The organism is Acidimicrobiia bacterium (assembly GCA_029210695.1).
Lineage (GTDB): Bacteria > Actinomycetota > Acidimicrobiia > Spongiisociales > JAHEDJ01 > JAHEDJ01.
Genome location: JARGFH010000004.1, coordinates 57,672 through 115,342, shown reverse-complemented (window position 1 = coordinate 115,342; position 57,671 = coordinate 57,672). Strand labels below are relative to the sequence as shown.

The following is a 57,671-nucleotide window of genomic DNA, read 5'->3' as shown; positions in this document are numbered from 1 at the left end:
CTACGTTGGGCGTGAGCGGCTGACCCCCGAGGAGTCGATCGACCTGGCGCTCCGGTCTCGTGCCCTGCCGATCCTCTCGCACCCCTACACGATGGGGCTCGATTCGGAAACGCAATTTCGGGAGGCCTTCTCCCACCTCGCCGGCATCGGCCTCGCCGGAGTCGACTGCTACTACCCCGAATACTCGATTGAAGAGCGGGCCGCGCTGGCCGAGGTGACCAGATCGTTCGGAATGATCCCTTCCGGCGGTTCTGACTACCACGGAACTTACAAAACCGGCCTCGAGTTGGGAACCGGTTGGGGCGACCTCGTCGTCGCAGACGAGGTGCTCGAAGAACTGAAAGCGGCGCAGGCCGCCCTGCCGCGATGAGCCGCCGGACGACCATCGGCGCCGCGGCACTAGTCGTCTCCGGTGGGATCGTGCTGTCCAGGGTCCTCGGCCTGCTGCGCGATCTGCTCATCGCCAACCTCCTCGGAGCAACCGCCGCCGGCGATATCTACTTCGCCGCCTTCTTCATTCCCGACCTGCTCTTCTACCTCATGGCGGGCGGGTACATGACCATCACGTTCATCCCGATCCTCTCCCGCTACTTCGTCGACGACGACGAAGAAGGGGCGTGGCGGTCGTTCGCAGCCGTCGTTCGCCCCGTCACGCTCGTGATGACGGTCCTCACCGCACTGACCATCATCTTTGCCAGGCCGCTCGTGGATCTGCTCTTCGTCAGGTTGTCCGACTGGCTGCCGGTTTCAGATGCTGCCAAACGACTCACTGAGGCCCAGCTGACGGAGGTCGCTTCACTGACCAGGATCGTCGCTCCCGCCCAGCTCTTCTTCCTGCTGGGTTCGCTGCTCATGGCTGTGCAGTACGCCAAACGGCAGTTCCTCATTCCGGCGCTGGCCCCCCTCGTCTACAACCTGAGCATCATCGCCGGAGGACTGATCAGCTGGGCCATCGGCAAGCCGTCCCCGGCCGGATTCGTTTACGGAGCACTGGCCGGAGCAATCATCGGCAACTTCTCACTCCAGGTCTACGGAGCCAGACGAGCCGGGCTCCGGTGGATGCCGGGCACACCATGGCGGCACCCTTCCGTTTGGGAGTATGCGGTACTGGCTCTTCCCCTCATGCTCGGTCAATCGATTGCCGTACTCGATGAACAGTTCGTGCGGATCTTCGGTCAATGGGCAGGCGAGGGGTCGATTACCCAACTCGGCCTGGCACGGCGGCTCAACATGCTGCCGGTCGGGATGATCGCCCAGGCGGCCGGTGTGGCTGCCTACCCGTTCCTCACCAGGCTCTTTGCCGAGGGCCGCCACGCAGAGTTGGCCGCCACCCTGCGGAGAGCACTCCAGTACACGTTCTTTGCGGGAGCGGCCGCCACCGCCGCCGTCCTCGCCGCATCGCAACCGGCCGTCAAAGTGGTTTTCGAAAGAGGCGAGTTCACGACCGCCGCCACGGTGGGAACAGCGGCGGCCCTGGTCCCGTACGCATTCAGTATCCCCGTCTGGGGGGCCCATCAGCTGTACGCCCGCGGCTTCTACGCACGACGGGAGATGTGGGTGCCCGTCACTACGGGGACCATCGGTACGGTGGTCGGAGTCGGCCTCTACATCTGGCTCTTCGAGCTGATGGGCACGCCCGGGATGGCACTGGCCAGCACGCTGGCGATGGTCGTCTACACCGTGCTCATGGCCACCATTTGGTACCACAGGACCGGCACCGCCGAACTCAGGCCGCTGCTGATCTCGGCGACCCGGAGCGCGGTGGCGGCCGGGCTGGCGGCGATAGCCGGCTGGTGGGCAGTGTCCTCAGTCACCGGCGATATCGCCGAGTCGAGCTTCTGGCGATCTCTCGGATCGCTGGCGGTCGGGGCCCTGGTGGTCGGCGCGGTGTTTGTCGGGGTAGCGCGGCTGTTGCGAGCACCGGAACTAGCCGGACTGCGCCGCCGCCAGCGATAGGCAATAGAACCCACAACCTAGAACCTAGAACCGCTTTCCTATCCCATCTGCCCATCGGTGATTCCGTGGATACTCAGTTCGGTCGTCGTGTGGCGAGGGGACCTCACAACCCTGCGCTGACCCGACCGAACCCAGGCGGTCGGGAGGTTGCGGGGCGTGAGCATCGCTTCGGACGCCAGCTCCTCTTCGATGAGCTGATGAATCGCCGCCATGATCGCCGCAGTCTCAGAAGGCCCAATGCCACCGCGAATCCGGATCTCGCTATTCATGCAGTTCCACCAGCTCGATCAGCGTTCCCGCCAGTTCTTTGGGGTGCACAAACGCGATCTTTGCTCCCCTCCCACCCATACGCGGCGACTGGTCGATGAGACGCACTCCCTCAGCTTTGAGGTGGGCCAGCGCGTCGTCGATTGAGGGAACGGCGTATGCAACATGGTGAAGGCCCGGGCCGTTCTTCGCCAGGAAGCGGCCGACGGGCGAGTCATCGGACAGCGGTCGGAGCAATTGCACGAACGAACCCCCAACGGGAATCATCGCCTCCTCGACCCCCTGCTCCTCGACGACCTCACGGGAGAGCGGCTCGACGCCGTATTGCCGTCGATAACCGGCAAGGGCCTCGTCGAGATCTGCGACGGCGATAGCAACATGATCGAGGTTGAGGAGCTTCACGGTTTCTGAGACTACCGGGAATGACGTTGCGTTACCTCAGGTAGGCTCCCGGTCAGGAGGTAGAGATCAATGGGTGCAGTCATCAGCGGGATCGCCCGCACAGCGATCGGCAAGTTCGGAGGGAGCCTGTCGCCGCTTCACGCCGTGGATCTCGGCGGCAGAGCGATCGAAGGAGCGCTCGAGCGCTCGGGACTGGATGCCGACAAGGTCGACGAAGTGATCTTCGGACAGGTACTTCAGGCGGGAGAAGGTCAGATCACTTCCCGCGTTGCCGCCACTCGAGCCGGCATCCCCATGACCGTCCCGGCAATCACGATCAACAAGGTGTGCCTATCCGGCCTGGCCGCCATCGGGCTCGCCGACCGTTCGATCCGACTCGGTGAGGCGTCGTTCGTGGTGGCCGGCGGCATGGAGTCGATGACGAACGCGCCGCACGTCCTCAGGGAACTGCGCAACGGTACCCGACTCGGCGATGCCACGCTTGTCGACGTAATGTTGCATGACGGGCTCTACTGCGCCTTCGACCATTGCACGATGGGCGAGAGCTCAGATCACAAGAATCGCCAACTCGGGATCAGTCGTGAAGAACAGGACGAGTGGTCTGCTGAAAGCCATGCCCGCACAATCGCGGCGGCCGAGAGCGGTGCCTTCGCGGACGAAATCGTCCAACTCTCCATCCCGCAGCGAAAGGGAGACCCCATCCTCTTCGACGCCGACGAAGGTGTGAGGGCAGGGACCACCGCCGAGTCACTCGGTCGCCTCCGACCGGCCTTCGTGGAAGATGGCACGATCACCGCCGGCAACTCGTCACAGATATCGGACGGCGGAGCAGCAGTCATCGCCGCCGATCGCAAAGCAGCTGAGGCGGCCGGCCTCCCGATCCTCGCCGAGGTCATCGCCTACGGCCAAATCGGAGGAAGGGACGCCACGCTGCACGAACGGCCGGCCGAAGCCCTCCAGGTCGCACTGAAGAAAGCAGGGATGAACGCCTCGGATCTCGATCTCGTCGAGATCAACGAAGCGTTCGCGGCCGTCGCCCTCTGGTCGGCCAGACTGCTCGACATCCCGGTTGACAAGGTCAATGTCAACGGCGGCGCGGTTGCGCTGGGTCATCCGATCGGTGCCACCGGCGCCCGGCTCGTCGTGACGCTGATCAATGCCCTCCGGCAGCGGGGAGGCGGCATCGGAGCAGCCACCCTGTGCGGCGGCGGTGGACAGGGTGACGCGCTCATAGTGAAGGTGGCCTGAAATGACTGAAACACCCGACCGGAACCTCGCCTTCGATCTCGCCCGGGTAACGGAGACCGCCGCCATGGCCGCGGCCCGCTGGCAGGGTCGTGGAGACAAAGAGGGCGTCGATCAGGCGGCGGTCGACGGCATGCGGGCCATCCTCCGGTCGGTCGACATGGACGGCATCGTCGTTATTGGTGAGGGCGAGAAGGACGAGGCTCCGATGCTCTACAACGGCGAAGCCGTCGGTAACGGCAACGGTCCAATGGTCGACGTCGCCGTTGATCCCGTCGATGGAACCACGCTTTCCGCCCAGGGAATGCCGGGGGCCCTGGCGGTCATCGCGGTTTCGGATCGTGGATCGATGTATTCGCCCGGATCCGTGGTCTACATGGACAAGATCGCCGTCGGCCCGGCCGCGGCCGGAAAGATCGATCTCGATGCCCCGGTCGAGGACAATCTCCACGCCGTCGCGGCGGCCGAGGGCAAGGACGTCAACGACATCACGGCCATCATCCTCGACCGTCCACGCAATCAGCGGTACATCGACGCAGTGCGCCGCGTCGGCGCCCGCATCCGCCTGATCCGTGATGGTGACATCTCGGGCGCCATCGCCACCGCAGAAGAAGACACGGGCATTGACATCCTGCTCGGTATCGGTGGATCCCCCGAGGCCGTAATTGCTGCCGCGGCCCTGACGTGCACGGGTGGCGAGATTCAAGCTCGCCTCTGGCCGCGCGACGAGTCTGAGCGGATCTACGCACGTGAGAATGGCCTCGACATCGACTCCGTGCTCACCCAACGAGACCTGGTCAGGTCGGACAACGTGTTCTTCGCCGCCACCGGTGTGACCGGCGGCGAGTTCCTTCGCGGAGTTGAGTTCTTCGCCGACGGGGCTCGCACGCATTCGGTCGTGATGCGTTCGAAGACGGGATCCGTCCGCTGGTTACACGCTCGCCACGACTTCAACAAGCTGCGTGAGATCAGCGCCCTCGTTTACGACTGAGGCCAACAGGTTCTGAGTTCTAGGTTCTGAGTTCTAGTCGGCGTCTTCGCCATCGGAAGTTCCGATACTCCGCACCCGTGGGAGAATATCGGCAGGAGATGATCGATATGACACGACGTTCCAACATTCTGCTACTCATGGTGATCGCCTTGCTCTTTGCCGCTTGCGGGAGCGATGACACGGGCGATGGGATCGCCACCCTCGAGAATTCGACGACGACCCCTGCACCCGTCAACACCTCCACAACCACGCAAACTGAGTTCAGCGAGGATCAGGCACTCGAGTTCTCGCAGTGCATGCGAGATCAGGGTCTGGACTTCCCCGACCCGACGCTCGACGCCGAGGGCAACCTGACCATGGATGAACTCGACATGATGGCGTTTGGCTCTACTCCCGAGGAGATCCAGGCCACACTCGAGACGGCGATGACTGCCTGTTCGGAGTACCTGGAAGGCGTTTCGTTCGGAGGAGGACAAATGCCGGACCTCGTCGAGTTACAGGACACGTTCCTCGAGTTCACGACGTGCATGCGTGAGAACGGCTACGACATGCCCGATCCCGACTTCTCGACCGGCATGAGCGGGTTCTTCGAGCTGGGTGCCGGGATCGATCAGAACGACCCGGTTTTTCAAGCCGCGATGGCGCAATGCCAGGGGATCTTCACTCAGCTACAACCCTGATCGGCGGCTCCCTCGCCTACCGGTATGGAGCTAGGCGAGGACCCGGAGGACGGTTAGGCGGTCACACCTGCCACTGCCAGCGCTTCGATCAACGAATCTGAAACTGGATGTCCCGTGGCCTCGAGCTTCGCCCGCGGGTGCGATCCGCTGGCGTAGAGGACGCACTTGATGCCGAGACCCTCGGCAGCATCGGCATCGTCGAGCGCATCTCCAATCATCACCACCGTCGTAGGATCGAGCGGTGTCCCGATCTTGTGAGCGACGTGCTCCAGGTGTCGAACGAGGCTGCCGTATTTGCGGTCCCCCCTCCCTGCCCGCAATCCATCGATCGCGACCAACCTATCCCCGATTCCCCGCCCTGCCAGCGCCTCGAGCAACTCATCGTGAGGAAACATCGACAGAAGCGACTGGGTCCAGCCGGCGTCGTCGACTGCCTCCATGGCCGCCAGAGCATCAGGCGTCAGTTGCGCCTCAGCCAGTGCTTCCCGGTAAGCGTGGTGGAACACGATATCGAGTTGTTCCCACTCCTCATCACTGACCGGGCGGCTCAAGAGGTGTTCGTAAAACAAGACGACCGGGCGCGTATATCCGGCTCGATAGTCGTCGGCTGTAATCGGGCCGGCATTGAATGACGCCAACGCAACATTGACCGACTGCACGACCTGCTCGAGGTCGTTGAGAAGTGTCCCGTTCCAATCCCATACGACGTGCTGCATGAGCCTCAAAGGGTAGCGCTAGGTGAGCGCCGCCAGCACCCGGTCGTAGGTCGGTGCCATTTCGGACCAATCGAATCGCCCGAGTGGGACCTTGAGGGACGCAGCCGCAGCTCGACGCTCGGCCGGGTGCCCGAGCGCCCAGCGGAGTCGTTCTTGAAGTTCACCTTCCTGATAGAGCGACAGATCGTGGACCGATTCGGGCATGATCTCCGGATATGACAGGCGGTCCGGAAGAACCGGAAACGCACCGGCGTATGCGGCTTCCACGACCGCGATACCGAAGAACTCATGAAGTGCCGTGCTCGCAACCACGTCGGCACTCCGAAGCAGTCGCACATACGCCTCCTCATCTGCAAACCCGAAGTGGATCAGGTGATCCGCTAGTCGGTGCTCGGCTTCGGCGAACTCCTCAGGCACCTGCCGGAAGTTCTCCCCGCAGACGGCCAGGCGAAAACCGACGCCATCGTCGGCGACCCCGAACAGGGCCCGGAAGAACGCAGCCGGATCCTTGTCATGCTCCCAGCGTTGATTCCACAGAATCAGCGGCGGCTCGCTCCCACTCGATGTGGCGACTTCGTCGAGGCGGTGCAAGTCGACACCGACATGCAGCACCGACGACCTGGCTCGAACCGCGTCGATCAGGTGTTCGTGCGTGAAGTCCGGGAACTGACGAAGGAATCCCGGCAGCTGTTCGAACGCGACATCCCGGTGAAAGGCAGAGTTGAAGAGAACCAGATCAGCGGACTGCATAGACGCCCAGTTGACATAGGCGTACTGGAAATCCGAACGCAGCTGCGGCGACCACGGGTAGGTGAACTGGCTCTCGTGCAGGTAGTACGCAACGGGCGTATCGCCGAGGCTCTTCCTGGCAGCTCCCAAATAGGCCGGAAGATCGAGCATGTCGGTGGCCAGGACTAAGTCGGGCCGGCCGTGCTGCCGGACCCATTGCTCCGTCTCCTCAGCGAGTGTCACAGCACCACCCCGCATCCGCCAGGTCCAGAACCTGGCCGGCAGAGTCAGCAGATGGATGTCGTGGTGGCTGTGACCGGCATAGCCATCGGCCCAGGCCTGGTGGGATCCACCGAAATACGGCTCAACAAGGAGAATGCGCATCTACCGGGCAGCCTATCCGCCCGCCCGGGGGCGGATCCTGCGGGAGGGAAGGTGCGGCCGTCAGATCTCGCGGCGACCCACCAGTGCCCGCCCGAGGGTCAACTCGTCGGCGTAGTCCAGGTCTCCTCCAACGGGGAGGCCGCTTGCGAGTCTCGTCACCTTCACGCCGAGAGGTTTCAGCTCACGAGCGAGATACATGGCAGTCGTGTCGCCCTCGATCGTCGGGTTCGTCGCCACGATCAGCTCCTCGATTCCCTCGTTGCCGATCCGAACGCGCAACTCTGAGATCCGCAACTGGCCGGGGCCGATTCCATCGATCGGAGAAAGGGCTCCTCCCAGCACGTGGTAGCGCCCGCGAAACTCCTGTGTTTTCTCAATGACGACGATCTCCTGGGCCCGCTCGACAACACACACGATGGTTGGGTCGCGCCTGAGATCGCGGCAAATCGTGCATTCTTCCGCACCGGTGACGTTGAAACACCGGCCACACAACCGCACCTGATCCCGCATGTCGATGATGGCGCTGGCCAGACGCTGAGCATCGGCCCGCTCTGTGTTGAGCAGATGGAACGCGAGCCGCTGGGCCGACTTCTGGCCAATCCCGGGCAGTCGCGCCAACTCGTCGATGAGTCGCTGAATTGGCCCTTCAAACATCAACCGAGTAGACCGCCGAGATCGAGTCCGCCGGTCAACCCACCCAGCGATTGCTGCGCAGCATCGGCTGCGTTTTTCATCGCCTGGTTGACGGCTGCCACGACCAAATCGCCGAGCATCTCGGCATCGTCCGGGTCTATCACAGCCGGGTCGATCTCGACGGTGACGACCTCATTCGAGCCCGTAACCGTTGCCTTGACCATGCCGCCTCCGGCGCTCCCGTCAAACGTGGCGGCGGCCAGTTCGTTCTGCGCGGCGGCGAGTTGTTCCTGCATCTGCTGCGCCTGCTGCATCAGCTTGCGCATGTCTTGAGGTCTCATACCCATGACGGAGAGAGTATCACTAGACGACATTCAGGATGGCCCTTCGGTGCCGACCTGACGGATTCCCCAACCGGGCAGCTCGACGCAGGTCTAGGTGTTGTCTACCTCGTCAACCACTTCTGCACCGAGGAACTCGGTCATCAAGCTGGTCGGATCGGTTCCCTCCGCCGGCGCTTCAGCCAGGTCGTCCTTGTCGGGAATGAGCGGCAGCTCCGTTACCTCTGCCAACTGAGGATCACCGAAGGCCCTGAACTCAATCGTGACATGAGCGCCGAGCAACTCCGCAGCCTTGGCCGCCACCAGTGCCGCCACCGAGCCGTCCGATTTGAGCTGCTGCAAATGGAACGTGCGATGTTCGGGAAGGTGCATCACCAGTACCGAACCCTCAACCGCTCCGGGGCTGGCCTCTCGAAACAGTGCATACTTTCGGGAGCCGAGGGTGTCCCGTACACCGGCAACCAGTTCCGGCCAGATGGATTGGAGGTCCAGGAACGTGAAGGCGGGGCCGGGTTCGCCGGAGGTGTCGGCGGGAGGCGACGGTGCGTCTGACACCACTTCCTCCTGCTCGGCCGCAACGTCTTCGAACGGCTCGTCGGCTATCGGAGCTTCCTCGACGACCGGCTCCGGGGTCACGACGGGTGCCGGAGGTGTCGATGGAGGGATCGGCTGAGCTTTGGCGGGCTGGGCGGCGGTTGGCGGGATCACGGAGGCCGTACCTGCTCCAAGCCGTTTCACTCGCTGCTCGAGATGTTCGATCCGGGCGGCGAGAGAGGCCGGGTCGGAGGCGACCTCAGGCCTGGTGATCTTCAGCAGCGCCAGTTCGATCATCAGGCGCTCCTCCCGGCCTTCCCGAAGTTGGATCAGAGCCTCCGACATGACGTCGAGCACGCGCAGTACATCGGACGCCGACAACTCATCGGCGATCCGGCGCCAGTCGTCGATCACGTCCTGCGGCTCATCGACGATGTCGGGAAGGTTCGGCGCATACTTGACAAGAAACACGCCGCGGAAGAAGGCGATCGCCTCAGCCACGAAACGGCGAAGGTCGACACCCTCTGCTGCGAGAGTCGCCACCATTTCGAGAGCCGAGCGAGCATCGAGATCTGCAACCGCCGAACCGAGCCGGCCGTACACTTCCCTGTCCGCCAGCCCCAGCGCACGATTCACCCCGGCAACTTCAACTGTGGACTCGCCGAGCGCTGCCACCTGTTCGAGCAGGCTCATCGAGTCCCTCACCGAACCCCGTGCATGCCGGGCGACAGAAACGAGCGCTTCCTCAGATCGCTGATAGCCCTCTTTGTCACTGATGGAGTCGAGATGCTTGACGAGGGCAGCAATCGACACGGAATGAAAATCGAAGCGCTGCGCCCTGCTCCGGATTGTGTCGAGCAGCTTGTACGGCTCGGTCGTCGCCAGAACAAAATGGACGTGATCCGGCGGCTCTTCCAGGGTCTTGAGGAGGGCATTGCCGGCCGCTTTCGACAGCATATGGGCCTCATCCAGGATGAAGATTCGCTTGGCCCCACCGGCCGAGGCGACGGTCGAAACACTCACCCGCATGTCACGGATATCGTCGACGCTGTTGTGTGATGCTGCATCCAGCTCGATGACGTCGAGCGACGAGCCCTCAGTGATGGCGACACACGAGCCGCACCGGTTGCACGGCTCACCGGCCGCCTGGCGGTCGGTACAATTCAGTGTCTTGGCAAGGATGCGGGCAGCCGTTGTCTTTCCCGTTCCGCGCGGGCCGGCAAAGAGGTATGCATGAGCAACCTTGCCATCGACCACCTCGCGCGACAGGGTCTCGGTGACGTGACCCTGACCGATGATCTCAGAGAAACTCTGGGGCCGGTACTTGCGATAGAGCGCCTGATATTCCACACAGCGATGGTAGCCGGGACCGAATAGGTGCCCGGGGTCGACTACGACCCGGGTTCCGGCATCAGCCATACAGTTCTTCAGGTGGCAGACTGGTCAGCCGATGTCACAACTGTGCGATATCGATTCGTGCTCGTAGGGAAAGCGGAAACGGAATGACAGATAGCGGCAAGCCCTCCGTGTGGGCAGAAGGGCTCGTTCGCCACTTCGGCAAGAAAACGGCGGTCAACGGCGTCGACTTCGCCATCCAACCCGGAGAGTTCTACGGGCTGCTCGGGCCGAACGGTGCAGGGAAGACGACCACAATCAAGATGATCGTCGGCCTGCTCCGCCCGGATGCCGGGCGGGCGGGGGTCGGAGAGTTCGAGACCTGGACGCACCCGATCGAGGTGAAGCGCCGAATCGGTGTATTGCCGGAGGAGTTCAATCTGTATGAGCGATTGACGGGCGCCGAACTGCTCGACTTCACCGCCGCCACCCACGGTCTTCCCAGGCAAGAGGCTGCCAGACGCCGGAACGAACTACTCGAAGCGCTCGACCTCAAGAGCGCGGCACACAGCCTCATCAACGACTACTCCCGGGGCATGCGCAAGAAGGTGGCGCTGGCGGCCGCGGTGATCCACGCTCCCCCTGTCCTATTTCTCGACGAACCATTCGAAGGAGTCGACGCCGTCAGCGCTCGACTGATCCGCAACTTGCTCCAGGGCTACACCGAACGCGGCTCGACCGTTGTGTTTTCGTCCCACGTCATGGAACTCGTCGAACGGTTGTGCACGCGGATCGGAATCATGGTGGACGGCAAGCTCATCATCGAAGGCCCACCCCAACATCTCCTCGACCACTACGAGGTAACCAGCGTCGAAGACGCCTTTCTGGCTGCGGTCGGTGCCGAAGAAACACCCGGAGGCCTGGATTGGCTCAACGCCTCGTCTGGCTGAAATGGCGCCTGCTGGTCAACGGCGTCAAGCACGATCGCCAGCGCGCCATCGGGCTCCCCCTCGTGGTGATCTTGATCGTCGGCGGCGGCTGGACCCTGGCGCGGCGTTACTGGTCTTCCGCAGGTGACCTGGATGGAGTCGCCCACGGGGAGTTCACCATCTGGGTCGCCGTACTCATGTGGATTCTGTGGACGACGGTTCCGGTCGTGGTGTTCCCGCTCGACGAGACTCTCGACCCCGGCCGCTTTTCGCTGTTGCCGTTCAGTCGCCGACAACTACTGACCGGTCTCCTGTCAGCCGGCTTCGTAACCCCCCCGATCATCATTCCGCTCATGATCCTGACGGTAACGGCCGTCATCTTCGCCGGTTGGGTGGTGGCCCCCGTCGCCATCGTGGCCGGTGCGCTGACCCTGGCCATGCTGATCGTGAGCGGTCAGGCATTCACGGCAGTCGTGAGCGCGCTCATCCGGGGCAAACGCGGCCGTGATGTGATCATGCTGATCGTCGCCGGTCTGGGACTGACCGGATTCCTTCTTCAGCGTTCGATCGCCACGGCCATCGGCGAGTACGGCCTCGGCGGCGCGGTTGAGAGGTACCCCCTGTCGCCGTTCCGGATGTTGCTCCCACCTGCCGGCGCGCAGTACGCAATCGTCTCGGCCAGTGAGGGTGATCTGTGGGGCACGATCTCAGGTCTTATCCTCTCGGTTGCCTGGCTCGGAGTCCTTCTGGCTTTCTGGTATTGGATCGTCCAACGACTTCTGACCACCCCGGAGATCACCACCGTGTCAAGACGAGCCGCCGAGCGTGGGCTCGCCGAGCGATTCGGCTGGTCCACGATTTCCGTCGTCGCCCGCAAGGAACTCCGGTACTACCTCAGGGAGCCACGCATGCGCATGGTGTGGACCGGAGCCGTCATCTTCCTCGGGTTCCTGGTTGCGGCCGCGTTGTTCGGCGACGCCCAACTCCAACGCGTCAAGGAGCAGGAGTGGATGCCGCTGCTGGCGCCGATCGTCGTGTTGTTCGTCGGCCTACCAATCGCCCTCAATCAGTTCGGGTGGGAACGCCGGGCTGCCAGCTTCCTCTTTGCCCTTCCGGCCCGCCCATTCCAGGTCGTGGTCGGCAAGAACCTGGCGACCGGCCTCGGGCTGATGCTCGAAGCAGCCGCCGTTTCGATCGCGTTTTCACTCTTCGTCGGGTCGGCCCGGTACCTGCCCCTCATGCCTCCGCTCATCCTCAGCGCAGTCCTGGCGCAGATGGCCGTCGGTAACGTCGTATCGGCGGTTACGCCACTACGACTCCCGGACGCGGGCACCGACATCTTCTCCCAGTCGAGTGAGCAAGGGTGCCTGGCCATCGGATCGCAGTTGATCGCCTTTTTCGTCATCGGCCTGACCCTCGTGATCCCGGCGTCGGCAATGACCATCGCCCTGTTCTTCACCGACGTCCTTTCGCCCCAGCTGATTGCCTGGTTGTCGGTCGTGTGGGGCCTGCTCCTCTACGGCCTCGGATTGGTCGTGGCGTTGTGGGTGACCCGCCGGCGCTTGCCCGAGATTCTGGCGTGGGTCGAGGTTTGATTCGTCGACTCCAGTCGACGTATCAAACCTGTCTAGCCTGCGGACCATGCATCTACGACTCGGTATCGATCTCGACGGTGTTGTGGCCGACTTCAACAGTGGCTGGATCAGCCGCTACAACTCGGACTTCGGCGCCGACATCCCGTTCGATGCTGTGGAGGCCTGGGACGGCATTCCGTCGTTGACGCACTTTCGCCACATGGGCGAGTTCTGGACCTGGGCCAAGGATCACGGTGGGGCCACCATGTTCCGGCACCTCGAAACCTATCCGGGGGCAGTGGATGCACTACAGAAGCTGGCCAGATCCGGCCACGAAATCGTGATCCTCACCCAGAAGCCCGACTGGGCGGTCCACGACACATTCGCATGGATCGCCGAGCATGCGATCCCCACCAGGGAAGTGCACATGCTGGACGACAAGTGGCGCGTTTCCTGCGATGTCTACCTCGACGATGCTCCCCACCAGGTGGTCTCAATCCACCGGGCTCGCCCCGAATCTCTCATGTGCCGATTTGTCAGGCCGTGGAATGGACCGGTACCCGGAACCCGCGACATCATCGACTGGCCGACCTTCGTTGATGAGGCCAACCGGCTGGCCTCAGGTAGCTAGCCGGGCGCGACATAGCTAGATTGTGAGCCGACGGGCATCTCCGAGATCGCCCGCGACACGAAAGGGAGATTTCCACCATGAGATTCCGCATATGGATCGCGCTTGCATTGGCGATGACGCTGGTGCTGGCCGCCTGTGGCGACGGTACATCCGACACCACCGAAGCTGAGACAACCGACACCACGGTGGCCGCGGTTGCCACAACGACAACCGAAGCCGTGATGGCAACGACGACGACCGAAGCGATGGTCACCGTCGGCTCGGCCGAGAACCCCATCAAGGTGCTGTTCGTGCCCTCGGTGAGCGCAGAAGAGATCATCGCCGGTGGTGAACTGCTCGACGAGACGCTCACGGCCGCCACCGGTCTCGAATTCGAGGTCAGCGTTGGCTCGTCCTATGCAGCCACGATCGAAGAGATGTGCGCCTCGCCGGACAGTACGATCGGGTTCATCCCCGCCAACGGGTATGTCCTCGCCAACGACCTCTGCGGCGTGCAGATGGTGCTCAAGTCGGAGCGGTTCGGCTACGACGTCTACTGGACGCAGTTCATCGCTCCCCGCGATAGCGACATCAACTCGGTTGAGGATCTCGCCGGCAAGAAGTGGGCCTACCCGGATGCCACCTCGACGTCTGGATTCCTCCTCCCGTCCGGCCTGTTCACCTCGCTCGGCATCGACATCACCGACTCGTTTGCCGCCGGCGGTCACTCTGAGGTGGCCCGGGCCGTGTACAACGGCGAAGCCGATTTCGGCACGACGTTCTACAGTCCGCCCATCGACGCTGACGGCAACAACACCTGGGATGGCGATGCTGCCAACGCCGACGTCACCGCCGACGTCGCCGCCACATGTGGTGTCATAACGGCTGATCAAGCCACCGGTGCCTTCGGTGAAGGCGACCTGGTGTGTGGTGATGTCGAGATCCGCGATGCTCGCCGCAATATCCGGGAGGAAGCGCCGGACGTCATCGAGAAGGTGAAGATCATCGGCCTGTCCGACCCGATTCCGAACGACGGCGTTGCCTTCGGTCCGGATTTCCCCGCCGACCTCCAGGACATGATCGTTCAGGCGCTGCTCGACTACGCCGCCAACGACCCCGATGGGTTTGCAACGGCCTTCGACGCCTACAGCTGGGACAACGTCTTGCCGACGAACGACTCGGAGTTCGACTCCATTCGGGCGCTGCTGCAAGCTCTGAACTACGGAATCGACGACTTCTAGGTCGAAGTCTTCGATCACTATGCCGATTCGGGCGGGGTTGTAAGACCCCGCCTGAATCGCATTTGGGATCACCATCCGACCAGAATGGTGCCGCAAGGCTTGGAGGTACTGAGGGTGCAGTTGTGTTGAAAGTCGAGCATCTGACCAAGATCTACGACGGTGGCGTCCTAGCTCTGGAGGATGTGAGTTTCGAAGTTCCGGATGGTCAGTTCCTGGCGGTGATTGGATTGTCCGGATCGGGCAAGTCGACCCTCCTACGCTGCATCAACCGGCTGATCGAACCTACCGATGGGCGTATCACCTGGAATGGCGAGGACATCACGACGGCCTCCCAGGAAGACCTGCGACGAATCCGTCGCCGTATCGGCATGGTCTTTCAGCACTTCAACCTCGTCGAACGCTCCAAAGTCCTCACAAACGTTCTTTCCGGGCGCCTCGGCTACACCAACCCGGCCCTCAGCCTCATCAACCGTTACTTAAAGGAAGACGTCGCCCGCGCCTATGCGCAACTCGACAGAGTTGGATTACGTGAGAAGGCAAACAACCGGGCCGATGAGCTGTCGGGCGGTCAACAGCAGCGGGTCGGTATCGCCAGGGCGATGATCCAGGCACCGGAGCTGATTCTCGCCGACGAACCCGTGGCGAGTCTCGATCCAGTATTGGCGCACAGCATCATGCAGTACCTGGAGACGATCAACGACGAAGACGACGTGACGGTGCTTTGTTCGCTCCACTTCCTGGATCTCGTCCATCGCTACGCCGACCGGGCCATCGCGCTGAACGAGGGTCGGCTCGTGTTCGAAGGACCTCCTTCGGAGATCGATGACGAGCGGTTCAAAGAGATCTACGGGAAGGAGGCTGAGCGTGTCGGCTAGCAACGCCAATCCCGTCCCGAAGACGGAGAAACGCCACACCAGGCGCTGGTTCGTCATCGTGCTCGGGATCACCTTTGCCTTCGTTGCATATGCCTTCAGCGTTCAGGCCACCGAGGTCGACCTCTCGCAGATCAAGGATGAGACACGGCGGGAACAGCTATTCCGCATTCTGCGCGCCCTTGCACATCCTGATCTCGTCCAGTTCGACACCCAAGATATCCTCGTCAACTTCGACCTCTACGTTCCTTGCTCCGATGGGCCGACCGAGAACGACTTGACCGAGCCATACATCGTGGTCACTCCGCCATGCGGGAACCCCGGCGACACCGTCACCGTGGAAGGGTACGGTTTCCAGCCCGAGACATCGGCCGGACTGGACTTCGTGCCCGACTCGGACTTCCCCATCACGCTGACGCTGGCCCGCTTCGACACCGACGCCGATGGATTATTCACAGTCGAGGTCGAGCTACCGGCCCGGGAATCGGAGAACCCTCAGCAGATACAGGCTCGAACCAAGACTGAAGTCGGCTCGTGGACAAATCGGGTTTCAGTCTGGACCGACGCCAATGCAAACGGTGTCGAGGACGATGGGATCATCCCCAACTCAGGGGAGATCGTGATTGACGTGACCACCGGTCGAGTGCAGTCGATCGGGGCGGTGGCACTCGTCGACGCTGAAGACAATCCCGTTCAGTTCATCGCCTTCGGCAATGAGAGCATTCCGCGATCGGGGCCCGCGCAAGGCGAGATTCCCTTTGTAGTCGGCGCAGACCTCGAGCAGACGTTCACCGGCGACGTCACAGGCAACAGCGCCGAGATCGTTCTCAGCTCGACCGACCTGGCTGCCGAGACGCCGCAGGTGACCATCTCGGGCGAATCGGGAACGGACCTCAGCGAATGGGCGGTGGTCGTCTACGACACGACGGAACTCAACCGGTTCGACCGGACGGCCGTTGGTGACCTCTTCGCACTCTCGCCGAGGCTGTCCGAGAATGCGCTCAGTACGTGGGACAAGATCATCGAGACGGTCGCCCTGGCGTTCCTCGCCACAACCGTCGGCACATTGCTGGCAATACCGCTGAGCTTCATGGCCGCCAGAAATCTCATGCGTGACATCAGCACCCCGGTGATGAACTTGTCGCTCAATCTCCTCGCCATCCCGGCCGGGCTGTTGGGAGGCGCGGTTCTGGCCGGGTGGGCAAGTGATATCGCAGACCTGTTCGTTGACAACTGGCTCATGCTGCTAGCGGGAGTCATCCTGATCCCTGCCGCCATCCTGTACGCCTTCCGGTGGGCAATTCCCGAGGTCGAGGACGAACCGCCGTCCACAAGGATCAAGGCGACAAGGGGTGGTGTACTCGGAGTCGCCGCCTTTGCCGGCACGGTCGTGATGTATCTCCTCTCGGAACTGTCGATGAATGTCGGGGGTTGGCTGGCTGACCGTCTCGGCGTGTTCGCGTTCCTGGGTAGATTCATCGCCACGATCGGCGAGTTGCTGGCGGCCATCCTCGTGGTGATTGCCGCCCTGTTGGGTGCCGGAGTCCTGGCCAATCTGGCAGGCAGACTCGGCTACTCGTTGCGGACCAGACTCCCGGCAGGCGTCGTTCGAACCATCAACCTGCCCCTGGCGGCGGCGGCAGGTGCCATCGTCGCGGTGATCATCGGGGCCGTCATCGAGTGGTTCTACGAGATCGGAAACCCGACCAGGACCTTATGGATTCCGCTGGTCATCGGCACCGTCATCGGCCTGGCCCTGGCGATCCGAGCATACCGAAAGGAGTCGGTGAGCGTTGGTCTGGTGATCTACTACGCGGCTCGCACGCTGTTCAACACGCTCAGGTCGATCGAACCTCTCGTCATGGGCATTGTGTTCGTTGTCTGGGTTGGGTTCGGGCCGTTCGCCGGCTCATTGGCCCTCGCTCTCCATACGACGGCTGCACTCGCCAAGCTCTACTCCGAGCAGGTCGAGAGCATCTCGGCCGGACCTCTCGAAGCGGTGCGTGCTACCGGAGCAACCAGATTGCAAACGGTGGTCTATGCCGTGGTGCCGCAGATCATTCCGCCGTACATCTCGTTCACTATGTATCGGTGGGACATCAACGTCCGCATGTCGACGATCATCGGTTTCGTCGGAGGTGGTGGCATCGGCTTCTTGCTGCAGCAGAACATCAACCTCCTGCAGTATCGGGCCGCAGCCGCCCAGATGCTGGCGATCGCCATCGTCGTTGCCAGCATGGACTACATATCTGCACGGTTGCGTGAAAGGCTCGTCTGAGGTTTGTACGCCTTCATCGGACCAGCCGGGTTCTAGGTTCTGAGTTCTAGGTTCTAGGTTTACCGGTATGAGGTTGATCAAGCGAGAAGAGCGTGAGGCGCGGGAGCGGGAACTGCTCTCGCCCGAGGCGACGCTTTCCTCTGAGTCGAAGGGGCGGGCAGCTGACGAGGAACCGGATGAGTACCGAACGGCCTTCGAGCGAGATCGGGATCGGATCCTCCACTCGAAAGCCTTCCGGCGCCTCAAGCACAAGACCCAGGTCTTTCTCAACCCCGAGGGCGACCACTTCGTGACAAGACTGACCCACACGCTTCAGGTGACCCAGATCGGTCGAGCGATAGCTGTGCCGCTTGGCCTCAATGAGGCCCTGACCGAGGCGATCTGTCTCGGTCACGACACCGGACATTCGCCTTTCGGTCATACAGGCGAAGATGCCCTCTCGCCGTACGTGGATGGGGAGTGGATGCACTCTCAGCAGAGCGTTCGATTGCTGAGCGTGCTGGAACCTCTGAACCTGACGTGGGAGACCCTCGACGGTATCCGTGCCCACTCGTGGAAAGTGGATCCTCCACCGAGCACCCCCGAGGGTTTCCTCTGCCGGTTCGCCGATCGGATCGCCTATCTCACTCACGACGTCGAGGATGCGCTGCGGGCAGGTGTCATCGCACCCGGCGACTTTCCCGGAGAGGCCATGGACACGTTCGGGGAACCGGGTTCTGAGTGGATCGACACGATGGTGCGGGCGGTGATCGAAGAGTCGCTCGAACAAGGCCGGGTCGCCATGCGCCCGGAGGTGCTGAGCGTGATGCACCGGTTCAGGGAATTCATGTTCGAGCGGGTGTATCTCGGAGCACACGGCGAACGGCAGAAACACGCCGCCATCTGGGTCATCCGCGATCTCGTCGACTACTTCATAGATCATCCCGATGAGGTGCCGGAGACGTACCGGGTCGACGACGCCGACTCCACTGCCCGGGCTATCGACTACGTCTCGGGGATGACCGACCGTTTCGCCCTCCGCCTGCACGACTCTCTGTTCCGCCCGGAGGGAATCGCCTAGTCGCCGAGACGCGTTTCTCTCCAACGGCACGTGAGGCGGATGCCGAGTCTGCCAGGCAGAAGGGCCAACCGTGGAGCAACGAGTACCCGCGTTTCTCCCCCACGGCACGTGGGGGAGATGCCGAGTCCTCTCGGCAGAGGGGGCACATGCAACCACGACGCACATAACTCAGCCGCCCTCCCCCACACCCTCAGCCCCCCTCCCCTCGAAGACTCGGGACTCCCCCCACTCCATGGGGGGAGAACGCGCTATGCGGTCCTTGACACCCAACCGTTCTTCCTCTCAACAGCATCGTGGCCGCCACCCGAAAAGAACGCCTCAGACCCCCAGCAACACCCATACGCGTTTCTCCCCCACGGCACGTGGGGGAGATGCCGAGTCCTCTCGGCAGAGGGGGCAAAACCCGCAACCCGCGACCCGCAACCCGCCACTCGCTTCAGGTGCCGTAGCCCTCAGGCTCTACCCACATCGGCTCATCGAGGGTCCAGGGCACGGACGTTCCCCATCTTTCCGCGTAGACGATGGGATGGACGGGATTGCGTTTGGCGGTGCCCCACCGACCCGTTGGATAACCCGCAGACACGGCAGCCTTGAGTTCCCACCCACGGTCGATCGGAACATCCAGAACTGCGGCCACTTCGGCGGGCTTGAAGTGGCCGAGGATGGTGGTCAGGCATGTGCCGATCCCGCAGCCGCGCCCGGCGAGCATCAGATTCCAGACTGCCGGGAAGATGTTCGCCCCATCGGGATCGTTTCGGGTGTAGACGAAGAACCAGAGCGGTACATCCTCGAAGTGGTCGGCCAGCCACTGCGACGAACGCAGAATGCGGGCGGCCTGCTCGTCACCGGCGGCGCGGGCGCGCTCGGTGGCCTCCTTGTACACGGTGCCCTGGAGAGTGGCGAAGGCCTGGCGGTACAGGTCACCGAGTCGCGCTTTGATGCCGGACTCGGTGATCGTGATGAACCGCCCGGTCTGCGAGTTGCCGCCGGATGGGGCCCGGATGGCGCCGTCGAGCATTCGGCGGACGACGTCTTCGGGCACGGCGTCCGGCTTGACCCGGCGCATGGCGCGGGTGGTGTAGAGGGCTTCGGAGAGTTCCATCCAGACAGCGTAACTGCCGGGTGAGTCGGACCCATGCGGCGATCGCTCGAGTGGGAGCCTACGCGCCGGCGATTTCCATGGCCGGAGCCCGGGGCAACGACAGCTCGAAGACGCTCTCACCGTTGTGCCGGTAGGTGAGATCTCCGCCCATCCGGCGGGCCAATTGCCGTGAGACGGCGAGGCCGAGCCCGACCGACGCAGGTTGCTGATCCTTGCCGGTTTCCCGCTCGTACGGTTCAAAGATGCGTTGCCATCGATCCTGAGGAATGCCCGGACCGTTGTCGCATACCCGCACATTGACGCACTCCGGTCCATCGCCGATCTCCACCCGTACCTGATCCCCGCCGTACCGGAGGGCATTGGTGAGGAGGTTGCGCACGATCTGTCGCAGCCGGGCTGGGTCGGCCAGTGCCTTCGCCTCCGACGAGGAAGTGACTTGGATCTCGCTCCCGATGCTCTGCTCCCAACCTTCCAGGACCTGCGCCACCTGCGCCCGGGTATTCACGGTCACGGCGATCACCGACAACTCCCCGATCTGGTCGCGCGCTGCCACGAGGAGGTCGTCGACGATGCCTGCCAGGTCGAACGCCTCACGGGCGAGCGATGCGATCAAATCGTCGATCTCGTGCTTGGGTAGGTTGCCTTCACGCAGAATTTGTGAGAAACCAACTACCGCGGTGAGTGGCGTACGGAGTTCATGGCCGACGCTGGCGAGCAGTTGCGTTCGTGCTTTGTTCTCTTCGATGGCGTCCTCGAGCATCGCCTTCTGGCGGGCACGGGTGCGGCGAACCGATTCACCGACCGCAACCAGCAAGATGCCCAACGCCACCAGGAAGACAAAGGCTGCTCCCATTCCCAGATACATCCGGGTAGACCCTCCGACCGACGTGATCGCCGAGAAGTAGACGGCGACGGTCCACGCCGCGAAGTAGCCGATCATCAGTAGGGCGCGATTGAGGGGAAGAATGAGAAGTGCCGCGGCCAGTAGGTACGCGAACGGACCGGCGATCAGAGCCGGGCCACCGATCACAATCACTGCCAACGTCAGCACTGCTCCGTCAAACACCATCCGGAGCACGGGCACGACGGTAGAACTCCGTGTTCGTTGCCACAGGGCATCCGCGGTTGCCGCCACGGCAAGGGCGACCGCCAGCCAGGCACCACTCCGAAAGTTCCACGAGGAGGCAAAGATCGCCAGCGCGCCGGCACTCGATGCTGCGGTGAACGCCCGCACCATGTGGTACGTCGGGGCGATGTCGGAGAATTTGACCACCGACTCACTTCGACGCAGCCTCTGCGCACTTGCCATTTGCGTCATACGTACACTGTCGGCTCCATATGCCACCTCTATAACCCCTTTCCGGGCATTCCTGGTGTCGATCGGATGGGTCTGCGACCTGCGATTCACTCGAACTTCGGCACGTTCAGCGTCGGCCTAGCATCGTGGAGAACGCTGAGCAGGAGGAATAGGAATGTCAGAGTCAATCGATCGCGGAGCGGTCAAGGTCATCGAGATCATCGGAATCTCGGATCGCAGCTTCGAAGACGCCGTCTCACAAGGCGTCGCCAAAGCCGCGGAAACCGTCAAAGGCATAACGGGAGTCGAGGTGACCAACCAGACCGCCCGGGTATACGAGGGAAAGGTCGTGCAATACCACGCCACCCTCAAACTGGCCTTCGCCGTCAAGTAGTCGGTTCTCCGTTTTCGCGCGGGAATCGCACCCTATGAGGTGGGATTCCCGCGCGAAAACGGGTTTGAGACAGGGAAGCGGGCCCCGAAGGGCCCGCTTCTCGTTTGCTCCCAGCCTCCCAACTCGGAACTAATTCTTCGATACCTTCTTGTTGCGTTGATCGTGGGGGACGGACACGAACACGTCCGTGAGGAGCGCGTTACCGGCGCCGTCCCAGGCATACGCCGTGATCGTGTAGGTCCGTCCGAGCACCTCGGTATAACGCTCGGCCCGCAGATCCACAGTCGTGTCGCTCGTGATTACCACGTCACTTGGCAAGTCGTACATGTCGTAGCAGCAGTCCAACTCGGATGAAACGGCCTCGAGGATCTCTATCCACAGGTCCGCCTCCGCGTCAGTACCACTGACCACTACCTCACGGTATTCGTGATTCGGCGGCCAGAGCCTGTTTGGCGCTACCTCGACGACGAAGTCGGACGCTGCAGTGAGGTCCAACCCAACGATCACCGGATCGTGATCCGACGCCCGATAGGCGTTTGGCTCGTAAAGCAGAACCTGTGCGTCCTTCTTGAAGGACGTGTCGTAATCGAGGATGTCGGGCTCATCGGAGTTGATGTGCCAGGCAGCCGTGCCGGTTACCTGCGAAAGGACCGAGCTACTTCCGAGCGCATGATCGAGGTTGCCGAGCTGCCCATCGAAGACGTAGGTGTACTCCTCCGGACCGTCGTACAGCGCGAGGAGATTGGTGTACCCAGCATCCTCGAGCGCACTGACCGGGGCCTCCTTCGCATAGCTGTTCAGGTCACCGATGATGAGAACATCATTGTCTTGGGTTGCGGCCGGAAGGTCCGCAACGAAGAGCAGCAGGGCTTCGGACTGCGCCACCCGCGTCAAGTTGCAGTTCCCGGACCCGTCGCCCGTGTCGGGATCTCCAAGTGAACCACACGACGAACCCTTCGACTTGAAGTGGTTCGTGACCACGGTGAACACCTCGCCGTTGCCGTCCGCGAACGTCTGAGCGAGCGGCGGACGCCCGACGGGGTCGTCCCCGCTGGCTGAAACATCGAAGGCCGGGTCCTCGAGCGCTACCGGTGTCCCGATCGGGGTTACCGACTCAGTCCGGTAGATGATCTCGTTGCGAACCGGGTAGTCGTTGTAGTAGGTCGCTTCACCTGCCCACGCCCACGTTCCGTCGCCTTCGACTGCGTTGAGGGCTTCAACCAGTGCCAGCACCGGATCGTGGGCGCGATTCGGATACACCGGTTCATCGTCCCGGATGTCGTTCTCGATCTCCTGAAGTCCGAGAACGTCCGCGCCGGTGCCGATGATGCCGGCCACGATCTTTGTCAACTGGCGCTCATACTCCTCTGCCGTGTCGGCACCGCGACACTCATCGAGTCCGGTGGGGCCACAGATGTCATTCACACCATCGTCCAGGTGCGTGAAGAGGTTCAGCACGTTGAACGAGGCGACCTTGATCGACGCTTCGCCCACATCAGGGGCATCTGCCCGAGGGTTGATGGCGTCGTAGTCGGCACCTTGGGTCGGCTGGATCTTGTAGTTCCCGAAGGAGTAGTCGAGCACACCGGTCACATTGGTGACATGGTCACCCCCCCGGAACCGGTTGGTGAGATCGAAGATCGCACCGTTGGGATGAATCGCCGGATCCGGATTCTGACTCCCGCGTCCGTCATCCAGAGTGATCCGGTTACGAAGGTTTTCAGCCAGAAGATCTGTCGCCTCCGACGAACCGGGCTCGAAGATCTGGGTCGGCTGGAACTGCCGGCCGTTCGACAGCACCATCTCGCCGAAGCGATCGAAGTTGAAAAACTCCGAGATACTGAGGCTCTGCGGGAAGGTGATCAACATCCCCTCGTAGGACTCCCAGGCGCCGGGGTCGACCACCGGGAGAACCACCTCAGTGGGCGCAACTGAACCCGTTCCACAGTCGATCACGTTGTCGACCGACGTCAGTTCGGTGAGTCCGTTGAACTCATCAACCTCTGCCAACACTCGCACGTGGTCACCCACGTTCACGTCGTAGCCCCACGTATCGCGGTGGTAGACCATGACACCGTCGGATGTCGCCGAATCCGCATCGCCTACAGGATCCTGAATGTAGAACGCACTCAGCTGCGAGCTCGCCTGGAAATCGGCCGTTACGACGCCTTCCGTCCAAACGTCCGTCCCGTCGTAGCTGCTGGCCGCCCCACTTCCCTGAATAGCGAAGATCGGAGTGAACGGGGCCGAGCAAGAGTCGAGGCCGATGTCGGTCAGGCTTCTGGGCTCGATCTTGAAGTCACCGAACGAGAAGAACAGGGGCCCTTGAACGTAGGTCAGAACGTCGCCGTTCGTCGGATCGTACGTGTATGAACCGAGATCATCGACGACCACAGGTCCACTCGAATCATCGATGATCCATTCACCAAACCCGAGGTCATCGTCCGTCACAGTCGCGTTCTCGGCTCTGACGAAGACCGACTCCCACGCCTCATCCCCTACGGCTCCGGTCGCAAGGACTTCGGGAGCGGGAATGGGATTGCCAGTGCCGAGCACGGTCACGACTGCGCCGGCGATCTCCGTGAGCCCGAAGTACTCAGAGACGACGCCCTCGGCCAGCACCAGGTCGCCGAGCTCGACCGCTTCAGTCGGTCTGAACAGCATTAGGCCGGAATACGGACCCGTGCCATCCTGAATGAAGACGTAGTCACCGAGCACGGCCGTCACCACGCCCTGCGTGCGGACCCGGTCGCCCTCGAAGGGCGAGCCTGTCCCGACGACGGGCGTCTGAATCTCAACGATCGTGAGATCGAGCGTCGGCGCAACACAGGTGTTCGTCGCTCCCGGCGTCGGCAGGTATTGCGCATAGGTATCAGTGTTTAGGGCACCGCCCGATCCGTTGGGGCAACGCTGGTTCGAATGCGCGGTCCCGTCTCCACCGCCGCGCTCATTAACTTGTGGCTGCCCGGCGTTGAGGAGCACGAGAAGCCCCGCGTCGTCGCCATCGTCGGTGTCGTACACGATCGCGTCGATCAAGCCGTCCGCTGTGACCGGCGTGTCGTTCGGATAGTTGACTGCGTCACCCTCGACGAGAGCAACAGCATCAGGACCGTTTTGGATCAGATCCGTATCGGGAGACACGTCGAGGTCGCAACCGGCGACGTTCGCAGTATTCCCACATAGGACGAAGTAGCCGTCGGCATTCGTTGTGTAGCCATCTAGATCGAACGAGAGGTATGAGACGTCATCCGATCCGTTGTAGAGAACAATGGAGTGTCCGTCGAGGGTGGTCGCTCCGAAGCCACCGTCGAATAGCTCAACGAACTCACCTGCGTCGGTCCCAACCTGATCCGCATCTACCTCGTTGATGATCAACGCAGGCGTGGGAACAACCACCCCACCAAACGTACCGAGGGGGAACGGGGTCGTAGCGGTGGCATTCGAGGTCTCTCCATCGAGCGCGTTCGGATCGGAGAACGTCCAGTTGGCCAGCACGAACGTCGAACCGTCTTGACCTGTGTCGGCAACCCGGTAGGCCCAACCGTCGAGGTACTCCCAGGGTTGTCCCGAACCATCGACGTTTATGTCGCCGAATACGTCGACGACGATGCCATTCATGAAGAGTTCGATAGCGTCGTCACCGTTCACGTTTGCCGCGGCACTGGTGTAGTCGGGAGCGAATCCGAAGAAGTCGGTGAACCCAACCGACTCCGACGCGACGTAGAGGTAGGTCCCGGCGAGAGCGGAAACAGCCGGGAACGTGAACTCCTCGCCGTCGGTTCCTCCGCCGTTGTTGGCGGAGCCGACGCCGTAGATGCTCAGGTCGTCGATGTCGTTGACCACGTATAGCTCAATGGCCTTCGGGATTCCGCCGGTCAGTGGCCCGTCGACGACACCGGAGATAACGATGTCTCCGGTAGTAGCCGCCGCGACCGGCAAAGCAACTACCGGCAACAACGCCATCAACATCGCCAGTACCGTTACCACGGCAAGACTCGAACGCGTTTTCCTTCTTCTCATTTCGTCCTCCGATATTGGAAACCTCGACCAGCCACAACGTGACGACGGGCTAGGACAGGAATAACTGTTGGAGATCGCCCCTTACGGAACCTCCGCGACTCTTCTTCGCCGACGCACTAGACCGGCACGCTCCCCAAACTAGCGAACGCTATTAGTGGTCGCAGCGCCGATGGAACCTACCTTTCGCGCTCATGGTCGGGTTAGTCACCGCGACCACCGCGCCTCTAGGCTTCGCGGCATGGCGTTCACATCCGAAGTCCTCACCATCGAATACGACGATCACGTCGCCACCCTCTGGCTCGATCGGCCCGACAAGCGCAACGCAATGAATCTGCCTTTCTGGGAGGACATCCCCAAGGCAATGGAGGAGCTCTCCAACGACCCGAACGTCAGAGCCCTCGTCATCGCCGCCCGCGGCCAAGCGTTCACAGTCGGAATCGACCTCTCTCTCCTGGCTCAAGTAGCCGGCCAGAGACAAGGCTCGGATGCATCGCGGAAACTCGCCCGCTACGAGGAAGTCAAGCGGTTCCAGTGGACGATGACGTCCATCGCCCAGTGCCCGAAGCCGGTCATCGCCGCGGTGCACGGCTACTGCCTGGGCGCCGGGATCGATCTGATCACAGCCTGCGACATCCGGCTCGCATCAGAGGACTCCGTGTTCTCGATCCGGGAGACGAAGATGGCCATGGTGGCCGACGTCGGAACGGTTCAGCGGCTGCCCCGACTCATCGGGTCCGGCCACGTTGCTGAGTTGCTCTACACGGGCAAGGACATCGATGCCGCTCGCGCCAAAGAGATCGGCCTGGTCAACGACGTATTCCCCGATCAGGACGCAGCCGTCGAAGCTGCCCGAACGATGGCTGCTGAGATTGCGGCCAACTCGCCACTCGCCGTACAAGGGGCCAAGCGGGTCCTCGCCGCAGAGGCCGACATGACGGTCGAGGAGGCCCTCGATCACATCGCCCTCTACAACTCGGCCTTCATCGAGTCGCACGACATCATTGAGGCGACCTCGGCATTCTTCGAGAAGCGCTCACCGGAATTCAAGGGGGAATAGCGTGGGCATCCCACTCGCCGACGCTGCCCTCCGCCTCCTACTCGCCGCTCTGCTGGCCGGCGCGGTCGGCCTCGAGCGGGAAGTCATGCGCAAGGCAGCCGGTTTTCGAACCCACATGCTGGTCGGCCTCGGTGCTGCCCTCTTCACCCTGCTCTCCATCGAGGGTTTCGGTCGCGACGGTGATCCGGGCCGGGTGGCCGCTCAGATCGTGACCGGCATCGGCTTCCTCGGCGCCGGCGCGATCTTCCGGGAAGGTGCGACCGTCAAGGGACTCACCACGGCGGCAGGGCTCTGGGCGGTCGCAGCCATCGGCATGGCCGCCGGGGCAGGGCTAACGGCACTGGCTACCGTCTCCGCCACGATCGTCCTGCTCGTCCTCCTGGGGTTGCGAACGCTCGATTCGTGGATGGACCGCCGTCTCGACGCAGGCAAGGCGACCATCGAGGTCAGGCTCTCCGACTCCACTCATTTCGGGAAGCTGTGGAAGCTGGCAACCAAGATCGACCCGACCGTCGAGAACGTCGCCTTCAACAAGGGTCAGGATGACGGCGGCATCATCACCCTCGATATCGATCCGAAGCGAGCCGACGCCCTCATTGCTCTCTTCGAGAACGAGGATGGTGTCCGCAGCGCGGAGCGGATCAGTTGAACTGTTCGCTACCGTTCGCATCGAAATCGAGATGAAGGTGTTCCGATGATCGTTCCAGTGATCCTGTCCGGAGGAGCGGGAACGCGTCTTTGGCCCATCTCGCGGCTTCGCTCCCCGAAGCAACTCGCCTCACTCACCGGTACCGAGACCCTTATTCAGGCGACCGCCCGGCGTATTTCAGAACTCGAGGACGTCGACAACCCGATCGTCGTCTGCAACGAGCAGCACGTGCAAGAGATCGGTGGCCAACTTGCACCGATCGGCGTGTCCCCGCGCTTCATCGTCGAACCGGTCGGCCGGAACACCGCCCCGGCCGCCGCCGCAGCCGCCCTGGCCGCCGGCCGCGAAGCGATCCTCCTCGTATTGCCTTCCGACCACATCATCGCCGACACCTCCGCCCTATTCCGGGCGATTGGCATCGCAGCAGAGTTCGCAGCCAGCGGCCATCTGGTCACGTTCGGAGTCGTACCCGATCGTCCCGAGACGGGCTACGGATACATCCGGAAGGGCTCGGAGGTCGGTCTGGCCTTTCACATCGACCGATTCGTGGAAAAGCCGGACACCGAAACGGCCGAGACCTACCTCGAGCAAGGCGACTACCTGTGGAACAGCGGGATGTTTCTGTTCCGGGCCGATGCCTACCTCGAAGCCCTCGAACGGCATGCCCCGGAGATGGCGAACGCGCTGGCAGCGACGATCAACGCCTCCGCCGTGCAAGAGAACGTGCTCAGACTCGACCCCGACGCGTTTGCCGCCTGTCCGTCCGACTCCATCGACTATGCCGTCATGGAGCGCGCCGACAACGGCATCGTCGTGCCGCTGGACGCCGGCTGGAGCGATGTCGGATCATGGGATGCCCTGTGGGAACTCAGCGAGAAGGATGCCGACGGCAACTCAGCGTCCGGGGACGTGATACTCGAGGGCGTCAAGCGTTCAATCGTCCGGGGAAAGGACCGCCTGGTGGTAGTGATGGGTCTCGAGGACGCGATCGTCATCGCGACGGACGACGCAGTGCTCGTCGCGACGAAAGAGCGCGCCCAGGACGTCAAGAAGATCGTCGACAGGCTACGAACAGCCGGGCGGCCCGAAGTCTGACGTTCCGCGACCAGCCGCACGGATTCCCGCGGTCGCGCTTTTCACCTAGCCGACTAGGAACAGCTCAACCTTCGATTGCGCGGCTTCCATCACCTCAACCGTGAGTTTCTGGAGTGCACGGGCGATGGCGAGCTCTTCACCGATGACGGGCATGGGTGGATCCGTCGGATTTCGACGGGCCTTGCCGACAGCTTCGAAGTGATCGCCGCGAAGGTTGAGGACGGCATAAGCGATCGTATCGCTGTCGTCCTCGCTCAGATGAAGGTCGCAGGTGACATCTTTCTCGATCATGACATCCCCTTCCGGGCTGGGATCCGGTGGCGGGCGACCACCGGGACTCTCTACACCCAAACGTACACGGCCAACGTCGTAGATGGCGGCCGCCCTCCCTCGAACGTTTCTCCCTGTGCCCATTGGAATCCATGCACGAAGCGCATATAGTGATTGCAGTAACAACTAGAAGCTGGATCGGGTCTCCGCTGAACGAGCCGCACGAGGTAAACACGAACGAAGTGTGGACTACCTGCGGCAGGACGTCCCTTCACCGTTCGCAAACGCGAACTCCTGGTTGACTCGGTGGATAGAGGAACGGGATGGGAGCACCGAAAGTGGCGGTTGAATACCGCCTCCAACTCACCGCGACCTACCTGACGATCCGCGTCTGGGTAGGCCTCGCTTCGCTGATTGTGATTCTCGCCGTCGCGTTCGCGGGGTCCACGACTGGGCGATGGATCTGCTTCGGCGTCGTCGGTGCCGATCTGGCGATCAACGTCTACGAGCGCAAACGGACCCACCCGAGAGCCGTCATCTCGCTCATCGCCCTCACCTCGATGCTCGGAGTCCTCGGCATGATTCTTCAGGTGCCGGCACTCATCGCCTCATCCCTCGTCTTCATCATCATCGCCGCCACGGTCATCACGACGGTCCCCCAGGCCCTGGCGATCGTTGCCTACTCGACTGCGTGGACGGTCGCCGGACTGTTGATGTCGAGAGACGGCGGAGTTCCGTCGTTCTTCGCCAACGCGGTCTCGATTGCTGCGTTCGGAGCCGCCAGCCTGGTGTTCGTCATCGCGCTCACCCGTCGACTCGACCTGTTGGACAGGTTGCGGAGCCGCATCATCAGCAGCGTGAGCCACGAACTCCGCTCTCCATTGACCGGTCTCCATGGTCTGGCCACCGTCCTCAAGGACAACTACCAGGGCCTCTCAGAATCTGAAACCGCCGAACTAATCGATTTGCTCGTGCTCGAGAGCGCCGAAGCGACCGCCCTGGTCGAGGATCTCCTCACAGCGGTTCGGCCGACCGAACACTTGCGGCTGAATCGAGCCACGGTAATGCTCGATGAGGAAATCGCCACGGTCGTGGCCATGTTGACGCCGGCAATGTCGAAGCCGGTTACGGTCGTCGACGGGTCGGGCCTCTCCGCGTATGCCGACTCAACCCGCTTTCGACAGATCCTCCGCAATCTCCTCACGAATGCAGAGCGCTACGGCGGCCCACGAGTTGAGATCCGAGCCGCCCGTATTGGAGACAACGCGATCATCACGGTGAGCGACGACGGTCCGGGAATCCCTCCGAGCGAGCAAGAGGCGGTTTTCGACGAGTGGCAGGGGTCCGACGTCGGCAGTCAGCATCCTGAGTCGATCGGACTCGGCCTCACGATCTCCCGCCGCCTCGCCAGAGCGATGGACGGCGATCTCACGTACCGGTACGTGAACGGCATGAGCTCGTTCACCATCACTCTCCCGATAGGCGCCCCCCGGCTGGCGTCCGCTTCGACCTGAGTCCGGTCATATTCGGACAGCTTCGGAGGTAGGACGGCTCTGTCCGAAAACGTCGCATACAATCGGCGATGATCACGTCATGCAGTTCCAAGCAGTCCGCACCACAGGGATCTACTGCCGCGCCGGATGTGCGGCAACGCCGCACCCAAAGAACGTGGCACCGTTCGCGAACGCCGTCGCAGCCGAGGCCGCCGGGTTCCGTCCTTGCCTGCGTTGTCGCCCCGAGCGAGTTCCCGAACGCCTGAACCCGGCCGGTTCGCCTGTCGTCGAGCACGCCGTTCTGCTGATCAGCGAGGGGTTTCTCGACCGCCACACCGAGGATGAACTCGCCGCCCGGGTCGGATACTCGACCCGGCACCTGCGCCGTCTGTTCAATGACTCGGTGGGGGCCAGTCCGAGCTTCGTTGCACGTTCCCGCCGGGCCCATTTCGCCAGGCGGCTGCTGGACGAATCGGATCTCCCGGTTTCGGCGATCAGCCGGGCGGCAGGGTTCACGAGCACCCGCCAGATGAACAGGGTGATGAGGGAGGTGTTCCGATTCACCCCGACGGGCTTGCGCTCCCGGCGCCGCGCCGCCGACAGGCTCGTCACCGACGGGGGTCTCCGCTTGCGAATTCCATACGAGGGTTTGATCGAATGGGACACTGCACTCGACTTCCTGGAGCGGCGGGCGATGCCCGGGGTCGAGCAGATCAGCGGCGGCGTATACAGGCGCCTCACCACCACCTGCGGCTACCCGGGCGTCATCGAGGTCGGGGACCACGGAGACGGCCGACACCTCGAGATCGTTGCCCACCTCCCGACGTTCGCTTCCATCGTCGACGACGTCGCGCGGGTTCGACAGTTGTTCGGCCTCGATGACCCACCGGCAGCTGAAGCACTTCGGACCGATCCCGTGCTGCAGCCGCATATCCTCCGTCGGCCGGGGCTCAGGGTCCCCGGATCCTGGAACCGGTTCGAGACCGCCGTCCGGGTGCTGCTCGGCCAGCAGGTGTCCGTAGCGGCCGCCACGACCCTGGCCGCCCGGATCGTCGACCGATATGGGGAGTCGTTCGATGTCGAGCCGTTCGGGCTGTCCCGCCAGTTCCCCCCGGCGGATACATTGGCCGGCGCATCCTTCGACGGTATCGGAATGCCGGAAACTCGACTCGCCATGGTCCGGGGTTTTGCAGCAGCCGTCGCGGACGGTTCCATCGATCTCTACGCGGCTGGTTCTCTCGATGACGTTGCGTCTCCTTTGCAGGCAGTTCCCGGCATCGGACCGTGGTCGGCCCAGCTGATCGCGCTGCGGGTGCTGCGGCATCCCGACGCATTCCCGGCGTCGGATCTCGGTCTGCGGATCGCCGTCGGCCGGCTCATCGGGGAAGACCGCCCGCCCGGTCGGGTCGTTGCGGCGTATGCCGACCGCTGGCGCCCGCATCGAGCACTGGCCGCCCAGTACCTATGGACATCCCTGCACGATGAGGAGCTGTGATGCTGTATGAAACGACCATGACGAGTCCCGTCGGACCACTTCGCATCATCGCCTCGGACCGGGGTCTCCGTGCAGTGCTCTGGCCGGACGACGAACGATCGCACACGATCATCGACGAACCGACCGCAGAGGGAGTGGACCATCCGATCGTGATGAGAGCCGTGGCACAACTCACCGAGTATTTCGAAGGGGCTCGCACCGGGTTTGATCTCCCCCTTGATGCAAAAGGAACCGAGTTCCAGACGGCTTGCTGGCAAGCGCTCGCCGGGATCCCGTACGGATCCACCGTCAGCTACGGCGAGCAAGCCCGACTGATTGGACGCCCCAATGCCGTCCGTGCCGTAGGCGCCGCCAACGGTCGCAACCCCATTTCGATTGTGGTGCCGTGTCACCGGGTGGTGGCGTCCGGCGGGGCCCTGACCGGCTTCGCCGGCGGCCTCGCCACGAAGCAATGGCTTCTCGACCACGAAGCGACCGCCAAACCCTGAGGTCGCGAAAAACGACCACGCGGGACAGTTGCGAACGTATGTTCGCTTGACGTAAGGTCGCGCCCCGAAACGAGGGGTCGGTATGTCAACAACTCCATCGGTCCCGTCGGAGCTCTCCGACGGCATCCCGGTCGAGGTCCGGCAACGTCTCCGTACGCTGCGAGTGAGGTACGGACGAGCACACTTCACGTCACCTGCCAGCCGGCTCGAGCTGGCCGCCAATCGTCGCCGGTTCATGCTCGCCGAAATCCGTAAGGAGATCGCCGAACTCGAACGAAGGGCCGAGGTGATCGAGTCCGAGCTGCGCGGATTCGGCCAAGGGGTAGCCGCTCTGGCCCGCGAAGAGATCGCCGAATACGAGCGGTCGTTCCCGGAAGCATGGTCACCGACCCCTGTGCTCGGCTACCGGCTCTGGATGCTCAACGACAACAAACTGGTCGGGGCACGCCAAGTATGGGAAACCTCGTCCTTCGTGGCTTCGTGCGCGGCCTATCCCGACCTCGACGAGATCCCTCACACGGATGAGCGGTGCGGGCGTCTCGGCTGCGGCGTCTACGCGACCAAGGAGTTCGAATCACTCCTCGAACCTCACGTGCGTGAGTCCGACCGTTGCTACGCGGCCGGATTGGTGGCGATGACGGGCAAGGTCGTCGAGCACGAAGACGGGTACAGGGCCGCACAAGCAGAAGTGGTATCCCTGGCGTTGATCGGGGACGACCGGGAGGTTTACACGACCGACCGGGAGTTGATCGCCGAGGCATTCGGGGACCCCCTGGCAACACTCGGCGCCCGGTCCGAGCCGCTCAGAACGCCGGTCCTGGACCACATCACAGCCCATTTGTCGAAAGAGAGAGGAATGCCGTGGATATAGGCAAACGCAAGCGAGTCATCTTCGTCGAGCCGTTGGAAATGCCGACCGAACCGGAGGTGCCGCTGGAGAAGCCGGAGCCGGAGCCGGCCCCGGCCGAGAAACGCTGACACCTCAGACCCGTTCTTGCGTCAGAAACCCGCCAGAACTGCGCGCTTTCTGACGCCAGAACGGGGGTGGGTGGGCCCGTCAGGCCTCGATCAGCCCCTCGCGGATGGCGAACCTCGCCAGCTCAACTCGGTCGTGGATGTCGAGCTTGTCCATCACGTGCATGATGTGGTGCTGAATCGTCTTGACGCTGATTCCGACGAGCCGGGCGATCTGTTTCTGGGACATTCCCGCCGCCACATACCCGAGCACTTCCCACTCACGGTCGGTGAGCGTCGTCGATCGGGCACTGGAACCATCGTCGAGCCGGGCTCCAGACGGGTCGATGACGATCCGGTCGAGGACGGCCAACGAGAAGCTGGTTGCACCACGATGCACCCTCTGGATGGCTCCAACTATGGCTTCGGGGGGTTCCGATTTCGTCAGGTATCCGGATGCTTCGACACTCAGGGCTTGATCGATGTACCGATCGTGGACGAATGCGGACAGGAATATGACCCTTGTGGACGGAGACGCCTTGCGCACCTCTCTGGCGGCCTCGAACGCAGACATGCCGGGCATGTCGATGTCGAGCACCATCACGTCTGGTTGGGAGGCAACGGCCAACTCAACCGCATGGTCGCCCGATGAGGCGAGTCCCACGATCTCCATGCCCTTGCGGCTGAGGCGCTCGCGCAACATGTCCCGCACGAGCACGTGATCATCGGCGAGAACGACGGACACGCTCATCATCACACCGCCGCTCCCTCAACCAGGCTCGAGGCGACGTCCGCCAGCCGGGCCATCGTGAACGGCTTTCGGAGCACAAAGGCCGATCCCCGCAGTTCCTCCTCCAGGCCGGGAGCCGACGTACCGGTGATCACGACGGCGGGGATCTGCACGCCGTCGGATCGCAACCGTCGGATGCAGTCGACTCCACTAGGCGGAGGGATGTCCACGTCGGCAATCAGCAGCCGCACCGCCTGGCGATGGCGCTCATACTCCGTCAGGAACTGGTCACCCGACGCGGCTTGCACCACCTGGAATCCTGCGGTCTCCAGGGTCTCGGCGATGATCTCGCGCACGTGCTGGTGATCTTCCACCAGAAGAACGAGTTCGTTGCGATCGTGAACAGCGACCGAAGGGGGCGAGAGGGCCGTTCCGTCTTCGACGGGCGCGTCAATCGCCGGCAGGCTAATGATGAACGAAGTTCCCGTCCCCGGTATCGAATCGACGCGGATGCTCCCACCGTGATCGGTGACGATGCCGTGCATGATCGAGAGTCCGAGGCCGGTACCGTGCCCGGGGGCGCGAGTAGTGAAGAAGGGTTCGAACACTCGACCGATGATGTCGGGCGGAATCCCCTCCCCGGTGTCCGTGACTTCTACCATCACTTTCGGTTCGGCGTCGACGGCCGTTGTGCAGAGCCAGCTCCGGACGAGCAACCTTCCACCCTCCGGCATAGCTTCGTTGGCGTTGAGGGCGAGGTTCATGAGCGCCTGTTGCAGCTGCGTTCCGTCGCCGGAGACCCACAACAAGGTATCGGCCGGATGGTCGATCTCGAGGTCGACCGACGCAGGCAGCATCGGTTCGAGAATGCGAGCGGTCGAGTCGATCAGGGTGCCGACCTCGACAGGCGCTTTGTTGGATTCAGACCGCCGACCAAACGTCAGCAGTGCCCGTACGACTCCATTCGCCTGCTCAGAGGCATCTTCAATTCGCTCGAGAGCAGGGAGAGCGGGATGGTCTGATGCGAGGTGTTCCTTGGCAGAGGTGGCGGATCCCCAGATGGCGGTAACCAGGTTGTTGAAGTCGTGGGCGATCCCTCCGGCCATCAGACCCAGGGCGTCCATCTTCTGCGCCTGGAGCAGTTCCTCCTCCGCCCGGTGCCGCTGGAGTTCTTCTTCCTGCAGGCGAGTCTGGCCCCTCCGGATCTGGCGAATGAACAAGCCCCAGGCGCCGACGGCGAGTGCGAAGAGCAGTAGGGAAATGCCGACCGACAGTAACTCACTCCTGCGCTCCTTTTCGAGTTGCTCGACGAGATGCTGGCGGCTGGCAGTCCACATCTCGCCGAGGGCATCGGAGTAGTCGGCCCGCACTCCGCTGAACTGGCTTCCGGCGATTTGGGCGGCGGCCAACTCCGGTTGGCCTGCCGAAACCAAACGGACGACTTCGGTCACATGGTCGTTCAGAGGTCCGGTTGCCGCCTCCAGGTCTTCCACGGCCAGCAGCACCTTGCCTTTGGACAGGCGCATCGCCTGCTCGAGTGCGGTGTTGAGTTCCGTCGCGGTGGCGTCGTAGCGGAGCCCAAGTTCCGGAAGAGGCGAGGCCGAAGCCTCCGGGCCCCACAAGAAGAGACTGTGCTCGATCTCCTCCGTGAGGTAGTCGAGTCGTTCGCCGGCGCTGTAGGCAGCCTCCACGGACCGCGTCGGACACTCACCGGCATCACGCTCGGCCACCGCTTGAGAGGACTCGTAGAGGTGCCAGGCCTGCCAGCCGAACATGACGGCAGTCAGGAGGGCGGCGACCACCAAAGTCACCCTACCGAAGCGCCAACCATCGGCCGGCGGCGCCGCTTCCGGTCGTGTCATCTCACGCCCCCCGGATATCTCGGTTGCCGGATCATCGGGCGGTCGGCTCATAAGGCAGCCTTGTGGCCCCTTATCAGTAGAGCTTCTAATTGGCCCGGAATAACCCGACTGCAGCTTATCCAACGCCGGTGGAGCATCCCAGAGTCGAAAGGCCCATATAGGGAGCATTCCCGATTCCGCGCGAGGTCCGCCCTCCATGCGTTGGGCGTACGCTCCGGTCATGGAGCACGTCGCGGCCGGGTTCGACCCTTGTGCTCAATCCAGCGCCATAGGTCGCGTGTAGGCACAACCGACGTCGAAGAAAGGGCTACTCCCCCGGTATCTCCTCGAAGGCGGCCACGAACTCCTCGAATGGTTGAGCGCCGTCGATAACTGAGGCCCAGCCGTCGAACAGAACCACGAAAGTAGGGGTGGAACCGAAGACCTCAGAGGTGTCGTAGAGATCGTCCACTACCCGCTCTAGGGCCGTCCGGCTTCCCACACACGAGGCGAAAACCCCTTCATCGAGTCCCAGTTCGCCGGCGAGCTCAACCAACACCGTATCGGGCGGCTCGACCGCCCAGTCATCCACCCGTTCGAAGAGCAGGTCATGCATTCCCCAGAAGGCCTGCTGGTCACCGGCGCACTCGGCGGCGGTGGCCGCCGCCAGAGCTTGTGGATGGAACGGCAAAGGCATGTGTTTGAACACCCACATCACCTGTCCGGTGTCGATGTATTGCTCGTTGAGATCAGGTTGGGTCTCCAGAGTGTGGCGCTGGCAGAAGGGGCACTGGAAGTCGGAAATCTCGATGACGACCAGGTCCGCTTCCGGGTTGCCCCGGTAGGCGTCCCCGGCCAGGGTGTAGCCGGGACGTTCGGGATCGGGGGCCAGACCGTCCTCGCTTGCCCAGAGTGGAAGATCGGGCTTGTCCTCGGGCGGATCGGTGGCGACCGGCGTTTCCCCGGAAATCACCGCGTCGATGGCGGCGACGAACGTCTCGACCGGTTGAGCACCCACCACTTCGACGATCTCATCGGTGCGATTGTCAACGATCTGGAAGCCGGGAGTCCCGGAGAACCCCAGCTGGCGAGCCTGCGCGACCCGTTGATCGACAACCGAGACGGTCCTGCCTGAATCGAGACATGCCTGGTAGGCGTCCAGATCGGCCCCGATCTCTTCGGCTACTCCGGCCAGGTAATCACTGTTGTCGAAGAGGGAGGTCCATTCGCTCTGGCCGGCGAATAGCTGGTCGTGCATAGCCCAGAAGAGGGCGGCGCCTTGCTCGGCGATGCACAACGCGGCGGCGTGTCCGGAAGGAGCGGTGGGGTGAAGTTCGGCTAAGGGGTAGTCCCAAAACACGAATCTGACCTGTCCCGAGGCGGCGTATTGCTCTATCAGCTGGGGATTGGTTTGGGTGGCGTGGCGACCGCAGAAAGGGCATAGGTAGTCCGAGAACTCGACCAATGACACAGGGGCGTCGGGATCACCCAGGTAGGGGTAGCCATCGTCGGTGAACCCGACCGGCAGCCCGTTGTAGGTGCCTTCGGCCTCGGCGGGTGCCGTTGTACTAGTGGTCTGTCTGCTATTTGATGACCGGGGTAGGCAGTGCCACGAACCCTGCCACAGCGGGGATCGTCCGGCAGGAGACCAAGTCACCAAATCCGCGACGGACCACTAGTGGCCTGCGTGTCGTCCGATCCATCTGAGCAAGTGCCGGCTGCAACACAGTCGATGGCGGTCGTGGTCGGAATTGCAGTGGTCGCCGTCCCGGTCCCGTTGTTCGCGCAGGATGAAACGACCAGGGCCAGGGCAAGTAGGACCGCGGCAGCGAATACGAGAGCGGTTCTCCCGAATCGCCGGTGGCGGCCCTCCGAAGTTTCTGCGGGCTTTCTCATCTGACGCCCCCGGGGTATGAGCATGCTCCAGACAGAGATGTCATATCAGCAGTGCTTCGAGCTGCGTATCAGCGTTTCTTCTGAATCGATACGGCTTTACGGGACTCAACTTATCAAGAGCGATTGGGCCATTTCAGGGTCGAATGACCCTTATAGGGAACATTCCCGATTCCGCGCGACCCATCGGGTCCATACGTTGGACGTACGCCCCGAGCCGACCGGGAGGGCCTGCCGGGGCAGGAGGCAACAGGAGGGGGTTCCGGATGGAACCGGATTCGGGCACTTGTTCAGCAGCAATCGGCTGCGATAGAAACCCCGGAGGGAAATCATGAAGTATTCATCCATGCGCGGGAGGGTGCTGATGTCCCTCCTGGCGCTCGTAATGATGATTCCAATGGGCGCGCCTGCTCAAAGCGACGCCCCTTTTGGAGTCCAAGTGGTCAGACAACCGGCGCTGCTGATGGCCGAGGACGGCGTCACGATGATCGGCTTCGCCGAGTATTGGAATACAAGGAACAGTTTCATCGTCGAATTTGAGCTTGACGAGGCGACCGAGTTGGACGGCTGGCTGTTCGGCGACATGCAGGTGTACGCCGGCGAAGACCCGCCTCCGCTGAAGAAGGACTCACTCGTCCCCGGGAAGTTCCCGTGCAAACGTGACTTCGCGGACAAGAAGGACTCGGGGATGGTGTCCTGCTTCCTCCGAGAAGAGTTCGATCACTCGTGGGGTGGCGACCAGACCCGCTACATCTCGATACACGGCGACCTGGTCACCCTCACGGTCAATGACCTTGGAGAGACCGTCGTCGCCGATGAACTCGGGTTCTACGCCATGCCGATCAACGAAGCGGTGGCAGAGTCCAGCGGCGTCATGGAATTCGACGAGGCGTCGGTCTACGAGAACGGATCGGTCTTCACAACGAAGTTCGCTCACCCCCGCAAAGGCCACTTCATCGATTCACCCGTCGGTGGTTTGACCTACGCGACCCCGACGAACTGGGGTACCACCGAAGATTCAGGTGGATTCGACTACTTCCCCGGTGAGATGGTCGAGCTATGGGTCGGCTCGGTCTATCTCGGAAGTGCATTGGCCGACCAGAAGATCTCGCCGCTCGACCTCTTCAGCGGGGCAGACATCAACGATCCGCGTGTGGTCAACATGGCCCGGTTGTTGCAGAGCTTGGACAACGATCACTCGGACGGCAAGATCAACATTCGACCCGTCGTGGCCGCATGTCTGGATACCGCCAAGGCCAATGAGGGAATAGCGGAGGTTGACTTCAGCCTTGACGGGCAGATAGAAGCTCTCATTCTCGGGACCATGGCGGTGTGCGAGGGGAACCCCGAAGACATCGTCCTCGAGATGGTTTCGGCGACAGAGGCGCAGGGCAACCTGGAAGCCGGTCTCAACGCCAGCGGCATCTTCCGCAAGAACGTCTCGAAGACTGAAGACTGGGGCGAGACGAAGCAGAAGCTGGAAGTGATGCCGGTCTACTTCCCCGGCGTACGCTCCAACGACAATCCCTCGCTGTGCTACGACGAAGACGGCGACAAGATCTACGACGAGGGAGTCGACACGCTCGGCGTACCGTACGAGGAGTGGCGCCTCAACGGCGACCCGGACGGCGAGGAATGCGATCCCCGGGTTGATGGAGAGGCGTGCGTGGTCACACTCATCGAGTGCCGCGAGGTAGCCAAGCCGATCCTGGTGAACTACCTGGGCAAGGTCGACATCTACGACGACCAGGTCAAAGAGGACTTCTGGCCCGACCGCTTCTCGTGGGACGTCTACACGGCGATCAGCCGGGACGACGGCACCACCTGGAAGCGCATGAACATCTCGCGCATGGCCGACATGTCTTCGTTCGATCTGGAAACGGAGGAGCCGTTCCCCGGCACGGCCGGCTCGCCCTACATTAAGGTCAACGACAACAAGATCCTGGTGGCGTGGGAGAGCAAGTTCTGCCAGAGCGGCAACCCGCGCTATGCCATCACCACCTGCGACGACCCGGCGACCGAAGAGGTCGAGGCGGATAATCCAGATACGCCAGACGTCAACGAATGCGCGGTCTACTGCCGCGGTAACGCCGAGCAGGGCACCGAAGTATGCGAGCCCGACTACCCCGGTGACGACGACTACTACGTCACCGACATCTGGGGTGTGCGAGGTCAGCAGGGATCGGTCGACTACGACGAAGTCGACGACGTGGCCGAGTTGGGCATCGGCGAGATCCCCTACTCCTGCCTCTGGACGGCCCGCGGGGTGATCGCCACCCAGAAGGAACTGGATGCGGGCACGTTTGCCTCCATGACCGTGCTGGACGACCCGGAGACGCCGGACATTGATGAGTCCGATGAAGTGCGACTCGGCGACATCGTCTGGTTCAAGCCGGAGCGTCTGACCTCAGGTCGGCGCGACGCCTACCTGCCGATGATCGCCTCGGCCCGCGGGGCCGGCTTCGCAATCTCCTGGCAGGAAGATCCGAGCGGTCTGCGGCCCGGCAAGGGCAAGGGCCCCGGCGAGGGCTGGAGCGGTGCCATCTCCAACCACAAGACCGACATCTGGTACAGCTTCATCTCCTACGACGACTTCAACATCGTTGATGAGAACTTCGAATCCAGCGGGCCCGGCGGCGGTACCGACGCCGAACCTACGGGCGAAGAGGGTTATCTCGACAAGCCCGGCCTCGGCCGACCCAAGGTCCTGGTGCCCTTCAGCCTGCCGGTGCGGATCACCGACAACGACATGGTCAACACCCACACGCTGAAGGTGGAGCCGAGCACGGACTGCCCGGTTTTCCCGGATAGCACCTATTTGAACGATCCGGTCTGCTTCCCCGAGGTCGTGGACGGTTCGTTTGTACCGATCGATCCCGAGGAAATCGCGGCAGAGTTCTGCGGTCACCCCGAGGCCGATCCGGCCACCTGCTGCGATCCGGATAACCATGAGGGCGACCCCAATTGTGAGGACCTCAAGGGGTTCTTCGGCAACATGAACGGGACCAAGCGCTATGCCTACATGGCCCGAGACATCGATGAGGTCGACAACGCTACCGGCTTGTACCGAGCCGGCGGAGACGGCGTGCCCGACTACCAGTACTACATGGATCGAGGCGGAACCCTGGACCTGTGCGACCTGTCGGGGACCAACTCCTTCATGGACGCAATGCCCGGCACATCGGAGCATGAGCGCTGGTTCGGATTCACCAACGTGGCCGGCGCCGACAAGCTGGTCTGCGTGGCCTCCGATGGCCGCCTACTCGACGGCGACGTGTTCGCCTCGCGGCCGATGCTGCAACTGCAGCCGTACACCAGGTCCGACGGCACTAGGAGCGCCTGGGCGTTGCTCGCCTACGAGGAGTCAAAGGGTCTGGGCCACTCGCTGGCAGATGAAGCGCACGACGAAACCGACAACCCCGTGGACGAGATCATCGGCGACCAATCCGACGACAAAGGCCAGGAGAAGCCGATCAAGCAGGACATCGGTAAGAACATGATGTACCACAGCTTTGACTTCGCCCAGCCCGATCTGGTGGCTCCGGGCCACATCGTCAACTTGCCGGCGCTGTGCGGCGGGTTGTACCCGACCTACTGTGACGACCCCAAGACCCCGGACGTGATCGAAACCAACGAGGAGAACCCAACATGCTCCTGCGAGCCGGGTCAACCGGTCCCGCTCTACTTCGACTACTGGGTCGATGAGAGCACCGATCCGGTTACCGGAGAAGTGACAGGAGGCGAGTGGCTACCCGACGAGGACTTCTTCCTGCAGTACAGATATGAGATCGCCCGCCGGGCGCGCTTCCTGGTGCAGTCGTACAGCAAGATTGATGCCACCAGGACGGCCGGGGCGATCATCTACAAGCAAGGTCAGGAGGGGCAGGGCCGTCCGGCGGACGCGTTCATACGCAGGTTCGTGGTACCAGAACAGAAGAGTTCCACAAATCCTGGTGGTTTCAATCCGAAGGTGGATAACCCGTTTGCGTTCGAGAACATGCAGTGCACGACCTACCTGGACGAGACATTTGCCTTGCCGGCCTGTCCCAACGGCACCGGCGACAAAGACAGCGCAGTTGGCTACAACTGCAACGTCTGGGGTGAGGCCTCCGGCGATCGGTTGTGCGGCGGCGTGTTCACCGATCCCAATGACGGCTACCAGCGCCGGGACCACGTCAACCTGACCAGCGCCAACGTCGACCTGGCGGTCGACGCCGGTCCGGATGACGACACGCCCGACGACCCGACCGACGACCGGTACGGCACCAACAAGGTGCTGCTGTGGAGTCAGAACGTGTCCAATCTGGGCGACGAGTCGTACGGATTGGTGCATGAGGACGGGACACCTTGTGATGTCCTCGGTCTCAACACAGAAGACGGAGTTCCCGAGGTCTGCCCGGCGATGTACTCCAATGTGCGGAGTCACCGCGGCTTCATCCGTGGTGACTTCTTCGTCGTCGCCTACTCCCTGTCGCCGAACTGGGCGGCCGGGCGCAACGGCAACGACCGCTACAACTTCTACGTGAGGAGGTCCTTCGACGGTGGCCAGACCTGGACCACCGACCCGGCAGGGGATGGTGTCTACGTCTGTCCCGAGTTCAGGTCGGATCCGAACAACCCAGATCCGGACGGTTCGGGGAATCTGCCACCCCAGGTCTTGTTGGATGCCCCGTCAGGCATCTGCGGCACCTACGATCCGGCAACGGTACCCGACGGCGAACTACCGCCGGTGCCAACCGGGGTGGCGATGACGAACTACCTGGACCCGATGGGGGCTACTCCCGAGGGTCTACCCGCCCAGTTCATCGCAGCCGGCGCCTTCGAGCCGGCGCGGAACATCTCGGAGATCAAGAGCAACAAGGAGTCCTCGGGCGACCCACGGCTGGGCACCACCCCGCCGGTGTACCCGCTCGACGGTAGACTTGCCACGTTGCCGCCCCTGAGATTCGTTGAGGACGAGTACGTGGACAACATGTTCTTTGTCGCCTGGGGTACTGTGGACAACGCCAAGTCCACCGGCTCAACGGGAGAGAAGGCGGAGTCCGGGCCTCTGGATATCTTCTACACCCGCTCCGAGAACTACGGCGACTCGTACGTCAAGATCCCGTGGGTGATCGGCGGTGAGAACAGCAACGCCGGCTTCGGAGAGACGGTGTGGCGCTACGACTATATCGCCAAGGGCGAGCCCGAGGAGCAGGGCGAATGCCAGCTCCGGGCAACGTCCGACGGCTCGAAAGCGTACGTCATCTGGCACTCGATGATCTCGGCGGAAGAGGACCCGGACGAAGAGTACACCCGCTACTACCCGTGGAAGCCTGAGGAGTCGTCCGAGAACGACATCTGGTTCCGCCGGATCATCTTCTGGCCGGTGCCAACAACGACGACAACACCGTAACTAGCCGAGAAATGGGGACCGGCCGTTTGGCCGGTCCCCAAACACCCTCAGGAGGAGTACGGTGAAGGGGTACGAGAGCGAGGTCGTGAGCTGGGGGCATAGGCTCAAGGCACTTCTGGCGGTCGTCATGATCGCCGCGATGCTCAGCACCGGTGGCGCGCAGTTCACACCGCCACCACCGGAAGACGACGTCCTCGAGGCCTACCCGCTCCTCTTCCCGGTCGCCGGCGAGAACTCCTACGTTGATACGTTCGGAGCGCCACGGTCCGGAGGCCGAACCCATCAGGGAACGGACATCTTCGCCGACAAGCTCACGCCCGTCGTGGCGGCTGCAGACGGAACCATCGTCCGGGTCACGATCGGCGACCTCTCCGGTCGCTACATCGTGATCCAACACGAAGACGGATGGCTCTCCTACTACCTGCATCTCAACAACGACACCCCGGGAACCGATGATGGTCTCGGTGCGGCGCCGGTGGACGGCATCGTTGTCGGAGCCGTTGTCGAAGCGGGCGACTTGCTCGATTTCGTCGGCGACAGTGGCAACGCCGAAGGAACACCGGCACATCTCCACTTCGAACTCCACCGGCCGGACGGCACTGCCGTCAACCCGTACGGCCATCTCCTCGAGGCGCAAGGCGTAGACGCACCGGCTGCCACGCTGGCCGGTGTGTCCGGAGCGGGATGGATACCGGAGTATGAAGAGATCAACACGTCATTGGTCGGTCGTCTCGATCCCGGCGGCGGCTTCACAGCCGATGTCGTGGTCGAGGGGGACACTGCATACCTAGGAACGTGGGGGCGCCCGGGCCTTTGCCCGGGAACGGGAGTCCGGGTTGTGAACGTGACCGACCCTGCGAGTCCCGAGTCAATCGGTGCATTCGCCGACGGAAACGAGTTCCCCGGCACGAGCGCTGAAACACTCTGGGTCGGCCCGGTGAATACGGCCTTCTTCTCCGGAGACCTGGCCGTTGTGGCCCTGCGATTGTGCAACAACGACGAACCCGGAAGGACCCGGGACAACTTCCGCGGACTGGCCTTCTACGACGTCAACGATGTGGCCGAACCGACTCTGCTCTCCACCTGGAGCAGCGGAGACAGAACGCAGGGTGCCAACTCGGTTTCGGTCGTCCAACGTGACGACGGCGTGCTGCTGGTAGCGACCACCGTACGCCAGTCCTTGCTCCACACAGACCGTGAACTCGGTGACACGAGGTTCATCGATGCTACCAACCCGACCGCCCCCGTCGAGTTGGCCGATTGGGACAACCGGCGCGACGGCAGGCCTGTCGTGGGGGGATACGACGAAGAAGAAATCCATGCCCACTCCGTCGGGTTGTGCTCCGGTGGACTGACCGCCTGGGTGTCGCACTGGGACGCAGGCACCATCCTGCTCGATCTCGAGGATCCGGCCAGGCCGACGTTCGTCAGTGCCATCGGATTCATCCCGGACGGAGAAGGCAACCGGCATTCGAGCGTATACGACGAAACCAGCGCACTATTGATCGTCAATGAGGAGGATTTCTACCCGACGGAAGACGACGCCCACACCAAAGGATGGGGCACACAACACATCTACGACGTGAGCGACCCGAGGAACCCGGTAGAGATAGCCGGATTCGCCACTCAACGATCCAGCGACGACGGGGCAGGTGGTCTCGGGCTCGATGGCATCTACTCGATTCACGACACCGTCATGAGTGGGTCAGTGGCAATCTCTTCGTGGTATTCGGACGGAGTCCGGATCGTGGACCTGTCCGATCCGACACAGCCGACTGAGGTCGGCTCGTTCGTTCCGCCACGATCGCGCGATCCTGTCGGCTACTGGGTCGCTCCCAATGGGGCCACCGCCTTTCCGATGGTCTGGGGTGTCGACGTGCAGGATGACTTGATCTACTTGAGTGACATGAACTCAGGGCTCTGGATCATCCGACTCGACGACGCTTCGACCGAGGACGAGCCAGGCCCCTCCCCCGGATGACGGCACATCTGGTGGCTTGCCCCCCGGCCACCGGCCTTCCCCGGCCAGTCATCCGGAGAGAGTTCCCCCGGCCTCTCCGGGGGAACTCTCATTTTGTCCCTTCTGGCGTCAGGAACCCGCCAGAATTGCGCGCTTTCTAACGCCAGAACGGGGTTTCACAACGCGAAATCGACTGCGGCGAGGGCGTGCAGGCGGGTCGTCGGGAAGTAGGGGCACTCGAGGTCCCCGGATGACACCAGCAACTCGATCTCGGTGCATCCGGCAATGACCCCCTGCGCGCCCCGCTCCAGCAACCGGTCGATGGCGGCCAGGTATTGCCCCCTCGACTCCTCGGTGATGACACCACGGACCAACTCCGAGAAGATCACGGTGTGGATCATCGTTCGGTCGGGTTCTTCCGGAATCAGCACCCCCAGGCCGTGGCGCTCAAGCCGCGATCGGTAGAAGTCCTGCTCCATCGTGTAGCGCGTGCCCAGCAACGCGACGTTCGACACGCCGGCAGCCAGCACGGCCTCGGCGGTGGCGTCCGCCAGGTGTAGGAACGGAACGGTGATGGCCGCCTCGATGGATGCAGCCACCTTGTGCATGGTGTTCGTGCACAAGAGGATCACCTCGGCGCCGGCCGCCTCGAGCGAAGCTGCATCGGCCGCCAGCAGTTCTCCTGCTTCGTCCCAGGCCCCACGCTCCTGGAGCTTCTCGATCTCGGCAAAGTCGTACGATCTGACGATCAGGTCGGCCGAGTGCACACCTCCGAGCCGGGACCGCACTTCTTCATTGATGATCCGTTCGTACTCGACCGACGACTCCCAGCTCATCCCGCCGAGCAATCCGATCCTCTTCATCGAACCTCCTCAAACCCCGATGTCCTCGTTCCACAGTTCGGGGTGCTCCCGAATGAAGGATTCCATCATCGCCACGCAAGACGGATCATCGACGACTTCCACTTCAACGCCCCGTGATCGCACGTACGATTCCGGACCCTGGAACGTCCGGTTCTCCCCTACGACGATTCGCGGGATTCCGTACAGCAGCGCCGCACCGGAACACATGTCACACGGCGACAACGTTGAATAGAGCACAGAACGGCGATAGTCGGCGCCGGACATCCGGCCGGCGTTCTCGAGCGCGTCCATCTCGGCGTGCAACACAGTGCTGCCCTGTTGGACACGACGGTTATGCCCCCGGCCTACGATCTCACCATCCACTACGAGAACCGACCCGATCGGAATCCCACCCTCGGCCAACCCCAGGCGTGCCTCTTCGATGGCGGCCTCCAGAAATGCATCCATGCCCTACAGAATGCCACGCCCGTCACCTATTCGGTGACCTAGGCCCCTATTCGGCGTCACGAGTTGGGACGATGATGGACAGATCAGATTCAGAGTCGGAGAAGGAGGTATCGCGCCATGGCGATCGAGGTACGCAAGGTCATCCTCGAAGGGGTCTCGGACGCGTCCGGATTGGCGGCGCTCATCGACGAAGGTGTATTCGCTGCAGATGAGGTCATCGCAGTAGTCGGCAAGACCGAGGGGAACGGCGGTGTGAACGACTTCACCCGCATCCTCGCCGATCAAGCCTTCCGCAAAGTGCTCATGGAGAAAGGCACGCGCCCGGTCGAGGAAGTCGGGCAGATCCCGATGGTTTGGTCGGGCGGCGTCGACGGCGTGCTGTGCCCGCATGCGACCGTGTTCGCCCGGGTCGATGCGCCCCCATCAGACGAACCGCGGCTCACCGTCGGAATCGCCATGAGCGACGCGATCCTTCCCGAGGACATCGGGCGGGTGGCGATGGTCGAGAAGGTCGCCGAAGGCGTGCGGAGAGCCATGAAGAATGCCGGCATCGACGATCCGGCCGACGTTCACTACGTGCAAACGAAAACGCCTCTGCTCACCATGGAGACGATCGTACAGGCCAGGGCACGCGGCAACACGGTCATCACCGAGGAGACCCTCCGCTCCATGGACATCTCCAACGGCACGTCCGGGCTCGGAATCGCCGTTGCGCTCGGTGAGATCGAGATGCCGACGAACGAGCAGATCTGTCACGACCTCAGCCTCTATTCCGCGGTTGCATCATGTTCGTCCGGTGTTGAACTCGACCAGGCGCAGACGGTGGTCGTCGGAAACGCCCGCGGGGTCGGCGGGCGGTATCAAATCGGCCATAGCGTCATGGACGACGCCCTGGACATCGAAGCCGTCTACGAGGCGATCCGCAATGCCGGTCTCGATATTCCCGAGCGGGCCAAGGCAGAAGACCTCGACGGCCGGGTTGTGAACATGTTCTGCAAGTGCGAGGCCGACCCGACCTCCCGGGTCCGCGGGCGTCGCCAGGTCATGCTCAACGACTCGGACGTGCATCATCACCGCCAGATCAAGGGCACGGTCGGTGGCGTGGTCTCGGCGGCGGTCGGCGATCCGGCCGTCTTCGTGTCCGTCGGAGCACTTCATCAAGGTCCTTCCGGCGGTGGCCCCATGATCGCCATCGTCGATCACGGCTGATCGGTGCACGGGTCGACGACTCCCGCCGCGACCGTTCAACTCGCCGCGATAGCGAGTGTTGCGCTGCAACCGTTGCTGACGGGACCCGTTCAGGCGGCCACCTTGCTCGGCGTCTCCGATCATGCTGCCTGGATGGGGACGGGCGATGAGGCGATCGTGGTGTCCGACCGCGCCGCCGTCCGTCTACCGAACGCCCTCGAGCTGGCCGTGGAAGAACTCGGGCGGTGGATCGGCAGCGATGATGCCGTCTCCGTGGGGGACGGCATGATCCGCGTTGGGAGCCTCACCGCGCAAGCCCGTCGCTGGTTCGATCCCCGACCATCCCTCGGTCGGTGTGAGAAGTCCCAGCTGCGGACGAACCTGGAGAGGCTGCGCCTGACGATCGGCCCGGTAGACGGTTCGGGGCTGCTCGAGGCGCTCACCGATGAGGATGCCGAAGCAGTGCTCAGTAGCTCCCTGATGCTGCTCGGTAAGGGAGAGGGTCTGACTCCAGAAGGCGACGACGTTGTAGCAGGAGCGCTCGCTTCGCACCTTCTGCTCGGCGGCGCACTGGGCCGCCACCTGCCCTACTTCGAGCGCCTCATCCGTCCACTCGACGATCTGACCAGAACCCGCACAACCAGCTTCTCGGGGGCGTTGATCCGCCACGCTCTCCGAGGCAGGGTCGCTCTCCCCTTCGCACAGGTCCTGTGCGCCTTGACGGGGCGGGGTGACCTCACGTCGGCCACGAACCGCCTCATCGCCGTCGGTCACTCGTCGGGCGCCGCCCTGGCGGCCGGCCTTTGGATCGGCGGCTCTGCACTCACCCGGGAGAATGACTCATGATCGACCGTATCACCGTCCACTCGGGCCGCTATCACGACTCCGTCCGGCTCATGCAGGCCAGCCAGGTCCTGCGCACGGCGGCGGGTGTCGAGGAGGCCCTGGTGGCGATGGGAACCGAGCTCAACCTGACACTCCTCGAAGATCTGCATTTCGACCCGGAGCAGTTGGTCGGGGTGGGACCGAACGATCTGATCGTGGCGGTGCGGGCGGTGGACGAAGCTGCGCTCGCCACCACCGACCAGGTTCTCGAGGAGGCACTCGCCGCCAAGCGGGGATCTTCCGAACCCACCGACTCGCCGCCGGCGCATCTCGTCGAAACGGCGGCTGCGACCATCGGGGCCAATCTGGCCCTGATCTCGATTCCCGGCCGTTATGCCTTTGTCGAAGCGATGGGAGCTCTGCGGGCTGGTCTACATGTGATGGTATTCAGCGACAACGTTTCAATCGAGCACGAGATTCTCCTCAAGGAGGAGGCGGCAAAGCGGGATCTCCTCGTCATGGGTCCCGATTGCGGCACATCGATCGTGGGCGGCATCGGCCTCGGGTTTGCCAACGCCGTACGGCCGGGGTCGGTGAGCCTGGTCGGAGCTTCCGGGACCGGCATTCAGCAGCTCACGTGCCTCCTCGACGACGCCGGAGTGGGAATCCGCCACGCCTGGGGCACCGGGAGCCGGGATTTGTCTGAGGCGGTGGGAGGGTCGTCGACACTGCGCGGCTTGACGGCCCTCGACGCCGATCCGGGCACCGACGTGATCGTGGTCGTCTCGAAGCCGCCGGCCACAGAAGTGGCAACCGCCGTCCGCGCCGCCGCCGCCCATTGTTCCACACCGGTCGTCGTCGCCTTCATGGAGCCGGGGTCGACGCTCGAAGGAGCCGCCAACGCGGTCCTTTCGCTCCTGGGTAGGGAGCCCGCCACCTTCACGATCTGGCCGGCTGCGAGTGGTGATCACAGGTCGGGAGGCCTGCGCGGTCTGTTCTCCGGCGGAACCCTGCGCGACGAGGCCCGGTTCATCGTCGAGCCGGTAATCGGACCCCTGTTCCTCACCGAGACGACTGAGGGCTCGTCCCTGGTCGACTACGGAGACGATTTGTATACGGAAGGCCGAGCCCATCCGATGATCGACCAGACGGTACGACTCGAGCGCCTCGAATCGACCGTGACCAACACCTCGATCGGTGTGGTTCTGCTCGACGTGGTACTCGGCTACGGAGCGAATCCCGATCCGGCTGTGGAACTGGCGCCGGTCATTCGAGAACTCAGCGGGGCAGGTATTGCCGTCGTGGCAACCCTGTGCGGGTCGAAAGGCGACCCGCAAGGCCTCGACTATCAGGCCGGTCTACTTCAAAAGGCCGGGGCGGCGGTGTTCCTTTCGAACGCGGCCGCGGCAACCCGGGCGGCAGAATTGGTGGGAGGTGAAGCATGAGTCTCGAACGCCTGCTTGAGGACGAACTGATCGTTGCCACCGCCGGGGTCGAGATCCTCGGGCAGGCGCTCGTCGACCAGGCCACCACGATCGCAGCTGCGGAATGGAGGCCACCGGCCGCCGGAACCGCAGATGCGCTCGCCTCCCTGGCGGCGGCCGGCCGCACCGAAGCGGCCAACGCAACGGCCATCGAGCGGATGCTGGCGGTGCGTCCGCAGTTCGTCGATGTGGCCGTCGCCCGCGAAGTCATCCCCGGAATGACCGACACGATGCTCCTCCACGCAGGACCTCCTTTGACCTGGGACCGCAGCAGCGGGCCTATCAAGGGGGCAATCATCGGAGCGCTGCTGTACGAGGGAATGGCCGCCACCGCGGAAGAGGCAGAGGAGATTGCCGGCGGGGGTGGAATCACCATGTCGCCTTGTCACCATCATCAGACGGTCGGGCCGATGGCGGGAATCGTGTCGCCTTCGATGCCGGTCGCAGTCGTGCGCGACGCCGATGGAGACGGAGTTGCCTACTCCACGCTCAACGAAGGGCTCGGCAAAGTGCTCCGCTACGGAGCGTATGGGCCTGAGGTCATCGAACGGCTCCACTGGATCGGCAACGTCCTCGGTCCGGTCGTGGCCGCCACACTGAAGTACGTCGGTCCGATCGACCTCCAGTCGCTCATCGCCCAGGCGTTGCAAATGGGCGACGATGGCCACAATCGGAACCGGGCTGCCACCTCGCTGCTGCTGCGGATGTTCGGGCCGGGACTCGTGGAGAACGAGTCGGTGCCGCTCGCCGAGCGCGGAGCCGTGTTCCGGTTCATCGAGAGCAACGACCACTTCATGCTCAATCTGGTGATGGCGGCCGGAAAACTGGCGGTGGATGCGGCGTCGGGCGTCGAGGGTTCGAGCCTGGTGACCACGATGGCCCGCAACGGCACCGACTTCGGCATTCGCCTCTCCGGGACCGGAGATCGATGGTTCACTGCTCCGGCGCCGATCGTGGACGGTCTGTTTCTGGGTGCCTTCACCAAGGCCGACGCCAACCCGGACATCGGTGACTCGGCCATCACCGAGACGGTCGGTCTGGGTGGATTCGCCATGGCCGCCTCACCGGCCATCGTCGGGTTCGTCGGTGGAACGGCCTCCGGCGCGGTACGCCGCACGCAGGAAATGTATGAGATCACCCTGGCCGAGCACCCCGCCTACCAGATCCCCCAACTCGAGTTCCGGGGAACCCCGGTCGGGATCGACGCCACGCTGGTGGTACGAACCGGCGTGCAACCACAGATCAACACGGGCATTGCCCACAAAGACCCAGGCATCGGCATGGTCGGCGCCGGTCTCGTGAAGGCACCGATGCAATGCTTCGCAGAAGCCGTGGTTGCACTGGCGGACGGGGTGCGGTGAAAGGCAGTGAAACCGGGTTCTCCGCAATGCAGTGGTCGGTTTTCGATACACAGCATTGCGGAGAAAGTTGAAACCCTCCAGTCGGTGACCGACGAGCCTGCAAATTCAGCCGTTCGGCCCTGTTGACCCGGATCCCTCACGTCATAGCGTGATGGAATCGGCAGCTGCCGGGTAGGTTGAGTTCTGCAACAACAAGGCAAGGAGGGGCAACGATGGCGATCGCCCACCAGTTCGCCTACCAGAAGGTCGCGACGCTCGACGAGGCGGTCGAGGCCATCACCCGCGCCGGACCCGATGCCCGAATACTCGCCGGCGGAACCGATCTCGTCCCATGGCTGCGTGACGATGCCATCCACCCGGATCTCGTCGTCGACATCAAGGCCATCGACGGACTCAACACAATCTCGCTCGAAGGCGACCACATCTTCCTCGGCCCCCTCGTCACATTCTCTGATCTCCTCACCTCCGATCTCGTTCACGACCACCTCCCCATCCTCTTCGAGATGGCAGACACCGTCGCCTCCCCCGGCATTCGCAACCGGGCCACCGTCATCGGCAACATCTGTTCGGCCGTCCCGTCCTGTGACGCCGGTCCTACGCTTCTAGTGCTGGACACCTCCGTGGCGGTGCTGGGACCGGCCGGGGCCCGGACCGTCCCGATCGAAGAGTGGTTCCTTGGTCCGCACAAGACGGCACTGGCCGGAGGAGAGATCGTGACTGGCCTATCCATCCCGATTCCCCCGCCTCCGCACGGTGCGATCTACCTCAAACTGCAGCGGTATCAGGGTGAGGATCTATCACAGGCCGGCGTCACCGTCCTGGTGACGGGAGACAACGACTTCCGTGTGGCGTTCGGAGCAGTCGGGCCGATCCCGGCCCGCGCCCACGCCGTCGAAGAGACGCTCAACGGGAGAGAACTCACCGATGAGCTGATCGCGGCAGCGGTCGGCCTGGTCCCCGGCGCGATCTCCCCCATCACCGACATGCGGGCCACCAAGGAATACCGGGCTCGCATCTGCGAAGTGATGCTGGAGCGAGGGCTCCCCGCAGCCGTCGCCAGGCGCGACGGAACCGGCCCGGCCTACGGAACCCGGCTGATCTGAGGGGATGACATGAAGCTACCGATCACGATGATCGTCAACGGTGAAACATGGCCCCTGGACGTCGAACCGAACGAAGTTCTACTCGACGTAATCCGCAACAGGGTCGGCGCAAAAGGCGCCAAGATCGGCTGCGAACGTGGAGACTGCGGAACTTGCACCGTGCTGTTCGACGGCCGCAGCATCCGTTCCTGCCTCATGCTCGCGGTTGAGGCCGACGGCCACGAGATCATCACAGTGGAGGGCATTCCGGAGAACGGCGTCCTGAGCAACCTTCAGGATCTGTTCATCAGCCACAACTCCTTCCAGTGCGGATTCTGTGCACCAGGCATCGTGCTCGGTGCACACGAACTCCTGCGCGACAACCCGAATCCGTCGCGCCACGACGTCCAGCACGCTCTGGCCGGCAACCTGTGCAGGTGCACCGGGTACGAGCCGATCCTCGACGCGGTAATGGCAGCCGCCGAGGAGGCCCGATCATGACGATCACCCGCCGGCCGTTCGAAACCGATACCGATGAACGGGAACTCACCTTCGTCGGCAAATCCCCTACCCGCATCGACGGTCTCGAAAAGGTGAGTGGAGCCGCCCGATACGTCGACGACTTCGACTTCGGCCCCGACCTGCTGTTTGCTGAAATCGTGGAAGCACCGCATGCGCACGCCCTGATCAAGCGGATCGATACTGCCAGGGCAGAAGCCGTTCCGGGTGTCGTGAAGGTCGTCACCGGCGCCGACTTCCCGTTCGGGTTCGGCCTCTACATGAAGGACCGCTTCGTGTTCGCCCAGGACCGCGTCCGCTTTGTAGGCGAACAGGTGGCGGCCGTCGTGGCCCGTGACGAGGGGATCGCCAAGCGAGCAGCCAAACTCGTCGAGGTCGAATACGAGGTTCTGCCTCCGGTCTTCGATCCGGTGTTTGCCGCCACCGAGGAAGCTCCACTTCTCCACCCCGACCTGGCGGACTACCCGCATGTCCCATGGTTCTTCCCGCACGAAGGCACGAACATCGCCCACTGGCGGAAGACGCGCAAAGGCGACGTCGAGGAAGGTTTCGCCGAGGCCGACCTGGTCCTCGAAGACACCTACGAGGTGCCCCGCTACGCGCACTGCGCGATCGAACCGCATGTGGTGGTTTCGCTGTACGACCGGGCCGGGCGTCTGACGATGTGGTCGGCTTCGCAATCGCCGTACACACAGCGGCACGTTATCGCCGAGGCGCTCGCACCGCTGGGATTGACCCACCAGCAGATCAGAGTCATCACACCGTACGTCGGTGGGGGCTTCGGCGGAAAAGCCGGGGTTTCTATGGAGATCATGGGGGCAGCGCTGGCCACGGCCGTCCAGGGGCATCCGGTCAAACTGCGGTTCACCCGTGAGCAGGAGTTCTACAACACCTACCAGCGCCAGGGCCTCAAAGCCCGGATCAAGGTCGGGGTGAAGAACGACGGCACGATCCTGGCCGTCGAACACACCATGCACTGGGACGCCGGTGCCTACGTGGAGTACGGCGCCAACGTCGTCAACGCCGCCGGACTCTCGGCGAGCGGGCCCTACCGGGTGCCGAACATCAAGATCGACGCGCTGTGCGTCTATACGAACCTCCCGCCGGGCGGGCCCTATCGAGGCTTCGGCTATTCCGAGTTCAACTTCGGTCTCGAATCGCACATGGATCGCATCGCCCGCCGGCTGGGCATGGACCCGGTCGCCTTCCGGCGCAAGAACGCCATCGTCGAAGGGGACACCCTTGCCTACGGCGAGAAGATGAATCCGTCGGGCCTGCTCGAATGCATCGACAAGGTGGCTGCGGCCATCGACTGGGGCACGAAGGAGACCTCCGACGACCCCCACAAAGTCGTCGGCAAGGGGTTCGCACTGATGTGGAAGGCGCCGGCCATGCCACCCAACGCCTCCTCGTCATCGTTCCTGAAGTTCAACGAGGACGGCTCCATCAATGTGACCGTGTCGGGAATGGAACTCGGTCAGGGCTACCTCACCGTCATGGCGCAGATCGTCGCAGAGGTGTTGTCCGTCCCTCCCGAGAAGATCAGGATCGAGACGCCGGACACCGACCGCAACCCGTACGAATGGCAAACGGTCGCCTCCCATGTCACGTGGGGCTGCGGGCAAGCAGTCGAAGCCGCCGCCGTCGAAGCACGCGAGAAGATCTTCGAGGTGGTCCACCGCGTCCACGGCTACGAAGAGGACTCCCTGTTCCTCCGCAACGAGGCCGTACGTTGTGCGACCGATCCGGACTTCGAGTTGCCGCTGCGTGACTTCGTGATCGCCGGGCTCGAGACCGACGACGGTTCCTACCGGGGCGGCCCGATCGTCGGTTCGGGCATGTTCATGCCGGAGTTCACCTCGGCCAAGAGCGACCCGGAAACCAGCCAGGGCGGACACCCGAACGTTCACTACACCGTCGGTGCCGCCGGGGTAGTACTCGAGATCGACCGCCAGACCGGCAAGATGCACATCCGGAAGACGGCCCTCGCCGTGGACGCCGGCAAGGCGATCAACCCCGATCTCGTCATCGGTCAGATTGTCGGCGGTCTCGTCCAGGGCCTGGCAACCGTCTTGTACGAGGATATGCGCTGGGGCGAAGACGGTCGTCTACTGAACCCGACGTTCACCGACTACAAGATCCCTACGTCCCTCGACATCCCGGATGAGATCATTCCGATCATCGTCGAGGTTCCCCAACCGGACGGACCGTTCGGGGCGCGCGGCGTCGGGGAGCACACCATGATTCCTGCTGCGCCGATGATCGCCAACGCGGTCGAAGATGCACTGGGGATACGGATCACGTCAATGCCCGTCACCGCCGAGAAGGTGGCGCTGTCCCTTTGGGAAGGAGAAGCCTGATGGCCGTCGACCTCGAGAAGATCCTCCGTCCGGAGGATCACCCTATGCCCCCGTTCCCGGCGAAATACATGACGCTGGCGAGCGGGGAACAGATGGTGATCCGCCAGGTGGACCGCGACGAGATCCCGGACATCCTGCAATACGTTGCACCCCTGGTCAACGTTGAACGCGACTTCTACGACGTGGTGGCGGCCCGGCTCTACTCAGAGATCCTCGCCTATTCCCGCCACCGCTATCAGGACCAATACGTGCTCGTCGCCCAGGTCGACGGGGAGATCGCCGCCGTTGTCAACGGGCGCCAGGTCACACCGAAGCTCGGCATGTCGCTCCACACGGTTGCTCTGCGCCGGGGCCTTCGAATCGGGGCCCATGCCTTCGCCACCAAAATGGAATACCACATGGATGTTCTCGGTCACGACGAGGTCCTCATCGTTGCTGAGTCCCCGATCGGGTTCCGTCGCTGGATGATCGAATACCAACTCGAGAAGCGGTTCGACACTCCTCACGAGTTGGGCGGTGTTCCATCGTGGTCGCTGACCAGGGAACTGTTTGATAGAGCTCGTGACACCCTGGTCGTCGGGCGGAGGCCCGTGCCAGACGAACTCCTCGCCAAAGCCAAGGCGGGCATCCTGCCGCCCTCCGACCCTCCCACCCCGCCGGCCGATCTGCTCGCCGCCACCCGATCGATGTACGACTCCACGGGTACGGCACTGATGGCGCAACGCTGGCGCCAGGAGGTCGAGCATGCGTGACGTATACGTTGCCGGGATCGGCATTACGTCGTTCACCCGCCTCGAATACCCTCTGGCCGAGATTGCTGCCTTCCCGGCGATGCTCGCCATGAAGGACTCGGGGTTGACCGACATCGAGCAGGTCTACGTCGCCAACATGGGCGCCGCCCGCGTCAACCATCAAACGGCCCTTGCCTCGGCGGTGGTCGACAGCCTGAGCCTGACTCCGGCCGGTGCAGCCTCCATCGAGAACGGCCCGGCGTCGGGTTCGGCCGCCATCAAGGAAGGCTTCCTGGCGGTGGCCTCCGGTATGCACGACATCGTGCTGGTGACGGGCGCCGAACGGATGCGCGAGGTCAACAACCTGGAAGCAACCGACTTCATCGCCACCCTGACCCATCCACTTGCCGAGTACATCTACGGCGTCACGCTGCCGTCGCATGCCGCGATGTTCACCCGCCTCTACATGGAGAAGTACGGCGTAACCGAGCGACATCTGGCGATGGTGGCGGTCAAGAATCAGAACAATGCGATGCTCAACGAGTTCGCTCATCTGCACCAGCCGATCACGATCGAAGGCATCCTGGACTCGCCCGAGGCCATGACGAACAATCCGTACGTGGCCGAGCCCCTGCGTTTCTTCGACGCCTGTCCCGTATCGGACGGTGGCGCGGCGGTGATCCTCGTGTCCGAAAAGGTCGCCAAGAGCATCGACCGGCCGCTCGTTCGCATCGCCGGAGTCGGTCAAGCCACGGACACGCATGCCGTCCACGAACGAGAGAACCCGACCGACCTGCTGGCCGTTCGGCGAGCCGCAGAGTTGTCTTTCGGAATGGCCGGCCTCACCCCATCAGACGTCGACGTAGCCGAACTTCACGACGCCTTCACGATCCTCGAGATCGCCGAGAGTGAAGAAGTCGGTTTCTTCGCCAAGGGCGAGGGGCACATCGCGCTCGAGAAAGGCGAGACGGCCCTCGACGGCCGGCTTCCCATCAACCCGTCCGGCGGTTTGAAGGGGAAGGGGCACCCGGTCGGCGCCACCGGCGTCGGCCAGGCCCACGAAATCGTGCACCAACTGCGGGGGGAAGCCGGAGCGCGGCAGGTTGCCGATGCCCGGGTCGGATTCACCTGCAACTTTGGTGGGTTCGGCAACAACGTCATCTGCCTGACCTTCGTGAGGGAGAACTGACATGGCCCGCGAGATCTACGCCTACGAGTGCACCGAGTGCGGAACGCTCCACTATCCGTTCAAGATGCGCTGTCGGAACTGCGGCGAGCTCGAACCGTTCAAGTTCAAGACGGTGCCGCTACCGAAGCGGGGCAAGCTGCTCACGTTCACCAAGGTCTACAACCTTCCGGCCGCATATGAAGTGGCGACACTCGGGATCGCCATCGTCGAACTCGAAAACGGCGTCCGGGTAACCGGCCAACTCGAGGTGGACGACCCGACGATCGGAATGGACCTCCTCGGCGATGTCGGAGTCGTCCGCGAGGAGCCCTACAACCGGTACTGGGGATTCATCTTCCGGGCCGCCTAGACGAAACCCCGTTCTTGCGTGAGTTTGATGCGCTGAGCGCCCGGAACTCACGCAAGAACGGGGATATTCACACCGGGACCTGATCGGTGATCAAGACGTCGCCCGCCACCTGGATCGCACAGACCAGTGCCAGCGCGATGACGAGGGTCATGACCCCCGACCCTGCGAACGCCACTCCGACCAGCACGACCAGCGGCGCCCCGGCGAACCGCAGTCGGGTGATCCAGGACTGCCGAATGCCGCCACCGTTGCTGTCGGTGGCCAACTGAATCAACCCGAGGACGGCGAAGGCGGCGGCCAGGCCGCCGACGAGCAGCCAGCGCTCGCCGGTCTGCAGCGAGTCATGGTCCACCGCGGTGATGG

At 63.1% G+C, this 57,671-nt stretch carries 49 protein-coding genes (2 of these 49 cut by a window edge); 32 read left to right on the top strand and 17 right to left on the bottom strand.

The annotated features are described in order from the left end of the window. Both P1T08_02445 and murJ read left to right on the top strand, forming a co-directional pair. Positions 1 to 370, top strand: the end of a protein-coding gene (locus tag P1T08_02445) for a PHP domain-containing protein (GenBank protein ID MDF1594949.1). 485 nt of this gene lie to the left of the window's left edge; the window shows 370 of its 855 coding nt (coding positions 486–855); the start codon falls outside the window, past its left edge; it ends in the stop codon at positions 368 to 370. Beyond that, positions 367 to 1,956, top strand: coding sequence for a murein biosynthesis integral membrane protein MurJ (gene murJ / locus P1T08_02440; GenBank protein MDF1594948.1), 1,590 nt, complete (start codon positions 367 to 369; stop codon positions 1,954 to 1,956). Before P1T08_02445 ends, murJ begins: the two co-directional genes overlap by 4 nt. 38 nt (positions 1,957 to 1,994) lie before the next feature. Here the strand turns inward: murJ and P1T08_02435 are convergent, their stop codons facing one another. Both P1T08_02435 and mce read right to left on the bottom strand, forming a co-directional pair. Continuing rightward, positions 1,995 to 2,225 (bottom strand): hypothetical protein, encoded by a 231-nt coding sequence (locus P1T08_02435; GenBank protein MDF1594947.1) that lies wholly within the window; start codon positions 2,223 to 2,225, stop codon positions 1,995 to 1,997. Next, complete coding sequence (mce, locus tag P1T08_02430) at positions 2,218 to 2,625, bottom strand: methylmalonyl-CoA epimerase (protein MDF1594946.1); 408 nt, start codon at positions 2,623 to 2,625, stop codon at positions 2,218 to 2,220. Before mce ends, P1T08_02435 begins: the two co-directional genes overlap by 8 nt. Before the next feature lie 69 nt (positions 2,626 to 2,694). Here mce and P1T08_02425 point away from each other — a divergent pair, with 69 nt between their 5' ends. The 3 genes from P1T08_02425 to P1T08_02415 all read left to right on the top strand — a co-directional run bounded on the left by P1T08_02425 (position 2,695) and on the right by P1T08_02415 (position 5,541). Beyond that, positions 2,695 to 3,873, top strand: coding sequence for an acetyl-CoA C-acetyltransferase (locus tag P1T08_02425; protein ID MDF1594945.1), 1,179 nt, complete (start codon positions 2,695 to 2,697; stop codon positions 3,871 to 3,873). Position 3,874: 1 nt separating this feature from the next. Beyond that, positions 3,875 to 4,861 (top strand): class II fructose-bisphosphatase, encoded by a 987-nt coding sequence (glpX, locus tag P1T08_02420; GenBank protein MDF1594944.1) that lies wholly within the window; start codon positions 3,875 to 3,877, stop codon positions 4,859 to 4,861. A 107-nt stretch (positions 4,862 to 4,968) separates the two neighbouring features. After that, positions 4,969 to 5,541 (top strand): hypothetical protein, encoded by a 573-nt coding sequence (locus tag P1T08_02415; protein ID MDF1594943.1) that lies wholly within the window; start codon positions 4,969 to 4,971, stop codon positions 5,539 to 5,541. 53 nt (positions 5,542 to 5,594) lie between these two features. On the opposite strand, the gene P1T08_02410 is transcribed toward P1T08_02415, so the two are convergent. From P1T08_02410 to dnaX, 5 genes are all read right to left on the bottom strand, one after another. Further along, positions 5,595 to 6,257, bottom strand: coding sequence for an HAD hydrolase-like protein (locus P1T08_02410; GenBank protein MDF1594942.1), 663 nt, complete (start codon positions 6,255 to 6,257; stop codon positions 5,595 to 5,597). Positions 6,258 to 6,275: 18 nt separating this feature from the next. Then, a complete protein-coding gene (locus tag P1T08_02405) occupies positions 6,276 to 7,370 on the bottom strand; it encodes a DUF3524 domain-containing protein (GenBank protein MDF1594941.1) in 1,095 nt (364 codons plus the stop codon). 60 nt (positions 7,371 to 7,430) lie between these two features. After that, positions 7,431 to 8,024, bottom strand: coding sequence for a recombination mediator RecR (gene recR / locus P1T08_02400; protein MDF1594940.1), 594 nt, complete (start codon positions 8,022 to 8,024; stop codon positions 7,431 to 7,433). Beyond that, positions 8,024 to 8,344, bottom strand: coding sequence for a YbaB/EbfC family nucleoid-associated protein (locus P1T08_02395; protein ID MDF1594939.1), 321 nt, complete (start codon positions 8,342 to 8,344; stop codon positions 8,024 to 8,026). The genes recR and P1T08_02395 overlap by 1 nt, the downstream gene beginning before the upstream one ends. Positions 8,345 to 8,437: 93 nt before the next feature. Next, positions 8,438 to 10,228: a DNA polymerase III subunit gamma/tau gene (dnaX, locus tag P1T08_02390; protein ID MDF1594938.1), complete on the bottom strand. Its 1,791-nt coding sequence runs from the start codon at positions 10,226 to 10,228 to the stop codon at positions 8,438 to 8,440. Positions 10,229 to 10,380: 152 nt separating this feature from the next. Here dnaX and P1T08_02385 point away from each other — a divergent pair, with 152 nt between their 5' ends. From P1T08_02385 to P1T08_02355, 7 genes are all read left to right on the top strand, one after another. Further along, positions 10,381 to 11,163 (top strand): ABC transporter ATP-binding protein, encoded by a 783-nt coding sequence (locus P1T08_02385; GenBank protein ID MDF1594937.1) that lies wholly within the window; start codon positions 10,381 to 10,383, stop codon positions 11,161 to 11,163. Further along, entirely contained in the window at positions 11,139 to 12,737 is a 1,599-nt protein-coding gene (locus P1T08_02380) for a hypothetical protein (GenBank protein MDF1594936.1), read from the top strand. Before P1T08_02385 ends, P1T08_02380 begins: the two co-directional genes overlap by 25 nt. 46 nt (positions 12,738 to 12,783) lie before the next feature. Next, positions 12,784 to 13,347, top strand: coding sequence for a hypothetical protein (locus tag P1T08_02375; GenBank protein MDF1594935.1), 564 nt, complete (start codon positions 12,784 to 12,786; stop codon positions 13,345 to 13,347). Positions 13,348 to 13,424: 77 nt separating this feature from the next. After that, positions 13,425 to 14,567, top strand: coding sequence for a phosphate/phosphite/phosphonate ABC transporter substrate-binding protein (phnD, locus tag P1T08_02370; protein MDF1594934.1), 1,143 nt, complete (start codon positions 13,425 to 13,427; stop codon positions 14,565 to 14,567). A 122-nt stretch (positions 14,568 to 14,689) separates the two neighbouring features. After that, on the top strand, positions 14,690 to 15,442 hold the full coding sequence (gene phnC / locus P1T08_02365) for a phosphonate ABC transporter ATP-binding protein (protein MDF1594933.1): 753 nt from the start codon (positions 14,690 to 14,692) through the stop codon (positions 15,440 to 15,442). Then, entirely contained in the window at positions 15,432 to 17,717 is a 2,286-nt protein-coding gene (locus P1T08_02360; protein MDF1594932.1) for an ABC transporter permease subunit, read from the top strand. The genes phnC and P1T08_02360 overlap by 11 nt, the downstream gene beginning before the upstream one ends. Positions 17,718 to 17,784: 67 nt before the next feature. After that, on the top strand, positions 17,785 to 18,777 hold the full coding sequence (locus P1T08_02355) for an HD domain-containing protein (GenBank protein MDF1594931.1): 993 nt from the start codon (positions 17,785 to 17,787) through the stop codon (positions 18,775 to 18,777). A 436-nt stretch (positions 18,778 to 19,213) separates the two neighbouring features. Here the strand turns inward: P1T08_02355 and P1T08_02350 are convergent, their stop codons facing one another. After that, positions 19,214 to 19,879: a nitroreductase family protein gene (locus tag P1T08_02350; GenBank protein MDF1594930.1), complete on the bottom strand. Its 666-nt coding sequence runs from the start codon at positions 19,877 to 19,879 to the stop codon at positions 19,214 to 19,216. A 58-nt stretch (positions 19,880 to 19,937) separates the two neighbouring features. Beyond that, positions 19,938 to 21,197, bottom strand: a complete 1,260-nt coding sequence (locus P1T08_02345) for a HAMP domain-containing sensor histidine kinase (protein ID MDF1594929.1) — start codon at positions 21,195 to 21,197, stop codon at positions 19,938 to 19,940. A 154-nt stretch (positions 21,198 to 21,351) separates the two neighbouring features. On the opposite strand from P1T08_02345, the gene P1T08_02340 reads away from it, so the two are divergent. Then, a complete protein-coding gene (locus tag P1T08_02340; GenBank protein MDF1594928.1) occupies positions 21,352 to 21,570 on the top strand; it encodes a dodecin family protein in 219 nt (72 codons plus the stop codon). A 129-nt stretch (positions 21,571 to 21,699) separates the two neighbouring features. Here the strand turns inward: P1T08_02340 and P1T08_02335 are convergent, their stop codons facing one another. After that, on the bottom strand, positions 21,700 to 25,590 hold the full coding sequence (locus tag P1T08_02335; GenBank protein ID MDF1594927.1) for an ExeM/NucH family extracellular endonuclease: 3,891 nt from the start codon (positions 25,588 to 25,590) through the stop codon (positions 21,700 to 21,702). Between the two features lie 238 nt (positions 25,591 to 25,828). Between P1T08_02335 and P1T08_02330 the strand changes: the two genes are divergently transcribed. Genes P1T08_02330 through P1T08_02320 form a run of 3 tightly spaced genes read left to right on the top strand, consistent with a single transcriptional unit; the run spans position 25,829 to position 28,391 of the window. Then, a complete protein-coding gene (locus tag P1T08_02330) occupies positions 25,829 to 26,647 on the top strand; it encodes a crotonase/enoyl-CoA hydratase family protein (protein ID MDF1594926.1) in 819 nt (272 codons plus the stop codon). Position 26,648: 1 nt separating this feature from the next. Next, entirely contained in the window at positions 26,649 to 27,296 is a 648-nt protein-coding gene (locus P1T08_02325) for an MgtC/SapB family protein (GenBank protein MDF1594925.1), read from the top strand. 45 nt (positions 27,297 to 27,341) lie between these two features. Beyond that, complete coding sequence (locus tag P1T08_02320; protein MDF1594924.1) at positions 27,342 to 28,391, top strand: mannose-1-phosphate guanylyltransferase/mannose-6-phosphate isomerase; 1,050 nt, start codon at positions 27,342 to 27,344, stop codon at positions 28,389 to 28,391. A gap of 45 nt (positions 28,392 to 28,436) precedes the next feature. On the opposite strand, the gene P1T08_02315 is transcribed toward P1T08_02320, so the two are convergent. Then, a complete protein-coding gene (locus P1T08_02315; GenBank protein MDF1594923.1) occupies positions 28,437 to 28,682 on the bottom strand; it encodes a DUF1876 family protein in 246 nt (81 codons plus the stop codon). A gap of 302 nt (positions 28,683 to 28,984) precedes the next feature. On the opposite strand from P1T08_02315, the gene P1T08_02310 reads away from it, so the two are divergent. The 4 genes from P1T08_02310 (at position 28,985) to P1T08_02295 (ending at position 33,008) form a co-directional block, all read left to right on the top strand. Continuing rightward, the gene (locus tag P1T08_02310; protein MDF1594922.1) at positions 28,985 to 30,175 is read left to right on the top strand and encodes a HAMP domain-containing sensor histidine kinase; all 1,191 of its coding nucleotides are present in this window, start codon (positions 28,985 to 28,987) and stop codon (positions 30,173 to 30,175) included. A gap of 79 nt (positions 30,176 to 30,254) precedes the next feature. After that, entirely contained in the window at positions 30,255 to 31,649 is a 1,395-nt protein-coding gene (locus tag P1T08_02305) for an AlkA N-terminal domain-containing protein (protein ID MDF1594921.1), read from the top strand. Further along, positions 31,649 to 32,137, top strand: a complete 489-nt coding sequence (locus P1T08_02300) for a methylated-DNA--[protein]-cysteine S-methyltransferase (GenBank protein MDF1594920.1) — start codon at positions 31,649 to 31,651, stop codon at positions 32,135 to 32,137. Before P1T08_02305 ends, P1T08_02300 begins: the two co-directional genes overlap by 1 nt. Positions 32,138 to 32,219: 82 nt before the next feature. After that, positions 32,220 to 33,008, top strand: a complete 789-nt coding sequence (locus P1T08_02295) for a hypothetical protein (GenBank protein ID MDF1594919.1) — start codon at positions 32,220 to 32,222, stop codon at positions 33,006 to 33,008. A gap of 186 nt (positions 33,009 to 33,194) precedes the next feature. On the opposite strand, the gene P1T08_02290 is transcribed toward P1T08_02295, so the two are convergent. The 3 genes from P1T08_02290 to P1T08_02280 form a co-directional block, all read right to left on the bottom strand. After that, positions 33,195 to 33,845: a response regulator transcription factor gene (locus P1T08_02290; GenBank protein MDF1594918.1), complete on the bottom strand. Its 651-nt coding sequence runs from the start codon at positions 33,843 to 33,845 to the stop codon at positions 33,195 to 33,197. Then, the gene (locus P1T08_02285) at positions 33,845 to 35,683 is read right to left on the bottom strand and encodes an ATP-binding protein (protein ID MDF1594917.1); all 1,839 of its coding nucleotides are present in this window, start codon (positions 35,681 to 35,683) and stop codon (positions 33,845 to 33,847) included. Before P1T08_02285 ends, P1T08_02290 begins: the two co-directional genes overlap by 1 nt. A 307-nt stretch (positions 35,684 to 35,990) precedes the next feature. Beyond that, complete coding sequence (locus P1T08_02280; GenBank protein MDF1594916.1) at positions 35,991 to 37,319, bottom strand: thioredoxin domain-containing protein; 1,329 nt, start codon at positions 37,317 to 37,319, stop codon at positions 35,991 to 35,993. 567 nt (positions 37,320 to 37,886) lie between these two features. On the opposite strand from P1T08_02280, the gene P1T08_02275 reads away from it, so the two are divergent. After that, a complete protein-coding gene (locus P1T08_02275; GenBank protein MDF1594915.1) occupies positions 37,887 to 42,950 on the top strand; it encodes a choice-of-anchor O protein in 5,064 nt (1,687 codons plus the stop codon). Between the two features lie 61 nt (positions 42,951 to 43,011). Further along, positions 43,012 to 44,931 (top strand): peptidoglycan DD-metalloendopeptidase family protein, encoded by a 1,920-nt coding sequence (locus tag P1T08_02270; GenBank protein MDF1594914.1) that lies wholly within the window; start codon positions 43,012 to 43,014, stop codon positions 44,929 to 44,931. A gap of 155 nt (positions 44,932 to 45,086) precedes the next feature. Here the strand turns inward: P1T08_02270 and P1T08_02265 are convergent, their stop codons facing one another. Together P1T08_02265 and P1T08_02260 are read right to left on the bottom strand one after the other, a co-directional pair. Next, positions 45,087 to 45,773 carry an aspartate/glutamate racemase family protein gene (locus P1T08_02265; GenBank protein MDF1594913.1) on the bottom strand — a complete coding sequence of 229 codons (687 nt, stop codon included), beginning with the start codon at positions 45,771 to 45,773 and terminating at the stop codon, positions 45,087 to 45,089. 9 nt (positions 45,774 to 45,782) lie between these two features. After that, positions 45,783 to 46,220: a nucleoside deaminase gene (locus tag P1T08_02260; GenBank protein ID MDF1594912.1), complete on the bottom strand. Its 438-nt coding sequence runs from the start codon at positions 46,218 to 46,220 to the stop codon at positions 45,783 to 45,785. Between the two features lie 117 nt (positions 46,221 to 46,337). On the opposite strand from P1T08_02260, the gene P1T08_02255 reads away from it, so the two are divergent. The 10 genes from P1T08_02255 to P1T08_02210 all read left to right on the top strand — a co-directional run bounded on the left by P1T08_02255 (position 46,338) and on the right by P1T08_02210 (position 57,308). Continuing rightward, positions 46,338 to 47,429, top strand: coding sequence for a ring-opening amidohydrolase (locus P1T08_02255; protein MDF1594911.1), 1,092 nt, complete (start codon positions 46,338 to 46,340; stop codon positions 47,427 to 47,429). A gap of 72 nt (positions 47,430 to 47,501) precedes the next feature. Continuing rightward, complete coding sequence (locus P1T08_02250; GenBank protein MDF1594910.1) at positions 47,502 to 48,254, top strand: DUF2877 domain-containing protein; 753 nt, start codon at positions 47,502 to 47,504, stop codon at positions 48,252 to 48,254. Next, a complete protein-coding gene (locus P1T08_02245) occupies positions 48,251 to 49,678 on the top strand; it encodes an FdrA family protein (protein MDF1594909.1) in 1,428 nt (475 codons plus the stop codon). Before P1T08_02250 ends, P1T08_02245 begins: the two co-directional genes overlap by 4 nt. Beyond that, on the top strand, positions 49,675 to 51,078 hold the full coding sequence (locus P1T08_02240; protein MDF1594908.1) for a DUF1116 domain-containing protein: 1,404 nt from the start codon (positions 49,675 to 49,677) through the stop codon (positions 51,076 to 51,078). Before P1T08_02245 ends, P1T08_02240 begins: the two co-directional genes overlap by 4 nt. Positions 51,079 to 51,290: 212 nt before the next feature. Beyond that, complete coding sequence (locus P1T08_02235; GenBank protein MDF1594907.1) at positions 51,291 to 52,181, top strand: xanthine dehydrogenase family protein subunit M; 891 nt, start codon at positions 51,291 to 51,293, stop codon at positions 52,179 to 52,181. Between the two features lie 9 nt (positions 52,182 to 52,190). After that, positions 52,191 to 52,661: a (2Fe-2S)-binding protein gene (locus tag P1T08_02230; GenBank protein ID MDF1594906.1), complete on the top strand. Its 471-nt coding sequence runs from the start codon at positions 52,191 to 52,193 to the stop codon at positions 52,659 to 52,661. Then, the gene (locus tag P1T08_02225; protein MDF1594905.1) at positions 52,658 to 55,039 is read left to right on the top strand and encodes a xanthine dehydrogenase family protein molybdopterin-binding subunit; all 2,382 of its coding nucleotides are present in this window, start codon (positions 52,658 to 52,660) and stop codon (positions 55,037 to 55,039) included. The genes P1T08_02230 and P1T08_02225 overlap by 4 nt, the downstream gene beginning before the upstream one ends. Continuing rightward, complete coding sequence (locus P1T08_02220; GenBank protein ID MDF1594904.1) at positions 55,039 to 55,791, top strand: hypothetical protein; 753 nt, start codon at positions 55,039 to 55,041, stop codon at positions 55,789 to 55,791. Before P1T08_02225 ends, P1T08_02220 begins: the two co-directional genes overlap by 1 nt. Next, complete coding sequence (locus P1T08_02215; protein ID MDF1594903.1) at positions 55,784 to 56,959, top strand: acetyl-CoA acetyltransferase; 1,176 nt, start codon at positions 55,784 to 55,786, stop codon at positions 56,957 to 56,959. Before P1T08_02220 ends, P1T08_02215 begins: the two co-directional genes overlap by 8 nt. A 1-nt stretch (position 56,960) precedes the next feature. Continuing rightward, positions 56,961 to 57,308 carry an OB-fold domain-containing protein gene (locus P1T08_02210; GenBank protein ID MDF1594902.1) on the top strand — a complete coding sequence of 116 codons (348 nt, stop codon included), beginning with the start codon at positions 56,961 to 56,963 and terminating at the stop codon, positions 57,306 to 57,308. A gap of 67 nt (positions 57,309 to 57,375) precedes the next feature. On the opposite strand, the gene P1T08_02205 is transcribed toward P1T08_02210, so the two are convergent. After that, positions 57,376 to 57,671 carry the 3' end of a low temperature requirement protein A gene (locus P1T08_02205; protein MDF1594901.1) on the bottom strand. The gene runs 883 nt beyond the window's last position, so only the last 296 of its 1,179 coding nucleotides appear in the window; its start codon lies off the right edge, out of view; it ends in the stop codon at positions 57,376 to 57,378.

Coding starts and splice junctions, on each gene's coding strand:
- P1T08_02410 (MDF1594942.1), bottom strand. CDS start 6,257: ATGCAGCACGTCGTATGGGATTGGAACGGGACACTTCTCAACGACCTC.
- P1T08_02215 (MDF1594903.1), top strand. CDS start 55,784: ATGCGTGACGTATACGTTGCCGGGATCGGCATTACGTCGTTCACCCGC.
- P1T08_02310 (MDF1594922.1), top strand. CDS start 28,985: ATGGGAGCACCGAAAGTGGCGGTTGAATACCGCCTCCAACTCACCGCG.
- P1T08_02225 (MDF1594905.1), top strand. CDS start 52,658: ATGACGATCACCCGCCGGCCGTTCGAAACCGATACCGATGAACGGGAA.
- P1T08_02295 (MDF1594919.1), top strand. CDS start 32,220: ATGTCAACAACTCCATCGGTCCCGTCGGAGCTCTCCGACGGCATCCCG.
- P1T08_02285 (MDF1594917.1), bottom strand. CDS start 35,683: ATGACACGACCGGAAGCGGCGCCGCCGGCCGATGGTTGGCGCTTCGGT.
- P1T08_02405 (MDF1594941.1), bottom strand. CDS start 7,370: ATGCGCATTCTCCTTGTTGAGCCGTATTTCGGTGGATCCCACCAGGCC.
- P1T08_02335 (MDF1594927.1), bottom strand. CDS start 25,590: ATGAGAAGAAGGAAAACGCGTTCGAGTCTTGCCGTGGTAACGGTACTG.
- P1T08_02235 (MDF1594907.1), top strand. CDS start 51,291: ATGGCGATCGCCCACCAGTTCGCCTACCAGAAGGTCGCGACGCTCGAC.
- P1T08_02355 (MDF1594931.1), top strand. CDS start 17,785: ATGAGGTTGATCAAGCGAGAAGAGCGTGAGGCGCGGGAGCGGGAACTG.
- P1T08_02330 (MDF1594926.1), top strand. CDS start 25,829: ATGGCGTTCACATCCGAAGTCCTCACCATCGAATACGACGATCACGTC.
- P1T08_02245 (MDF1594909.1), top strand. CDS start 48,251: ATGATCGACCGTATCACCGTCCACTCGGGCCGCTATCACGACTCCGTC.
- P1T08_02340 (MDF1594928.1), top strand. CDS start 21,352: ATGTCAGAGTCAATCGATCGCGGAGCGGTCAAGGTCATCGAGATCATC.
- P1T08_02265 (MDF1594913.1), bottom strand. CDS start 45,773: ATGAAGAGGATCGGATTGCTCGGCGGGATGAGCTGGGAGTCGTCGGTC.
- P1T08_02320 (MDF1594924.1), top strand. CDS start 27,342: ATGATCGTTCCAGTGATCCTGTCCGGAGGAGCGGGAACGCGTCTTTGG.
- glpX (MDF1594944.1), top strand. CDS start 3,875: ATGACTGAAACACCCGACCGGAACCTCGCCTTCGATCTCGCCCGGGTA.
- P1T08_02350 (MDF1594930.1), bottom strand. CDS start 19,879: ATGGAACTCTCCGAAGCCCTCTACACCACCCGCGCCATGCGCCGGGTC.
- P1T08_02220 (MDF1594904.1), top strand. CDS start 55,039: ATGGCCGTCGACCTCGAGAAGATCCTCCGTCCGGAGGATCACCCTATG.
- P1T08_02375 (MDF1594935.1), top strand. CDS start 12,784: ATGCATCTACGACTCGGTATCGATCTCGACGGTGTTGTGGCCGACTTC.
- P1T08_02240 (MDF1594908.1), top strand. CDS start 49,675: ATGAGTCTCGAACGCCTGCTTGAGGACGAACTGATCGTTGCCACCGCC.
- P1T08_02210 (MDF1594902.1), top strand. CDS start 56,961: ATGGCCCGCGAGATCTACGCCTACGAGTGCACCGAGTGCGGAACGCTC.
- P1T08_02315 (MDF1594923.1), bottom strand. CDS start 28,682: ATGATCGAGAAAGATGTCACCTGCGACCTTCATCTGAGCGAGGACGAC.
- P1T08_02230 (MDF1594906.1), top strand. CDS start 52,191: ATGAAGCTACCGATCACGATGATCGTCAACGGTGAAACATGGCCCCTG.
- P1T08_02260 (MDF1594912.1), bottom strand. CDS start 46,220: ATGGATGCATTTCTGGAGGCCGCCATCGAAGAGGCACGCCTGGGGTTG.
- P1T08_02290 (MDF1594918.1), bottom strand. CDS start 33,845: ATGATGAGCGTGTCCGTCGTTCTCGCCGATGATCACGTGCTCGTGCGG.
- P1T08_02255 (MDF1594911.1), top strand. CDS start 46,338: ATGGCGATCGAGGTACGCAAGGTCATCCTCGAAGGGGTCTCGGACGCG.
- recR (MDF1594940.1), bottom strand. CDS start 8,024: ATGTTTGAAGGGCCAATTCAGCGACTCATCGACGAGTTGGCGCGACTG.
- P1T08_02305 (MDF1594921.1), top strand. CDS start 30,255: ATGCAGTTCCAAGCAGTCCGCACCACAGGGATCTACTGCCGCGCCGGA.
- murJ (MDF1594948.1), top strand. CDS start 367: ATGAGCCGCCGGACGACCATCGGCGCCGCGGCACTAGTCGTCTCCGGT.
- P1T08_02345 (MDF1594929.1), bottom strand. CDS start 21,197: ATGACGCAAATGGCAAGTGCGCAGAGGCTGCGTCGAAGTGAGTCGGTG.
- P1T08_02395 (MDF1594939.1), bottom strand. CDS start 8,344: ATGAGACCTCAAGACATGCGCAAGCTGATGCAGCAGGCGCAGCAGATG.
- P1T08_02385 (MDF1594937.1), top strand. CDS start 10,381: ATGACAGATAGCGGCAAGCCCTCCGTGTGGGCAGAAGGGCTCGTTCGC.
- P1T08_02300 (MDF1594920.1), top strand. CDS start 31,649: ATGCTGTATGAAACGACCATGACGAGTCCCGTCGGACCACTTCGCATC.
- P1T08_02275 (MDF1594915.1), top strand. CDS start 37,887: ATGAAGTATTCATCCATGCGCGGGAGGGTGCTGATGTCCCTCCTGGCG.
- phnD (MDF1594934.1), top strand. CDS start 13,425: ATGAGATTCCGCATATGGATCGCGCTTGCATTGGCGATGACGCTGGTG.
- P1T08_02435 (MDF1594947.1), bottom strand. CDS start 2,225: ATGAATAGCGAGATCCGGATTCGCGGTGGCATTGGGCCTTCTGAGACT.
- P1T08_02425 (MDF1594945.1), top strand. CDS start 2,695: ATGGGTGCAGTCATCAGCGGGATCGCCCGCACAGCGATCGGCAAGTTC.
- P1T08_02415 (MDF1594943.1), top strand. CDS start 4,969: ATGACACGACGTTCCAACATTCTGCTACTCATGGTGATCGCCTTGCTC.